General features: G+C 66.4%; 46 protein-coding genes and 1 tRNA gene (1 of these 47 cut by a window edge). 19 read left to right on the top strand and 28 right to left on the bottom strand.

Annotated elements, in window-relative coordinates:
* Positions 1 to 249: 249 nt before the first annotated feature.
* Complete coding sequence (locus E3O39_RS16390) at positions 250 to 1,233, bottom strand: zinc-binding dehydrogenase (RefSeq protein WP_134448666.1); 984 nt, start codon at positions 1,231 to 1,233, stop codon at positions 250 to 252.
* Positions 1,234 to 1,253: 20 nt separating this feature from the next.
* Positions 1,254 to 1,964 (bottom strand): 3-oxoacyl-ACP reductase FabG, encoded by a 711-nt coding sequence (fabG, locus tag E3O39_RS16385; protein WP_134448668.1) that lies wholly within the window; start codon positions 1,962 to 1,964, stop codon positions 1,254 to 1,256.
* A 134-nt stretch (positions 1,965 to 2,098) separates the two neighbouring features.
* Here fabG and E3O39_RS16380 point away from each other — a divergent pair, with 134 nt between their 5' ends.
* From E3O39_RS16380 to E3O39_RS16370, 3 genes are read left to right on the top strand one after another with little or no spacing between them, the layout of a single operon-like run.
* The gene (locus E3O39_RS16380) at positions 2,099 to 2,470 is read left to right on the top strand and encodes a DUF3099 domain-containing protein (RefSeq protein WP_134448670.1); all 372 of its coding nucleotides are present in this window, start codon (positions 2,099 to 2,101) and stop codon (positions 2,468 to 2,470) included.
* Positions 2,467 to 2,727 carry a hypothetical protein gene (locus tag E3O39_RS16375; protein ID WP_134448672.1) on the top strand — a complete coding sequence of 87 codons (261 nt, stop codon included), beginning with the start codon at positions 2,467 to 2,469 and terminating at the stop codon, positions 2,725 to 2,727. The genes E3O39_RS16380 and E3O39_RS16375 overlap by 4 nt, the downstream gene beginning before the upstream one ends.
* Positions 2,724 to 3,566 (top strand): SURF1 family protein, encoded by an 843-nt coding sequence (locus tag E3O39_RS16370; protein WP_134448674.1) that lies wholly within the window; start codon positions 2,724 to 2,726, stop codon positions 3,564 to 3,566. Before E3O39_RS16375 ends, E3O39_RS16370 begins: the two co-directional genes overlap by 4 nt.
* Before the next feature lie 30 nt (positions 3,567 to 3,596).
* Here E3O39_RS16370 and E3O39_RS16365 read toward each other — a convergent pair whose 3' ends face one another.
* From E3O39_RS16365 to sufB, 7 genes are all read right to left on the bottom strand, one after another.
* Positions 3,597 to 5,195 carry an ABC-F family ATP-binding cassette domain-containing protein gene (locus tag E3O39_RS16365; RefSeq protein WP_134448675.1) on the bottom strand — a complete coding sequence of 533 codons (1,599 nt, stop codon included), beginning with the start codon at positions 5,193 to 5,195 and terminating at the stop codon, positions 3,597 to 3,599.
* A gap of 92 nt (positions 5,196 to 5,287) precedes the next feature.
* Positions 5,288 to 5,929, bottom strand: a complete 642-nt coding sequence (locus tag E3O39_RS16360; RefSeq protein WP_134448676.1) for a TetR family transcriptional regulator — start codon at positions 5,927 to 5,929, stop codon at positions 5,288 to 5,290.
* A 152-nt stretch (positions 5,930 to 6,081) separates the two neighbouring features.
* The gene (locus tag E3O39_RS16355) at positions 6,082 to 6,411 is read right to left on the bottom strand and encodes a metal-sulfur cluster assembly factor (protein ID WP_134448677.1); all 330 of its coding nucleotides are present in this window, start codon (positions 6,409 to 6,411) and stop codon (positions 6,082 to 6,084) included.
* A gap of 4 nt (positions 6,412 to 6,415) precedes the next feature.
* Positions 6,416 to 7,180 carry a Fe-S cluster assembly ATPase SufC gene (sufC, locus tag E3O39_RS16350; protein ID WP_134448678.1) on the bottom strand — a complete coding sequence of 255 codons (765 nt, stop codon included), beginning with the start codon at positions 7,178 to 7,180 and terminating at the stop codon, positions 6,416 to 6,418.
* A 54-nt stretch (positions 7,181 to 7,234) separates the two neighbouring features.
* The gene (locus E3O39_RS16345; protein WP_134448679.1) at positions 7,235 to 7,564 is read right to left on the bottom strand and encodes a non-heme iron oxygenase ferredoxin subunit; all 330 of its coding nucleotides are present in this window, start codon (positions 7,562 to 7,564) and stop codon (positions 7,235 to 7,237) included.
* 2 nt (positions 7,565 to 7,566) lie between these two features.
* A complete protein-coding gene (gene sufD, locus E3O39_RS16340) occupies positions 7,567 to 8,796 on the bottom strand; it encodes a Fe-S cluster assembly protein SufD (RefSeq protein ID WP_134448680.1) in 1,230 nt (409 codons plus the stop codon).
* Positions 8,797 to 10,215 carry a Fe-S cluster assembly protein SufB gene (gene sufB / locus E3O39_RS16335; protein WP_134448681.1) on the bottom strand — a complete coding sequence of 473 codons (1,419 nt, stop codon included), beginning with the start codon at positions 10,213 to 10,215 and terminating at the stop codon, positions 8,797 to 8,799.
* A gap of 263 nt (positions 10,216 to 10,478) precedes the next feature.
* Here sufB and E3O39_RS16330 point away from each other — a divergent pair, with 263 nt between their 5' ends.
* Positions 10,479 to 11,420, top strand: coding sequence for a heme A synthase (locus tag E3O39_RS16330; RefSeq protein ID WP_134448682.1), 942 nt, complete (start codon positions 10,479 to 10,481; stop codon positions 11,418 to 11,420).
* A gap of 34 nt (positions 11,421 to 11,454) precedes the next feature.
* Here E3O39_RS16330 and E3O39_RS16325 read toward each other — a convergent pair whose 3' ends face one another.
* On the bottom strand, positions 11,455 to 12,396 hold the full coding sequence (locus E3O39_RS16325) for a heme o synthase (RefSeq protein WP_134448683.1): 942 nt from the start codon (positions 12,394 to 12,396) through the stop codon (positions 11,455 to 11,457).
* A gap of 256 nt (positions 12,397 to 12,652) precedes the next feature.
* Here E3O39_RS16325 and tkt point away from each other — a divergent pair, with 256 nt between their 5' ends.
* The 6 genes from tkt to pgl all read left to right on the top strand — a co-directional run bounded on the left by tkt (position 12,653) and on the right by pgl (position 20,913).
* A complete protein-coding gene (gene tkt / locus E3O39_RS16320) occupies positions 12,653 to 14,746 on the top strand; it encodes a transketolase (protein WP_134448684.1) in 2,094 nt (697 codons plus the stop codon).
* A gap of 94 nt (positions 14,747 to 14,840) precedes the next feature.
* On the top strand, positions 14,841 to 15,980 hold the full coding sequence (gene tal, locus E3O39_RS16315; protein WP_134448685.1) for a transaldolase: 1,140 nt from the start codon (positions 14,841 to 14,843) through the stop codon (positions 15,978 to 15,980).
* Complete coding sequence (locus tag E3O39_RS16310) at positions 15,977 to 17,581, top strand: glucose-6-phosphate isomerase (RefSeq protein ID WP_134448686.1); 1,605 nt, start codon at positions 15,977 to 15,979, stop codon at positions 17,579 to 17,581. Before tal ends, E3O39_RS16310 begins: the two co-directional genes overlap by 4 nt.
* 61 nt (positions 17,582 to 17,642) lie before the next feature.
* A complete protein-coding gene (gene zwf, locus E3O39_RS16305) occupies positions 17,643 to 19,184 on the top strand; it encodes a glucose-6-phosphate dehydrogenase (RefSeq protein ID WP_134448687.1) in 1,542 nt (513 codons plus the stop codon).
* Entirely contained in the window at positions 19,181 to 20,146 is a 966-nt protein-coding gene (locus E3O39_RS16300) for a glucose-6-phosphate dehydrogenase assembly protein OpcA (RefSeq protein WP_134448688.1), read from the top strand. Before zwf ends, E3O39_RS16300 begins: the two co-directional genes overlap by 4 nt.
* Positions 20,143 to 20,913, top strand: coding sequence for a 6-phosphogluconolactonase (gene pgl / locus E3O39_RS16295; RefSeq protein WP_134448689.1), 771 nt, complete (start codon positions 20,143 to 20,145; stop codon positions 20,911 to 20,913). The genes E3O39_RS16300 and pgl overlap by 4 nt, the downstream gene beginning before the upstream one ends.
* Before the next feature lie 72 nt (positions 20,914 to 20,985).
* Here the strand turns inward: pgl and E3O39_RS16290 are convergent, their stop codons facing one another.
* The 15 genes from E3O39_RS16290 to polA form a co-directional block, all read right to left on the bottom strand.
* Positions 20,986 to 21,354 (bottom strand): RNA polymerase-binding protein RbpA, encoded by a 369-nt coding sequence (locus E3O39_RS16290; RefSeq protein ID WP_134448690.1) that lies wholly within the window; start codon positions 21,352 to 21,354, stop codon positions 20,986 to 20,988.
* 79 nt (positions 21,355 to 21,433) lie between these two features.
* A complete protein-coding gene (gene secG, locus E3O39_RS16285; protein WP_134448691.1) occupies positions 21,434 to 21,685 on the bottom strand; it encodes a preprotein translocase subunit SecG in 252 nt (83 codons plus the stop codon).
* A gap of 129 nt (positions 21,686 to 21,814) precedes the next feature.
* On the bottom strand, positions 21,815 to 22,609 hold the full coding sequence (gene tpiA / locus E3O39_RS16280) for a triose-phosphate isomerase (RefSeq protein ID WP_134448692.1): 795 nt from the start codon (positions 22,607 to 22,609) through the stop codon (positions 21,815 to 21,817).
* A complete protein-coding gene (pgk, locus tag E3O39_RS16275; protein WP_134448693.1) occupies positions 22,600 to 23,814 on the bottom strand; it encodes a phosphoglycerate kinase in 1,215 nt (404 codons plus the stop codon). The genes tpiA and pgk overlap by 10 nt, the downstream gene beginning before the upstream one ends.
* Positions 23,815 to 23,826: 12 nt before the next feature.
* The gene (gap, locus tag E3O39_RS16270; RefSeq protein ID WP_134448694.1) at positions 23,827 to 24,834 is read right to left on the bottom strand and encodes a type I glyceraldehyde-3-phosphate dehydrogenase; all 1,008 of its coding nucleotides are present in this window, start codon (positions 24,832 to 24,834) and stop codon (positions 23,827 to 23,829) included.
* Positions 24,835 to 24,927: 93 nt separating this feature from the next.
* Positions 24,928 to 25,554, bottom strand: coding sequence for a superoxide dismutase (locus E3O39_RS16265; protein WP_134448695.1), 627 nt, complete (start codon positions 25,552 to 25,554; stop codon positions 24,928 to 24,930).
* A 101-nt stretch (positions 25,555 to 25,655) separates the two neighbouring features.
* Entirely contained in the window at positions 25,656 to 26,636 is a 981-nt protein-coding gene (whiA, locus tag E3O39_RS16260; protein ID WP_134448754.1) for a DNA-binding protein WhiA, read from the bottom strand.
* Positions 26,637 to 26,731: 95 nt separating this feature from the next.
* Positions 26,732 to 27,604 (bottom strand): RNase adapter RapZ, encoded by an 873-nt coding sequence (rapZ, locus tag E3O39_RS16255; RefSeq protein WP_134448696.1) that lies wholly within the window; start codon positions 27,602 to 27,604, stop codon positions 26,732 to 26,734.
* A 63-nt stretch (positions 27,605 to 27,667) separates the two neighbouring features.
* Positions 27,668 to 29,569, bottom strand: coding sequence for an excinuclease ABC subunit UvrC (gene uvrC, locus E3O39_RS16250; protein WP_134448697.1), 1,902 nt, complete (start codon positions 29,567 to 29,569; stop codon positions 27,668 to 27,670).
* Between the two features lie 51 nt (positions 29,570 to 29,620).
* Positions 29,621 to 32,488, bottom strand: coding sequence for an excinuclease ABC subunit UvrA (uvrA, locus tag E3O39_RS16245; RefSeq protein WP_134448698.1), 2,868 nt, complete (start codon positions 32,486 to 32,488; stop codon positions 29,621 to 29,623).
* A 101-nt stretch (positions 32,489 to 32,589) separates the two neighbouring features.
* Entirely contained in the window at positions 32,590 to 34,650 is a 2,061-nt protein-coding gene (uvrB, locus tag E3O39_RS16240; protein ID WP_134448699.1) for an excinuclease ABC subunit UvrB, read from the bottom strand.
* Positions 34,651 to 34,659: 9 nt separating this feature from the next.
* Complete coding sequence (coaE, locus tag E3O39_RS16235) at positions 34,660 to 35,298, bottom strand: dephospho-CoA kinase (RefSeq protein ID WP_134448700.1); 639 nt, start codon at positions 35,296 to 35,298, stop codon at positions 34,660 to 34,662.
* Positions 35,299 to 35,389: 91 nt separating this feature from the next.
* Entirely contained in the window at positions 35,390 to 36,847 is a 1,458-nt protein-coding gene (gene rpsA / locus E3O39_RS16230) for a 30S ribosomal protein S1 (RefSeq protein WP_134448701.1), read from the bottom strand.
* Between the two features lie 169 nt (positions 36,848 to 37,016).
* The gene (locus tag E3O39_RS16225) at positions 37,017 to 38,693 is read right to left on the bottom strand and encodes a DUF885 domain-containing protein (RefSeq protein WP_134448702.1); all 1,677 of its coding nucleotides are present in this window, start codon (positions 38,691 to 38,693) and stop codon (positions 37,017 to 37,019) included.
* A 53-nt stretch (positions 38,694 to 38,746) separates the two neighbouring features.
* Positions 38,747 to 41,419 (bottom strand): DNA polymerase I, encoded by a 2,673-nt coding sequence (polA, locus tag E3O39_RS16220; RefSeq protein ID WP_134448703.1) that lies wholly within the window; start codon positions 41,417 to 41,419, stop codon positions 38,747 to 38,749.
* A 53-nt stretch (positions 41,420 to 41,472) separates the two neighbouring features.
* Here polA and E3O39_RS16215 point away from each other — a divergent pair, with 53 nt between their 5' ends.
* Positions 41,473 to 41,898, top strand: a complete 426-nt coding sequence (locus tag E3O39_RS16215; protein ID WP_134448704.1) for a hotdog fold thioesterase — start codon at positions 41,473 to 41,475, stop codon at positions 41,896 to 41,898.
* A gap of 82 nt (positions 41,899 to 41,980) precedes the next feature.
* Here the strand turns inward: E3O39_RS16215 and E3O39_RS16210 are convergent, their stop codons facing one another.
* On the bottom strand, positions 41,981 to 42,586 hold the full coding sequence (locus E3O39_RS16210; protein ID WP_134366651.1) for an ANTAR domain-containing response regulator: 606 nt from the start codon (positions 42,584 to 42,586) through the stop codon (positions 41,981 to 41,983).
* 38 nt (positions 42,587 to 42,624) lie between these two features.
* Here E3O39_RS16210 and E3O39_RS16205 point away from each other — a divergent pair.
* The 4 genes from E3O39_RS16205 to E3O39_RS16190 all read left to right on the top strand — a co-directional run bounded on the left by E3O39_RS16205 (position 42,625) and on the right by E3O39_RS16190 (position 47,725).
* Positions 42,625 to 42,710, top strand: a tRNA-Leu gene (locus E3O39_RS16205).
* Between the two features lie 185 nt (positions 42,711 to 42,895).
* A complete protein-coding gene (locus tag E3O39_RS16200; protein ID WP_134448755.1) occupies positions 42,896 to 44,263 on the top strand; it encodes a glucose-6-phosphate dehydrogenase in 1,368 nt (455 codons plus the stop codon).
* Positions 44,264 to 44,388: 125 nt separating this feature from the next.
* Complete coding sequence (locus tag E3O39_RS16195; RefSeq protein ID WP_134448705.1) at positions 44,389 to 46,446, top strand: hypothetical protein; 2,058 nt, start codon at positions 44,389 to 44,391, stop codon at positions 46,444 to 46,446.
* A gap of 16 nt (positions 46,447 to 46,462) precedes the next feature.
* Positions 46,463 to 47,725, top strand: coding sequence for a hypothetical protein (locus E3O39_RS16190; protein ID WP_134448706.1), 1,263 nt, complete (start codon positions 46,463 to 46,465; stop codon positions 47,723 to 47,725).
* Here the strand turns inward: E3O39_RS16190 and E3O39_RS16185 are convergent.
* Positions 47,715 to 48,935 (bottom strand): DUF2235 domain-containing protein, encoded by a 1,221-nt coding sequence (locus tag E3O39_RS16185; protein WP_134448707.1) that lies wholly within the window; start codon positions 48,933 to 48,935, stop codon positions 47,715 to 47,717. The genes E3O39_RS16190 and E3O39_RS16185 overlap by 11 nt on opposite strands.
* Positions 48,936 to 49,115: 180 nt before the next feature.
* Positions 49,116 to 49,838, bottom strand: a complete 723-nt coding sequence (locus tag E3O39_RS16180; protein ID WP_134448708.1) for a CDP-alcohol phosphatidyltransferase family protein — start codon at positions 49,836 to 49,838, stop codon at positions 49,116 to 49,118.
* Between the two features lie 75 nt (positions 49,839 to 49,913).
* Between E3O39_RS16180 and E3O39_RS16175 the strand changes: the two genes are divergently transcribed.
* The 4 genes in view from E3O39_RS16175 to E3O39_RS16160 are tightly spaced (at most 2 nt apart) and all read left to right on the top strand, a layout consistent with a single transcriptional unit that may run on beyond the window.
* Positions 49,914 to 50,894, top strand: a complete 981-nt coding sequence (locus E3O39_RS16175) for a zinc-binding alcohol dehydrogenase (protein ID WP_134448709.1) — start codon at positions 49,914 to 49,916, stop codon at positions 50,892 to 50,894.
* Positions 50,891 to 51,289, top strand: coding sequence for a 6-carboxytetrahydropterin synthase (locus E3O39_RS16170; protein WP_134448710.1), 399 nt, complete (start codon positions 50,891 to 50,893; stop codon positions 51,287 to 51,289). Before E3O39_RS16175 ends, E3O39_RS16170 begins: the two co-directional genes overlap by 4 nt.
* Before the next feature lie 2 nt (positions 51,290 to 51,291).
* Complete coding sequence (locus E3O39_RS16165; RefSeq protein WP_166787346.1) at positions 51,292 to 52,326, top strand: glycosyltransferase family 4 protein; 1,035 nt, start codon at positions 51,292 to 51,294, stop codon at positions 52,324 to 52,326.
* Positions 52,323 to 52,818, top strand: the 5' portion of a protein-coding gene (locus E3O39_RS16160; RefSeq protein WP_134448712.1) for an SAM-dependent methyltransferase. 326 nt of this gene lie beyond the right edge of the window; the window shows 496 of its 822 coding nt (coding positions 1–496); it begins with the start codon at positions 52,323 to 52,325; its stop codon lies off the right edge, out of view. The genes E3O39_RS16165 and E3O39_RS16160 overlap by 4 nt, the downstream gene beginning before the upstream one ends.

Raw genomic sequence — 52,818 nt, 5'->3', positions numbered from 1 at the left:
GTGGGTTGATCGCCCGCGGCCACTGAATCGTGGGCCTGCGGGGTGTGTGACTGGGGATCCCAAGCTCCTGCCATACCCCGATTCTACCCCGAATCGAACTCGAATGCGAGACTTACTCACATAATTTCAGGCTTCTCATTCCGAGTTTCACACCTGGAAACGAGGGTACCGACCCCTGGCGGACGCTGTGCATGTGACCGGCGCCGTTCGCCAGCGGTGTGACGATCCGTCCGACCTCAGTCGGGGAGTTCAGCGCGGAAGGACGACGAGTTTTCCGCCGGCGGTACCGGCCTCCATGTCGCGGTGGGCCTGCACGATCTCATCGAGCCTGTAGACACGGCCGAGCGGGACGCGCGCGTGACCGGCTGCGACGGCGTCGAGGAAGGCCTGCAACTCCGCTGATGTCAGGTCTGCGGCCTCTCCGGAATACGCGGTGAGGCGCACTCCGTTGGGAAGCCAGTCCATCGGGTAGAACTCGTCGATCGTCCAGGTGTCGGAGAGCATCCCGGTGAAGCAGACGGTGCCTCCGGCTCGCACCGCTCGGAGGGTGTCGCGCAGGACGTTGACGCCGACGAGCTCGACGGCTCCGTCGACACCGCCAGGCACGATCTCCCGCACCCGGCGCGCGACCTCGCCATCGTCGATGATGACGTGGTCGGCGCCTGCAGCCTCGAGCAGGCCGACGCTCGAGGGATTCCGCGTGGTCGAGAGCACCCGCATCCCGCGCAGCGCGCCGAGGGTGGCCAGCGCGAGGCCGACAGAGGACGTTCCGCCGCGGATGAGCAGGCTCTGGCCGTCGGCGGCCTGCAGCCCGACACGCAGCGACCCCGCCGCGGTCTGCAGCATCTCGGGCACGGCACCGAGCACGCCCCAGCCGAGTCCGCTGGTGAAGGGCACGACGATCGCGGCCGGCACCGACACGTATTCGGCGTAACCGCCGTCGAAGGAGCGGCCCATGCCGCCCATCATCGCGGCCACCTGGGCGCCGACGGGATACTCCCCACCCGGGGCATCCGCTATCGTTCCGACCGCTTCGATCCCAGGAATGCGCGGAAACGAGCCGGTCGACGCGACACCGGAACGGAAGTGGAGTTCGGACCGGTTGAGCCCGAAGGCCTCAACCCGGATCAGCACCCATCCGGGTCGCGGCGTCGGCATCGGCACGTCACGGACGCGCAGAACACCGGGGTCACCAGGCCCGTCGACGACAACCGCCCGCATTGTCGCCGTCATTGTCGGTCTCATGGCGGAGGTCAGTGACCCATTCCGAGTCCGCCGTCGACCGGGATCACGGCGCCGGAGATGTAACCGGCGTCGTCGCCCGCGAGCCACGTGACGACCTTGGCGACCTCGGCGGGGGAAGCGAAGCGTCCTGCCGGGATGTTCTTCTTGTATTCGGCCTGGACGGCCTCGGAAAGCTCCGCGGTCATCTCGGTCTCGATGAAGCCGGGTGCGACGACGTTCGCAGTGATGCCGCGGGCGCCGAGCTCGCGGGTGACCGAGCGGGCGAGCCCGACGAGCCCGCTCTTGGAGGCGGAGTAGTTGACCTGCCCGGCGGAACCGTAGAGGCCGACCACGCTCGAGATGAGCACGATCCGGCCGAACCTGGCCTTGAGCATGCCCTTGGATGCGCGCTTGACGACGCGGAAGGCACCGCTCAGGTTCGTGTCGATGACGGAGGTGAAGTCGTCTTCCGTCATCCGCATCAGAAGGGTGTCTTTGGTGATGCCGGCGTTGGCCACGACCACTTCAACCGGTCCGAGGGACGCTTCGATCTCGGTGAACGCGGCGTCGATCGATGCGGCGTCGGTGACGTCGGCACGTACCGTGAGGCTGCCCTCTGGGCCGGACCCGGAGCGGGCCGTGACCGCGACGCGATGGCCCTGGCGCACGAATTCTTCGGCGATGGCAAAGCCGATCCCACGGTTGCCCCCGGTCACGAGAACGGTCCTGACGGAGGGCATACGGTTCCAATCTATTCCCAGCGAACGACCAGCCGTACGCACGTATATTCCAGTTTACGGTGTCATCCCACAGACCGGGCGAGACGTAGGCTTATCAGGCAAAACCTCCACCGGTTGACCGAAGCGATGAGAGTATGAAACAGCAGTCGATCACGTCCCTGCCTCCGTCTCCGGAGGCCGAGCGACGCGCCCGGATGATCAAATACTCGGTGACCATGGGCATCCGGATGGTGTGCATCGTCCTGATGCTCTTCGTGCACGGCTGGTGGCTCCTGGTCTGCGCCGCCGGAGCGATCCTGCTCCCCTATTTCGCGGTCATCGTCGCAAACGTCCACGGAAACGGCGCGGGAACCGCCGTCGTCCGCCCGGGAGCCGTTCAGCTCTACCGCGGTCAGTCCTCGACCAGTCCTGAATCCTCGTCGGCCGCCCAGTCGCCCCCCGGGCAAGCCTCCGACCGGCCGGCGCCGACTCACGACCCGTCCCGCGGCCCGGGTACGGACGAATGATCGGTTTCGACGACGACCTCGACGTACCGCGTTGTTCGAGGGCCGGCTGCCGGGAGGACGCGCAGTGGCGCATCGACTGGCGCAACCCGCGTATCCATACCGCTGACCGGGTCAAGACCTGGCTCGCCTGCCCGGAGCATGTCGAGTATCTGCGGGAATTCCTGGGTGCCAGGGATTTTCCGGTGGCCGTCTTCGCCCTCGAAGCTGCACCGGACACAACACCGGGCCGCCCGGCCGCAGGGACGGACCCGTCGTGACCGGCTGGAAGTTCGCCTTCACCCGCAGGTGGGCCGGATACCTCGTGCTCACCATCATCTTCGGCGCCGCCTGCGCCGGCCTCGGTATGTGGCAGTTCGCCAGGCGCAACGAGGCCCTCGTCGAGATCAACAAGGTCGACGCGAACTACGACCACATCCCGGTGAGCCTGACCGAAGCACTTCCCACTCTCGATTCCTTCAACGAGTCACAGAAGTGGCTGCCGGTGACGATGACGGGAACGTACCTCGTCGCCGATGAGCTGATCGTGCGGAATCGCCCGCTGAACGTGCACCCGGGCTTCGAGGTGCTCACGCCGCTGCTCCTCGCTGACGGCACGGTCTTCGTCGTCGATCGTGGCTGGGTCCCCACCGGCGAGACGGCGGAGGCCCCCGGCCCGGTTCCCGCAGCGCCGACGGGTGAAGTCACGGTCATCGCCAGGCTCAAGGCCGGAGAACCGACCCTTCCCGGGCGCACGGCGAGCGGGAACCAGATCGCCACGATCCACCTCGCCGACGTCGCCGACCGGGTCGGCGCACCCACGTACACCGCGGCATACGGCCTGATGGCCTCCGAGGATCCCGCGCCGGCCACCCGGCCGGCCGGCGTGACCAGGCCGGTCGCGGACGAAGGCTCGCACCTGTCGTACGCGTTCCAGTGGATGCTGTTCGCCCTGCTCGGCTTCATCGGGCTCGGCTGGGCGGTGCGGCAGGAATTCCGCTCTCTCAACGCGGACGACCCCGAAGAGCGCACGCGCGCAGAGGAACGCGCCCGCCGTGCGGCCGCCAAGCCGCGTACGGACGCAGAGGTCGAAGACGACCTCATCGACAGCACGCACTGACAGACAGTACGCACCGACCGATAGCGGAAGCTAGGCGAGCATGATCAGGTCGAGGTAGTCCTTGTTCCAGTGGTCCTCTGTGCCCTCCGGCATAATCAGCACGCGTTCCGGGTTGAGCGCCTCGACGGCGCCCTCGTCGTGGCTGACCAGAACGACGGCACCCTCGTAGTGCGCGAGCGCGTCGAGGATCTCGTCACGGCTCGCGGGGTCGAGGTTGTTCGTCGGTTCGTCGAGGAGTAACACGTTGGCGCCGGAGACCACGATCATCGCGAGGGCAAGCCTGGTCTTCTCTCCACCGGAAAGAACCCCGGCCGGCTTGTCGGAATCGTCACCGGTGAACAGGAACGAGCCGAGGACCCGGCGGGCTTCCATTTCGGTGATGTTCGGCGACGAGGACACCATGTTCTGCAGAACGCTGCGCTTGACGTCGATGGTCTCGTGTTCCTGCGCGTAGTACCCGATGCGGAGACCGTGGCCGGGGACGATCGTGCCGGTGTCCGGCTTGTCGACGCCCGCGAGCATCCGCAGAAGCGTGGTCTTGCCCGCACCGTTGAGGCCGAGGATGACGACCTTGGACCCGCGGTCGATCGCGAGGTCGACAGCTGCGAAGATCTCGAGGGAACCGTAGCTCTTCGAGAGGTCGTTCGCCATCAGCGGGGTGCGGCCGCACGGGGCCGGCACGGGGAAGCGCAGCTTGGCCACGCGGTCGACGGCGCGCACGGCGTCGAGTCCGGAGAGCAGCTTCTCAGCCCGGGCGACCATCTGGTGAGCCGCTGCCGCCTTGCTCGCCTTGGCGCCGAACTTTGCGGCCTGCAGCTGCAGGGTGGACGCCTTCTTCTCGGCGTTGGCGCGTTCCTTCTTACGACGGTCGGCGTCTGCGAGGCGCTGGCGCTGGTAGTTCTTCCAGTTCATGTTGTAGATGTCGATGACCATGCGGTTGGCATCGAGATAGAACACCCGGTTGACGGTCTCGCCGACGAGTTCGATGTCGTGGGAGATGATGATGACGCCGCCGCGGTAGTTCTTGACGAACTCGCGCAGCCAGACGACGGAATCGGCATCGAGGTGGTTGGTCGGTTCGTCGAGGATCATCGTCTCCGCGGCGGAGAACAGGATGCGGGCGAGCTCGATGCGGCGGCGCTGGCCGCCGGAGAGGGTCTGCAGCTCCTGGTCGAGGATCCGGTCCGGAAGGTTCAGGTTGCTCGCGATCGAGGCCGCCTCCGCCTCCGCTGCGTAGCCGCCGAGGGCGTTGAACTGGTCGGTGAGGTTGCCGTAGACCTTCATGGCCTTCGCGGCGACCTTGGGGTCGTCGCTGCCCATGTCGAGGCCGGCCTGGTAGAGGCCGAGGGAGATCGTGCCGAGGCCGCGGGCGTCGAGGATACGGGTGCGCGCGAGCATGGTCGGTTCACCGGAGCGCGGGTCCTGCGGAAGGTAGCCGATCTGGCCGGAGCGGTCGATCTGGCCGTGGGTCGGCATCGTCTCGCCCGCGAGCGTCTTCGTGAGGGTCGTCTTTCCCGCACCGTTGCGGCCGACGAGGCCGATCTTGTCGCCGGCGGAGACGCGGAAACTGACGTCTTCCATGAGCACGCGCGCCCCGACTCTGATTTCGAGGTTTTGCACACTGAGCACAGCAATAGTCCGTTCGGAAGGTTCGTGGGAGGGGTTCGGCCCGACCGGGCCAGCTATCTAGTATATTCTCGCGCGGCGACGGGGAGGGACGCTCAGAAAAGTGTGGCCCGGAGCGTGTTCCCGAGCCACTCCCGGTAGGCCCCGAGGGACCAGTCCAGATCGAGCACGAGGGAGCGGTAGACCTGCGGGTGGGCGAGCGCCCAGATCGCCGCGGCCGCCTCGTGGTCGCTGAGGCCGCTGCGCAACGCATGGCGGTCGCGCAACGCCGTTGCCGTCTCGCTGAAGTTGTGCAGCAACCGTGCGGACTGGCGCAGCTCGAGACGCGCCACGTCGGCATCGACCCCCGCGGCCTGCGCGACGACCCTCCGCAGGGCGGCGGTGCGCACGTTCGTCTCGACGCACCAGTCGACGAGGAGGCGGATGATGTCGGTCGCCGAGCGCGGTCCGCTCGCCTCCCGGGGTGACGCAACCGGATCCTGGAGCGCGGACTCCCCACTGCCCGACGGCTCCGTGGCACCACGCTCGAGTACCGCCGCAAGCACGTCGGCCTTGAGGCCCACGGAATTGTAGATGGTCTGCACCGCGACACCGGCCTCCGCGGCGATCGCCGCGATGGATGCCGCGATGTACCCGCGCTCGAGCATGAGGCGCTCGGCCGCGTCGAGGATGACCGTCCTGGTCGCCTCGCTTTGCGCCGATCGACGGCTCGGCCGCGTCCTTCCGGGGGAATCCATCTCATTAGCTTAGCGTTCCAATGAGTGGAGGAGCATACTAATTCAGTCGCGGGCGTGGGGATGCCGCCGGCCGACGGCATCCGCCGATTAACGCAGTGTCGCCCCGGATCGGAATCCGGGGCGACACTGGGCGGGTGATACTGGGGCGACGGTCAGATCGCGAAGCCGAGGGCGCGCATCATGTCACGGCCGTCGTCGGTGATCTTCTCAGGGCCCCACGGCGGCATCCAGACCCAGTTGATCCGGAACTGGTCGACGACCCCGTCGAGCGCTTCGGCGGTCTGCTCCTCGAGCACGTCGGTCAGCGGGCAGCCTGCCGAGGTCAGGGTCATGTGGATGATCAGGGCGTCGTTCTCGTCGTCCCAGCCCAGGTCGTAGATGAGGCCGAGGTCGACGACGTTGATGCCGAGCTCGGGGTCCATGACGTCTTTGAGCGCCTCTTCGATCTCATCGAATCGCTCGGGTGACAGCGTTGAAACCATGCGGTCAGCCTACGTTCGAATCGACGAGAAAGCGATCGTAGCCTTCGTCCTCGAGCCGGTCGGCAAGCTCGGGTCCGCCCTGCTCCGCGATCCGCCCGTTGACGAACACGTGCACGAAATCGGGCTCGATGTAGCGCAGGATGCGGGTGTAGTGCGTGATCAGGAGGATGCCGAGTCCGGTGTTCGCCTTGGCGCGGTTGACGCCCTCCGAGACGATCTTGAGCGCGTCGACGTCGAGGCCGGAGTCGGTTTCGTCGAGGATCGCGAACTTGGGCTTGAGCAGTTCGAGCTGCAGGATCTCGTTGCGCTTCTTCTCACCACCGGAGAAGCCCTCGTTCACGTTGCGCTCCGCAAAGCTCTTGTCCATGCGCAGGTTCGTCATGGACTGGCGGACGTCCTTGATCCAGGAACGGATCGCGGGCGCTTCGCCGTCGATCGCGGTCTTGGCGGTGCGCAGGAAGTTGGTGACGGTGACTCCGGGGATCTCGACCGGGTACTGCATCGCGAGGAAGAGGCCGGCGCGGGCGCGCTGGTCGACGGTCATGGTGAGGACTTCCTCACCGTCGAGCAGGATCGAGCCGCTGTCGGCGTGGTACTTGGGGTGGCCGGCGATCGTGTACGCGAGGGTCGACTTGCCGGAGCCGTTCGGCCCCATGATGGCGTGGATCTCACCCTCGTTGATCGTGAGGTTGACACCCTTCAGGATCTGCTTGGTGCCCTGGTCGGTCTCGACGCTGACGTGCAGGTCCTTGATCTCAAGAACTGACATGGATTCTCTGGTCTCTTTCATTCAACGGCGCGCAGGCGCCGGTACGTGTGGGGGTTACGCGGTGACGTAGTGCGGGGTCGGGTCGATGAAGACGTCGCCGTTGATCAGCTCGACCGTGAACACCGGAACGGGTTCGTAGGCGGGCAGGTTGAGCGGGCGACCGCTCTTCAGGGAGAACTTGGAGCCGTGCGCCCAGCATTCGACCGTGTCGTCTTCGACGAATCCCTCGGAGAGGGAGATGTCGCCGTGCGTGCAGGTGTCGCCGATCGCGAAGACGTCGCCGGCGCTGTCCCGCACCACGACGATGGGGACTCCGTCGATCTCGACCTTGACGGCCTGATTCTCTTCGAGTTCGTCGAAGGCGCAGATCTTCGTGGACGCCATGGTCAGTTCTCCTTGGTTGTTGCGGGTGCGCGGACCTCGTCGGTGCTGCGCAGTTCGGCTTCGATGGCCGCCTGGAGGCGGTCTTCGAGCGGTTGGGATCCGATGTGCTGCACGATCTCGCTCAGGAAGCCGCGCACGACGAGTCGCCGGGCCTCGTCTTCCGTGATTCCGCGGGACTGCAGATAGAACAGCTGCTCATCGTCGAAGCGGCCGGTCGCACTCGCGTGCCCGGCGCCCTTGATGTCACCCGTCTCGATCTCGAGGTTCGGGATCGAGTCCGCGCGGGTGCCTTCGGTCAGCACGAGGTTGCGGTTCTGTTCGTAGCTGTCGGTTCCGGGAGCATTGCGCCCGATCAGGACGTCGCCGATCCAGACCGTCCGAGCGCCTGCGCCCTGCAGGGCGCCCTTGTAGGTCACCCGGCTGCGGCTGTTCGCGGCGTCGTGGTGCACGTACACCTGCTGTTCGAGGTGCTGGCCGGCATCCGCGAAGTAGAGACCGTAGAGGTCGGTGTCGGAGCCGGGACCGGCGAGGCGCACCGAGGGGTTGACCCGCACGATGCTGCCGCCGAGGGACACGACGACGTGCTTGAGGTAGGCGTCGCGGCCGACGGATGCGAAGTGGTTGGCCAGCTGAACGGCACCGGTGTTCCACTCCTGCAGCGTGACGACCGTGAGGTGCGCGGACTCGCCGACGATGATCTCGAGGTTTTCGGTGAGGCGTGCGTCGCCGGTGTTCTCGAGGATGATCGTCGCCCGGCCGAACGGCCTGGCCTCGATGATCGTGTGGGCGCCGCGCGGGCCGGTGCCGAGACGGGCCCGGGTGATCGTGATCTCCTTGTCCTCTTCACCGGTGACGGTGATGGCCAGGGCCTTCTCGAAGCTCGTCCAGGCGTTGGCGGCGGCTCGTTCCTCCGGGGCGCCGACCGAACCGATGCGGGCGTCATCGCGCCCGACCCAGTCGATCGCGACACCGTCGGTCGGGGTCGAGTCGACGTCGTAGGCTGCGCCGTCGAGCTCGCCGGCCGTGAGGTCGGTGAACTTGGCGACCGGTGAGAGCTTCCATACGGCCTCGCGCCCCGTGACGGGGGCGAAGTCGGCGACGTCGACGCTCTTGAAGCGGTCGTTCCTGGTCTGCACGGGGACGAAGCCGAAGCGTCCGTCCGAGTGCGCCTTGATGCCGTGCTGTTCGCTGGTGGGCAGTGCTGCTGTTGTTGAAGTCGGGGCGGCGGACATTTAGCCGACGGATCCTTCCATGCCCATTTCGATGAGCTTGTTGAGTTCGAGGGCGTACTCCATCGGGAGCTCCCGTGCGATCGGTTCGATGAATCCTCTGACGATCATGGCCATGGCCTCGTCCTCGGGCATACCGCGGCTCATCAGGTAGAACAACTGCTCCTCGCTGACGCGGGAGACGGTGGCCTCATGGCCGAGCTGCACGTCGTCGACACGGATGTCGATGGACGGGTAGGTGTCGGAGCGGGACTGGGTGTCGACGAGCAGCGCGTCGCAGCGCACGGTGTTCGCGGAGTGGTGCGCACCGGCATCCACCCGGACTTCACCGCGGTACCCCGAGCGGCCGCCGCCGCGGGCGATGGACTTGGACACGATCGAGGACTGCGTGTACGGAGCCATGTGGATCATCTTGGCGCCGGCGTCCTGATGCTGGCCGGGACCGGCGAAGGCCACGGACAGGGTTTCGCCCTTGGCGTGCTCGCCCATCAGGTAGATCGACGGGTACTTCATGGTGACCTTGGAGCCGATGTTGCCGTCGATCCATTCCATGGTCGCGCCCTCTGCGGCTGTTGCGCGCTTCGTGACGAGGTTGTAGACGTTGTTCGACCAGTTCTGGATCGTCGTGTACCGAACTCGGGCGTTCTTCTTCACGATGATCTCGACGACGGCGGAGTGCAGCGAGTCCGACGAGTAGATCGGGGCGGTGCAGCCCTCGATGTAGTGCACGTAGCTGCCCTCGTCGGCGATGATGAGCGTGCGCTCGAACTGGCCCATGTTCTCCGTGTTGATCCGGAAGTACGCCTGGAGCGGGATCTCGACGTGCACGCCGGGCGGAACGTAGACGAAGGAGCCGCCAGACCAGACCGAGGTGTTGAGCGCGGCGAACTTGTTGTCACCGGAGGGGATCACGGTGCCGAAGTACTCCTTGAAGACCTCGGGGTATTCCTTGAGCGCGGTGTCCGTGTCCATGAAGATGACGCCCTGGGCTTCGAGCTCCTCATTGATCTGGTGGTAGACGACCTCTGACTCGTACTGGGCCGCGACGCCGGAGACGAGGCGCTGGCGCTCCGCCTCGGGGATGCCGAGCTTCTCGTAGGTCTTCTTGATGTCGTCAGGCAGGTCTTCCCAGGTCTGGGCCTGCTTCTCCGTTGAACGCACGAAGTACTTGATGTTGTCGAAGTCGATTCCGGACAGGTCGGCGCCCCACGTGGGCATCGGCTTGCGCTCGAACAGTTCGAGGGCCTTGAGCCGGCGCTGCAGCATCCAGTCCGGCTCGTTCTTGAGCTTCGAGATGTCGGTCACGACCTCTGGCGAGACGCCACGGCGGGCGGATGCGCCGGCCGCGTCGGAATCGGACCAGCCGAATTCGTACGTTCCCAGGCCCGCGAGTTCGGGCCGGTCGAGCAGGACGTCAGACATATTTACCTCTTCTCCCATCCACGACAACCCGGATATTAGTCCGGTCATTCCCGCACGGCTCCAGGCGAAGACGTGCGATGAACGGGTTGCGTGGGCGGCTACGTTGCGTACCTAAGATGATTAGAGGCGGCGAGGTGTCGAACCGCGGTTTGTACAACCGCGTGATCACCGCCCAGAAACACCTAATTCTACAGGTTCCCGATGCGTTAAGTGGCCGGACCCGGCGATTTCACATGCACCAGGCCCGAGAGGAAGCAGAACCCGTGAAACGGATTTCGGAATGGCTGCCCACGAGCGTTGACCGAAGGGTCCGCCTGATCGCGTGGGTGTACCTCGCCGCGCAGATCCTCCTCGTCGGCACGGGCGGCCTCGTCCGCCTGACGGGATCAGGGCTCGGTTGCCCGACCTGGCCGAAATGCACCGACGGTTCGCTCGTCAACACGCCGGAGATGGGCATCCACGGCGTCATCGAGTTCGGCAACCGCCTGCTCGGTGCCGTACTCGGCCTCGTCGCGGTCCTTGCCTTCCTCGCCGTCGTGCGGCTGCGTCGCGAACGCCCCGACCTGTTCCGCCTCGCCCTGTTCGCCGGGCTCGGCATCCCCGCCCAGGCGGTCATCGGGGGCATCAGCGTGCTCACGCAGCTCGACCCCACCGTCGTCGGACTGCACTTCGTCATCTCCGCAGTGCTCGTGGCGCTCTGCACGGCCTTCGTCTACCGGGTCTACACCGGCAACGGCCAGCGGGCTGCCGTCGTGCCCCGCTGGTACGCGATCCTCACGCATGTGACGAGCGCCGTGGTCGCCGTCACAATCGTCGTCGGCATCCTTACGACCGGTTCCGGGCCGCACGCCGGTGACGAGAACGCACCGCGAAACGGGCTCGACTCGGAGTTCCTGCAGCACGTGCACAGCTGGCCCGCCTACCTGACCGTCGCGCTCACCATCGCCCTCGTCATCGGCGCCTGGGGCCTCGGCCGGTCGCTCCGCACCTGGACCCTGGCCCTGCTCGGTGTCGAGGCCGTCCAGGTCGTCGTGGGGCTCGTTCAGGCGAACACCGGACTACCGACCGGCCTCGTCGGAATCCACATGGTCCTCGCGTGCGTACTCGCGGCCGCGATGACCGCCGTCGTACTGCACCTCAAAGAGCCGGTGGCGCAGCCCGACGACGCCACTCCCCCGGTTCCGCACCAGGCAACCGCACGCTGACGCACCCGGCTCTGCTGGGAAGCCCCCGCGCGACCTAGAAGGGGAGCAACGGGTCGACGCCCACGGCGACGAAGAGCAGTGTCAGGTACGTGATCGAACCGTGGAACACCCGCATCGGCGAGACCACCTCGTGACGGATAGCGAGGTTGTACAGGCGGTGGGTCTCGTAGATGAACCAGCCGCCGGTGACGAGCGCGACCCCGGTATAGAGCAGGCCCATCGAAGCGACCGGGATCAGGAGCAGTGAGCACGCGACGGTCGCCCACGCGTAGAGGATGACCTGGAGGCCGACCTGGGCGCGTCCGCGCACGACGGCGAGCATCGGGACGCCGGCGGCCTGGTACTCGGCGCGGTATTTCATGGAGAGCGGCCAGTAGTGCGGCGGGGTCCACAGGAAGATGATCGCGAACAGGATCAGCGGCGGCCAGGACAGGTCGCCGGTGACGGCGGCCCAGCCGATCAGTACGGGCATGCAGCCGGCGATTCCGCCCCAGACGATGTTCTGGGCGGTGCGGCGCTTGAGGATGATCGTGTAGAAAACGACGTATAGCAGGATTGCGCCGAGCGAGAGAGCCGCGGCGACCCAGTTCGTGAAGACCAGGAGCCACACGATCGACGCGGCACCGAGCACCCACGCGAAGACGAGGGCCTCCCGGTCGCTGAGCTCGCCGGTGACGAGCGGCCGGTTCATCGTGCGCTTCATCACGCGATCGATGTCGCGGTCGATGTAGCAGTTGAACGCGCCGGCGGATCCTGCGCTGAGCGCCCCGCCGATGAGGGTCGCGAGCACGAGCCACAGGCTCGGAATCCCGCGTTCGGCGAGCAGCATGGTCGGCGCTGTCACAACGAGTAACAGTTCGACGACCCGCGGCTTGGTCAGGGAGAGGTAGGCGAGGAAGGTCCGACGGAAGCCTCGCGCTCCCCTGCCGCCGGGCGCCTGCACGCCCGCGGGGGTCGCGTCCTGGGAGATCTGCATAGTGGATTGAGTCTAACCAGTCCCGGCCGGGCGGAAGCCCATTCGAGGATCGTTCAGCTTTACGCCGGTCAACCTCACCCGGCCATGCCGACTGCCTATACTTGGGGGTGCTCGCCAATCATGGCGCGTGTCGGTGCGTCCTGGAAAATGGGCATTCGCCTGCCGCGCCGGATGACGTCGATGTCCACGGGCGCGCTCAATCCAACGGGTGCGGGTTTCCAAGGCCTGCCCTAGCTTGACGAAGGGTAACTACGAAGTGGCAGCACTGCAGTGGGATTCGATTGACAACAGGGCGGTCGACACGGCTCGCATTCTCGCGGCGGACGCCGTGGAGAAGGTCGGGAACGGCCACCCGGGCACGGCGATGAGCCTCGCCCCCGTCGCATACCTTCTCTTCCAGAAGGTCATGCGCCGCGATCCCTCTGACAATGAATGGATCGGCCGCGACCGCTTCATTCTCTCGGTCGGCCACAGCTCCCTGACCCAGTACGTCCAGCTCTACCTGGGCGGTTACGGCCTCGAGCTCGACGACCTCAAGGCTCTCCGCACCTGGGGTTCCAAGACCCCCGGTCACCCGGAATACGGCCACACCGACGGTGTCGAGATCACGACGGGCCCGCTCGGCCAGGGCCTCGCGTCCGCCGTCGGCTTCGCATACGCGTCCCGCTTCGAACGCGGACTGTTCGACCCTGAGACCGCGGCGGGCGAGAGCCCCTTCGACCACTTCGTCTACGTCATCGCGGGCGACGGCGACATGCAGGAGGGCATCACGAGCGAGGCATCCTCCCTCGCCGGCCACCAGCAGCTCGGCAACCTGATCGCGATCTACGACTCCAACCAGATCTCGATCGAGGACGACACCAACATCGCCTTCACCGAAGACGTCGCCGCCCGGTACGAGGCCTACCACTGGCACGTGCAGACCGTGGACTGGAAGAAGACCGGCGAATACGTCGAAGACCTCCACGCTCTCAACGACGCGATCGACGCGGCGAAGGCCGTCACGGACAAGCCGTCGCTGATCATCCTCAAGACGATCATCGGCTGGCCGAGCCCGAAGAAGCAGAACACCGGCAAGATCCACGGCTCGGCGCTCGGCGCCGCGGAACTCGCAGCCGTGAAGGAGGTCCTCGGCTTCGATCCGGCCGAGAACTTCTTCGTCGCCCCCGATGTCATCGAGCACACCCGCGAGGCGCTCACCCGCGGCTCCGACGAGCATGCCCGGTGGACGGTGCAGTTCGACGCCTGGGCCGCCGCGAACCCGGACGGCAAGGTCCTCCTCGACCGGATCCTGGCCGGCGACCTGCCCGAGGGCGTGGATGCCGCGCTGCCCGTCTTCGAGGCCGGCACCGAGGTCTCCACCCGTGCAGCTTCCGGCAAGGTCCTCACCGCGCTCGGCGCCGTGATCCCCGAGCTCTGGGGCGGTTCCGCCGACCTCGCCGAGTCGAACAACACCACCATCGGCGGTGCCCGGTCCTTCATTCCGGCCGAGCACTCGACCCACGAGTGGACCGGCAACGAGTACGGCCGCGTCCTGCACTTCGGGATCCGCGAGCACGCGATGGGCGCGATCCTGAACGGCATCGTGCTGCACGGCAACACCCGCCCGTTCGGTGGCACCTTCCTGATCTTCAGCGACTACATGCGCCCGGCCGTTCGCCTCGCTGCGCTGATGAAGGCGCCGTCGATCTTCGTCTGGACCCACGACTCCGTCGCCCTCGGCGAGGACGGCCCGACCCACCAGCCGGTCGAGCAGCTCGCGACCCTCCGCGCCATCCCCGGGCTCGACGTCGTGCGCCCCGGCGACGCCAACGAGGTCTCCTGGGCGTGGAAGACGATCCTCGAGCGCCGCGAAGGCCCCGCGGGCATCGTCCTCACCCGCCAGAACATCCCCGTGTTCGAGCGCGGCGACGGCGACGCGAGCGGCGAGGTCTTCGCCTCCGCCCGCAACGTCGCCAAGGGCGCGTACATTCTCGCCGAAGCGCCGAACGGCACCCCCGACGTCATCCTGATCGCCACGGGTTCCGAGGTCCAGCTGGCCGTGAACGCCCGTGCGGCGCTCGCGTCCGAGGGCATCAACGCCCGCGTCGTGTCTGCGCCGAGCCTCGAGTGGTTCCGGGAGCAGACAGCGGAGTACCGCGAGTCCGTGCTGCCCGCCGGCATCACCGCCCGCGTGTCCGTCGAGGCCGGTATCGCGCTGACCTGGGACCGCTACGTCGGCGACCGCGGCCGCAGCATCTCGATCGAGCACTTCGGCGCCTCCGCAGATTACAAGACGCTGTTCCGTGAATTCGGAATCACCACCGAGGCCGTCGTCGCCGCCGCGAAGGACTCGCTCGCCGCTCACTGAGCTCCCCGCCGGGCGGGGAGCCTGCGGCAACGCTGAGCTCCCCGCCCGACTCCCGCACACGTCACACACCATGTATCACAAGGAGATTGTCCCCATGACCGATACCACCCCCACCGCCGAGCTCTCCGCCGCCGGCGTCAGCATCTGGCTCGACGACCTCTCCCGCCAGCGCATCGCCTCCGGCGGGCTGCAGGACCTCATCGACACCAGGAACGTCGTCGGCGTCACGACGAACCCGACCATCTTCGCCGGCGCGCTCAGCAAGGGCGAAGCCTACGTCGACCAGGTCGCCGCCCTCGCCGCGTCCGGCGCGACCGTGCAGGAAGCCGTCTTCGAGATCACGACCGACGACGTCACCGCAGCGAGCGACATCTTCCGTCCCGTCTACGACCGCACCAACGGTGTCGACGGCCGCGTCTCGATCGAGGTCGAGCCCGGCCTCGCCCACGACGCCGCCGGAACCGTCGCCCAGGCCCAGGAGCTGTGGGCCAAGGTCAACCGCCCCAACGCCATGATCAAGATCCCCGCGACCATCGAGGGCCTCGAGGCCATCACCGCGACGATCGCCCTCGGCATCAGCGTGAACGTCACCCTGATCTTCAGCCTGCAGCGTCACCGCGAGGTCATCAACGCGTACCTGTCCGGCCTCGAAAAGGCCAAGGCCGCCGGGATCGACCTGAGCACGATCCACTCCGTCGCGTCCTTCTTCGTCTCCCGCGTCGACACCGAGATCAACCAGCGCCTCGAGGCCATCGGCACCGAGACGGCGATCGCCCTCAAGAGCAAGGCCGGCGTCGCGAACGCGCAGCTCGCATACGAGGTCTTCCAGCAGGCCTTCTCCACCGAGCGCGCCCTCGGCCTCCTCGCGGCCGGCGCCAACAAGCAGCGTCCGCTCTGGGCGTCGACGGGCGTCAAGGATGCAGCGCTCCCCGACACCCTCTACGTGACGAACCTCGTCGCGCCCGAGGTCGTCAACACCATGCCGGAGAAGACCCTCGACGCGACCTTCGACCACGGGGTCATCCCGGCGGACTCGATCACGGGCGCATACGACGAGGCGAACGCTGTCCTCGACGCCCTTGCGAACGAAGGCGTTTCCTACGTCGACGTCACGCAGGTCCTCGAGTCCGAGGGCGTTGCGAAGTTCATCATTTCCTGGAATGAACTCCTCGACACCGTGACGGTTGCCCTGGACGCAGCCAAGAACAACGCGGAAGCCCCGTCGGCCCTGTGAGTTTCCGCATCGCGGTGACCGGGGCGGCGGCCGATGCGGCACGCCGAACCGTTCCCACCCTGGTGTCCGACCTGGTCGCCTCGGGGATCACGGCCCTCGACCCCGCACTGTGGGGCCCTGAGGCCGAGTCCGAGGCGGCCAAGCGTCTCGGCTGGACCGAGTCCGTTGCCGTTTCACGCCCGCTCGTCCCGGAGATCCTCGCTCTCCGGGCGACCCTGGCCTCGGCCGGTGTCACCCGGATCGCGCTCGCCGGCATGGGCGGTTCCTCGCTCGCACCGGAGGTCATCACCCGCACGGCCGGCGTCGCGTTGACCGTGCTCGACTCGACCGACCCCGGCCAGGTACTCGCGGCCCTCGACGACCACCTCGCGGAGACGGCGCTGGTCGTCTCCTCGAAGTCCGGGTCGACCGCGGAGACCGACAGCCAGTGTCGCGTGTTCGAACGCGCCTTCCGGGAAGCCGGCATCGACCCCATCGGCCGCATCGTCGTCGTGACCGACCCCGGTTCGCCGCTCGACACCTCCGCTCGGGCGGCCGGTTACCGCGTCTTCAACGCGGACCCGACCGTGGGAGGACGTTTCTCCGTGCTCACCGCGTTCGGGCTGGTTCCATCGGGACTCGCCGGCGTCGACATCGGTGAGCTGCTCGACGAGGCGGAGGCCGTTTCGCTCGCGCTCGCGGTCGACAGCCCGGAAAACCCCGGGCTCATCCTCGGCGCCGCGATCGCTGCGACGGAGCCACGGCGTGACAAGCTCGCGCTCGTCGCAGACGGCACCCACATCGTCGGGTTCCCTGACTGGGCGGAACAGCTCATCGCGGAGTCGACCGGCAAGATCGGCACCGGAATCCTCCCCGTTGTCCTCGAGCTCGGCGCCCCCGAACTCACCGAGAACCTCCCGGACCTGCAGGTCCTGCGCCTCGTCGAGGACGCGGGCACCACGATCTTTCCCGCGGACGGCACCGATGAGATCCGCGTGAGCGGCACCCTCGGCGCACAATTCCTGGTCTGGGAATACGCCACCGTGGTCGCTGGACGGCTGCTCGGGATCAACCCCTTCGACCAACCGGACGTGGAGGCAGCCAAGGTCGCCACCCGCGCGCTGCTCGACGGCCGACCCGAGCCGGCGCCCGCGGCGTTCATCTCCGACGGCATCGAGGTGCGCGGCACCGCACACGTCATCGGCGCGGCGAGCGACCTCGCCTCAGCGATCGACGCGCTCCTCGAGGAGCTCGGCCCCGACGGGTACGTCTCCGTCCAGGCCTACGTGAACCGCCTCGAGCTGCCACAGCTCGCCGGCATCCGTGACCTGGTCGCGAAGCTCTCGAAACGTCCCGTCACATTCGGCTGGGGCCCCCGGTTCCTGCACTCGACCGGCCAGCTCCACAAGGGCGGTCAGCCATCCGGTGTGTTCCTGCAGATCCTCGCGACCGCACAGGAGGACCTGTCGATTCCGGATCGTCCGTTCACCTTCGGCGAACTCATTCAGGCGCAGGCCAGCGGCGACGCGAGTGTTCTCGCTCAGCACGGCCGTCCGGTGCTCACCCTCACTCTCACCGACCCCGCGGCGAATATCGCCGCCCTGTTCGGCGCCCTCAAGTAGAAGTCGTCCCCTGCAGCGGGGCCTGCTCCGGCGGGCCTCGTTGCCACAGAAAAGGAGTTGCATGTCCCCGGTGGAAATCACCCCGGAGTTCAATCCGCTGCGGTCGTCCTCTGATTACCGTCTGAATCGCATCGCGGGGCCCTCGAGCCTCGTGATCTTCGGCGTAACCGGCGACCTGTCCCGGAAGAAACTCATGCCCGCGGTCTACGACCTCGCCAACCGCGGACTCCTTCCGCCCGGATTCGCCCTCGTCGGCTTCGCGAGGCGCGACTGGGACGACGAGGACTTCTCCCAAGTGGTCCACGACTCGGTCAAGCAGTATGCCCGCACCGAGTTCAACGAGGATGTCTGGGCCCAGCTCTCCGAGGGCATCCGCTTCGTGCAGGGCACCTTCGACGACGACGACTCCTTCGAACGGCTCAAGGACACCATCGCCGAGCTCGACCGCGAGCGGGGCACGATGGGCAACCATGCGTTCTACCTGTCGATCCCGCCGAAGGCGTTCCCGCAGGTCGTCGGCCAGTTGCGCCGGTCCGGCCTCGCCGAACAGAAGGACGGCCAGTGGCGTCGTGTCGTGATCGAAAAGCCCTTCGGCAGCGACCTGAAGACCGCCCGTGAGCTCAACGACGTCGTCGAATCCGTGTTCCCGCCCGACTCCGTGTTCCGGATCGACCACTATCTGGGCAAGGAGACGGTGCAGAACATTCTCGCGCTGCGCTTCGCGAACCAGCTCTACGAACCGATCTGGAACTCGAACAACGTCGACCATGTGCAGATCACGATGGCCGAGGACATCGGCGTCGGAGGACGCGCGGGCTACTACGACGGAATCGGTGCCGCCAGGGACGTGATCCAGAACCACCTCCTGCAGCTCCTCGCCCTCACGGCGATGGAGGAGCCCATCTCCTTCGACGCGGCCGACCTGCGCACCGAGAAGGAGAAGGTCCTCGCATCCGTCCGACTCCCGGACAACCTCGCGACCGGAACCGCCCGCGGCCAGTACGCCGGCGGTTGGCAGGGCGGTGAGAAGGTTCTCGGATTCCTCGAAGAGGACGGAATGGACCCGGAGTCGCTCACGGAAACCTACGCGGCGCTGCGCCTCACCATCGAGACGCGCCGCTGGTCCGGCGTGCCGTTCTATCTGCGGGCAGGCAAGCGCCTCGGCCGCAGGGTGACCGAGATCGCTGTCGTGTTCAAGCGCGCCCCCCAGCATCTGTTCGCCAAGGAGAACACGGCTGCCCTCGGATCCAATGCACTCGTGATCCGGGTGCAGCCCGACGAGGGCGTCACGATCCGCTTCGGCTCCAAGGTCCCCGGCGTCGGCATGCAGGTGCGCGACGTCACGATGGACTTCGGCTATGGCCATGCCTTCACCGAGGCGAGCCCGGAGGCGTACGAACGGTTGATCCTCGACGTGCTCCTCGGCGACCCGCCGTTGTTCCCCCGTCACGAAGAGGTCGAACTCTCGTGGAAGATCCTCGACCCGGTCGAGAAGTTCTGGTCCGAGCAGGGCCAGCCCGAACAGTACCGCCCCGGAACCTGGGGCCCCTCGTCCGCGGACGAGCTCTTGGCCAGGGACGGCCGTCAATGGAGGCGCCCATGATCGTCGATCTGCCAGACACGAACACCTCGAAGATCTCGAAGGCCCTCGTCCGCATCCGGGAAGAGGGCGGCGCCGTCGCCCTCGGCCGGGTGCTGACCCTGATCATCGCGTCGACCATGGGACGCGAGGAGGAGGCCATCGAGGCCGCAAACGACGCATCCCGTGAACATCCGATGCGCGTCATCGTCGTCTCCACCCAGGAAGAAACCGAATCGGAGACCCCCGTCGACGCGAAGGTCGACGCGGAGATCCGCGTCGGCGGAGACGCCGGGGCGAGCGAAGTCATCGTGCTGCGCGCGTACGGCGAAGCCGCGAGCGACCCGGAGAGCCTGGTCACAGGCCTCCTGCTGCCCGATGCCCCCGTCGTGACGTGGTGGCCGGGCGTCGCCCCCGTCATCCCGGCGGACTCTCCGCTCGGGCGCCTCGCCTACCGGCGGATCACGGATTCCTCCGCCCAGCCGGACCCGCAGGCCGCCCTGCACCGGCTGTGCTCCTCGTACCGCCCCGGCGACACCGACTTCGCCTGGACGCGGCTCACGCTCTGGCGGGCACAGCTCGCCGCCGTTCTCGACCAGCCGCCGTACGAAGCCGTCACAGCCGTCCAGGTCTCCGGCGCGGCCGACTCCCCCTCGACGACGCTGCTCGCCGCCTGGCTGCAGCTCCAGCTCGCCGTGGACGTCGACTACGAGTTCACCGGTGGGGCCAAAGCGAGCGGAATCCACGGCGTGCACTTCACCCGGGCATCCGGTGTGATCTCGCTCGAGCGTGAACTGCCGGGCATCGCAACCCTCACCCAGCCCGGCCAGCCCGTGCAGGACCTCACCCTCAAGCGCCGCAGCCTCCGGGATTGCCTCAGCGACGAGCTTCGCCGGCTCGATCCCGACGAGTTGTATGGTGAAGTGATCACCCGCGGACTGCCGAACCTGGACGCGGTTGCAGACAAAACCGGAGGACGACCGTGACACACGAACGACGCGTACTAGTGCATGCAGACCGGGCGGCCCTCGCCGCATCGGTCGCGGCACGATTCATCACCACCGCGGTCGACCTCCTCCACGAGGAGGGCGACATCCATGTCGTCCTCACCGGGGGAAGCGTCGCGACAGAGGTGCTCGACGCTGTCAACGCTTCCGCGGCCAGGGACACCGTCGACTGGGAGCACGTGAACTTCTGGTGGGGCGACGAACGCTGGTTGCCGTACGCCGACCCGGAACGCAACGAACTCCAGGCCCGTACCGCACTCCTCGACCACCTCGACATCCCCGCGGAGAACATCCACCCGTTTGCGTCCTCCGACGGACCGCTCGACCTCGACGCGGCCGGAGCGGCCTATGCGGAGGAGCTCGAGGCAGCCTCGAACGACGGAACCGTGCTGCCGCGCTTCGATATCACCTTCCTCGGCGTCGGCCCGGACGGGCACATCGCCTCGCTGTTCCCGCACCTCCCGGGAATCCGCGAGGACACCGCGAGCGTGCTCACGGTGCGCAACTCCCCCAAGCCCCCGGCCGAACGGCTCACCCTGAGCCGCCCTGCCCTGAACTCGTCGCGCTGCATCTGGCTGGTCCTCGCAGGGCCGGACAAGGCATCCGCCCTCGGGCTCGCACTCGCCGGTGCCAGCAGGGACGAGGTTCCTGTTGCGGGCATCAAGGGGCGCCGCTACACGAACTTCTTCGTGGACCGGGAAGCGGCCGCAGAGGTACCGGAGAACCTGACCGCGTCGTCGTTCTGACACCGTTCGCGCACGAAAAAGCCCCGACCGAGGTCGGGGCTTTTTCGTGTCCGATGGACGAAAGGACCGGAGCTAGTTGGTGGCGGAGAGCTTGCCGCGGCGAATGCGCAGCTGCAGCAGGGCTTCCTCGAGAAGGGAGTCCGCTTCCTCTTCCGTGCGGCGCTCCTTCACGTAGGCGAGGTGCGTCTTGTACGGTTCGAGCTTCACGACGGACGGCGGGTTCTCCTTGTCGCGGCCGGCCGGAAGCCCAGAGGACGGGCAGTCGATCGTCTCGGGGATTTCATCATCGGGCAGGTTCGCCGCGAAGAAGCGGACGGTCTCGTTGCCGAGAGCGTCCCAGTAGGAGACGCGGATCCGGTCCGCCTGGAAACCGCGGTCCTGCTCCCCCATGGGGCCGGCTCCGACCCTGGATCCACGAATTGCGCTGCCACCAGATGCCATTGTGTTCCTCCATGAAAGGCGATTGTGCTTGTGGCCGCACGGCCACGGGTGTGGGAAAAGCGAAGGGGGTGTGAGGGAGTTACAGTGCCGTGTCGAACTTGGTGATGAGGCCCAGGACGACGATGCACGCGATCCAGAGGACGGCGAGGATCACGGTGATGCGATTGAGGTTTCGTTCCGCAACGCCGGAGGCGCCGAGGTTCGAGGTGACGCCGCCACCGAACATATCGGAGAGGCCACCACCACGGCCCTTGTGCAGGAGGATGAGCATGGTGAGCAGGAGGCTCGTCAGTCCGAGGACAACCTGCAACACGACCTGGAGAATCTGCACGCGAAACCTTTCAGAATGGTGGAGTTTCTCCACCGGGATCAGTGATCATCATAGCCTGACTGACGAACCAGCCCGCCTCCCCTGGTCGGGGTGGCGGGCTGGAGCGGTGATATCAGGTGGAACTTCGGGCTAGACGCCCACGTGCTTCTGGAATCGGACGATGCTCGAGAACTCGTCGATATCCAGGCTTGCCCCGCCGACGAGCGCTCCGTCGACGTTGGGTTCGCGCATGTAGCCCGCGATGTTGACGCCCTTCACGGAACCGCCGTAGAGGATGCGGGTCTTGTCGGCCACATCCTGTCCGAGGGTCTCGCTGAGGACCAGGCGCAGCTGGGCTGCGACCTGTTCGGCCTGCTCAGGCGTTGCCGCCTGGCCGGAGCCGATGGCCCACACGGGCTCGTATGCCACTACGATGTCGGCCGCGCTGTCGATGCCGGACAGTGCGGTGCGCAGCTGGGCGACAGGGACGGCGCTCGGACCGTGCAGTTCCAGGTCCGCGGCGGTCTCGCCGACGCAGATGATCGGAACGAGTCCGTGCTTGACGGCGGCGGTGACCTTCGCGGCCACCTCCTCGTCGTTCTCACCGTGCAGCGTGCGACGCTCGGAGTGCCCGATGAGCACGTACGTGCACTCGAGCTGAGCGAGGAACGCGCCGGAGATCTCACCCGTGAAGGCGCCGGAATCGTGCGCCGAGACGTCCTGCGCGCCGAAGACGACGGGCAGCTTGTCGGCTGACACGAGCGTCTGCACGGAGCGAAGGTCGGTGAACGGCGGGAACACCGCAACCTCGACGGCCGCGAAGTCGTGCTTGGCGTCCTTGAGGTTCCAGGCGAGCTTCTGCACGAACGCGATGGCCTGGAGGTGATCCAGGTTCATCTTCCAATTGCCTGCAATCAGCGGGGTGCGCTGAGTGTTTACTGCCATCCGAGGACCTCCAGTCCTGGGAGACGCTTGCCTTCGAGGAACTCAAGGCTCGCGCCGCCACCGGTAGAAATGTGACCGAACTGGTCGTCCGTGAATCCGAGCGTGCGCACGGCGGCGGCGGAATCGCCACCTCCGACGACGCTGAGACCGTCAACCTCTGTGAGTGCGGCGGCCACCACACGGGTGCCCTCAGCAAACGGTGCGAGCTCGAACACGCCCATGGGGCCGTTCCAGAACACCGTCTTCGATGCGCGGATGATCGCGGCGAATGCCGCCGCCGTGTCCGGTCCGATGTCGAGGCCCAGACCGGTGGCACCGAATGCGGTGTCCTCGATCGAGTCGGCAGCGGTGACCACGTGCTCGGCGTCAGCTCCGAATTTGGAGGCGACGACGACATCCGTCGGCAGGACGATCTTCACGCCCAGGCGCTCGGCCTCGACCAGGTAACCGCGAACGGTTTCGATCTGGTCGGCCTCGAGCAGGCTTGCGCCCACCTTGTGGCCCTGAGCTGCGAGGAAGGTGAAGAGCATTCCGCCACCGATCAGCAGCGAGTTGACCCGCGGCAGGAGGTGACCGATCACGCCGAGCTTGTCCGAGACCTTCGAGCCGCCGAGGACGACCGTGTACGGCGCCTCCGGCTTTTCGGTGAGACGGTCGAGCACGTCGAGCTCGGCAGCGATCAGCAGGCCGGCAGCGCTCGGCAGGATTGCTGCCAGGTCGTACACGCTTGCCTGCTTGCGGTGAACGACGCCGAAGCCGTCGGACACGAGGACGTCGCCGAGGGCGGCGAGCTCGGTCGCGAAGGCGACCCGCTCTGCGTCGACCTTGCTCGTCTCCCCCGGGTTGAACCGGAGGTTTTCGAGCACGACGACGTCGCCGTTGGACAGCGCGCCGACGGCGGCCTTGGCGGCGTCACCGACGGTGTCGGTCGCGAAGGCGACGTCGTGTCCGAGCAGTTGCGCAAGGCGCACTGCGACGGGCGCGAGGCTGTACTTCTCTTCCGGTGCACCCTTCGGCCGTCCGAGGTGGGAGACGATGACCACGCGGGCGCCCTGTTCGAGCAGCGCCTTGATGGTCGGGAGGGACGCGCGAACGCGACCATCGTCCGTGATCTCGCCGTCTTTCAACGGCACGTTCAGGTCACAGCGGACGATGACGCGTTTTCCGGTGAGCAGCCCCAGCGATTCGATTGTACGAAGCGTCACTGCGGGCCCCTGCTACAGGCTCTTGGCGACGAGCGCGGTGAGGTCAACCATGCGGTTGGAGTAGCCCCACTCGTTGTCGTACCAGGACGACAGCTTGACCTGGTCGCCGATGACGCGCAGCAGGCCGGCGTCGAAGATCGAGGAGTGCGGGTCCGTCACGATGTCGCTGGAGACGATCTCGTCTTCCGTGTACATCAGGATGCCCTTGAGGGGACCGGACTCCGCAGCAGCCTTGTAGGCAGCCTTGATCGCTTCGATCGTGACGGGGCGCTCCGCGATGACGGTGAGGTCGGTGATGGAACCGGTGGGAACCGGAACGCGCAGTGCGAAGCCGTCAAGCTTGCCCTTGAGCTCGGGGAGGACGATGCCGAGGGCCTTGGCCGCACCGGTCGAGGTCGGGATGATGTTGATGGCTGCGGCGCGGGCGCGACGCAGGTCGGAGTGCGGGCCGTCCTGGAGGTTCTGGTCGGCGGTGTACGCGTGGATCGTCGTCATCAGGCCGGACTTGATGCCGAAGTTGTCGTTGAAGACCTTGGCCAAGGGCGCGAGGCAGTTCGTGGTGCAGGACGCGTTGGAGATGATGTCGAACTTGGCCGGGTCGTAGTCCTGCTCGTTGACACCCATGACGATCGTCGCTGCGTCGCCTGAGGCGGGAGCGGAAACGATGACCTTCTTGGCGCCTGCGGTGATGTGCTTGCGCGCATCCTCCGCCTTGGTGAAGCGGCCGGTGGACTCGATGACGATGTCGACGCCCAGGGCGCCCCAGGGAAGGTTGGCCGGGTCGCGCTCGGCGAGAACCTTAATCGGCTTGCCGTTGACGAGGATGGAGTCGCCCTCGACGGAAACGGTGGCGTTCAGGCGTCCGGTGATGGAGTCATATTTAAGAAGGTGGGCCAACGTCTTCGTGTCGGTCAGGTCGTTGACGGCGACGATCTCGATGTCGCTGCCCTGCGCCAGGGCGGCGCGAAGATAATTGCGGCCAATGCGGCCAAAGCCATTAATACCGATCTTTACAGACACGAATGTCTCCTAATCTTGTGCGCCGAAGCGCGGTTTCTTGTGGGTGAAATACACGGGGGACGGGCCCCTCACGGGGCCCGTCCTACGGCTGCGCTATGAGAGCAGCAGAAGCCCGTTGGTCTTTTCGCGAGCGATCGTGAATCGGTCCTGGACGTTCGCCCAGTTGACGATGTTCCAGAATGCCTTCACGTAGTCCGCACGCACGTTGCGGTAGTCGAGGTAGTACGCGTGCTCCCAGACGTCGAGCATGAGTACCGGAATCGTGCCGGCTGCGAAGTTCGACTGCTGGTCGAAGAACTGCTGGATGATCAGGCGCTGCCCGATCGAATCCCAGGCGAGCACCGCCCAGCCGGATCCCTGCACACCGAGGGCTGCCGCCGTGAAGTGCGCCTGGAACTTGTCGAAGGAACCGAAGAAGTCCTCGATGGCGCTCGCAAGCTCGCCTGTGGGCTTGTCGCCGCCGTCCGGGGAGAGGTTGGTCCAGAAGATGGAGTGGTTGACGTGACCGCCGAGGTTGAAGGCGAGGTCTTTTTCAAGCTTGTTGACGTTGGCCAGGTGGCCGGAGTCGCGAGCTTCCGCAAGCTGCGCGAGGGCGGTGTTCGCGCCGGTCACGTAGGCCTGGTGGTGCTTGCTGTGGTGAAGTTCCATGATGGTGCCGCTGATGCTCGGCGCGAGCGCCGAGTAGTCATAGGCGAGAGCGGGCAAAGTGTATTCAGCCATTCATATCTCCTCTGTCGAGTTGGCGCGAAGTACTCCGCCACGAGTGTGTAAGCGACGTTTCAAGTCTACTCAGGTCAGGGTGCCCCGCTGACGAGGGGGCCTCAAACATCGTCGAGGTCAGCCGGAAGGTTCGCATCGGTTCCGGGGATCCCGAGGTCGACGGCCTTTTTGTCCGCCATGGCGAGCAAGCGGCGGATGCGTCCGGCGACGGCGTCCTTCGTCATGGGCGGATCGGCGTGGTGGCCCAGTTCGTCGAGGCTGGAGTCGCGGAACGAGAGGCGCAACTCGCCTGCGTAACGGAGGTGTTCCGGAATATCGCTGCCGAGGATTTCCATCGCGCGCTGCACGCGGGCGCACGCCGCAACGGCGGCCTGCGCGCTGCGGCGGAGGTTGGCGTCGTCGAAATTGACGAGGCGGTTGGCCGTTGCGCGCACCTCACGGCGCTGTCGGAGCGCTTCCCAGTTGAGCACGGTCTCCGCCGCACCCATGTGCACGAGCATGGCGCCGATGGCGTCGCCGTCGCGGATCACGACCCGGTGCACGCCCCGCACCTCACGGGCCTTGGCGACGACGCCGAGTCGACCGGCCGTACCGACGAGGGCCATCGCGGCCTCGTTGCCCGGGCAGGTCACTTCGAGGGCCGCCGAGCGACCGGGATCGGTGAGGGAGCCGTTCGCGAGGAACGCACCGCGCCAGACGGCGGCGATCTCTTCCTTGGACCCCGTGGTCAGCCGGTTCGGCAGACCTCGGATGGGGCGTCGCCGGGCGTCGAGCAGGCCGGTCTGTCTGGCCAGGGTTTCTCCCCCATCGAGCACGCGCACCAGGAAGTGGCTGGTGCGGCGCAGGCCGGATGCCGAAATCACGGAGACTTCGCTGCGGACGCCGTAGAGTTCGGCGAGGTCCTTCCGCACCCGGCGGGCGAGGAGTGCGGTGTCGAGCTCGGATTCGATCGCGATCCGGCTGTTGATCATGTGCAGGCCGCCGGAGAATCGCAGGATCGTCGCGAGCTCCGCCGCCCGCACCGTGGTCTTCGACACGTCAACCCGTGCAAGTTCATCTTTGACGTCGGCCGTGAGTGCCAATCGTTTGTCCATTCTGTCGTACTGACCCCAAAATGGGTCGGTCTGTGGTCTGTGTGGCCCGGCGCAGCCCGCGGGGCGGCGCACCGGGCGGGGTCTTACTCCCGGCCGAGGTCGCGATTCTTGAGGCTTATCGCGACTCCGGGCAGATCGCCGATCCGGCGAGCGATTTCGCGGGCCATCGCCACCGAGCGATGCTTGCCGCCCGTACAGCCGATGGCGATGGTGGCGTGGCGTTTGTTCTCGCGCTGGTAGCCCGCCAGCACCGGTGCGAGCGCCAGGGAGTAGTGCTCGATGAAGTCCAGGGCGCCTTCCTGGGCCAGCACGTAGTCCCGCACTTCGGGGTCCTGTCCGGTGTGGGAGCGGAGTTCGGGCACCCAGAACGGATTCGGCAGGAAACGGACATCGGCAACCATGTCGACATCCGTGGGAAGACCGTACTTGAAGCCGAAACTCATGACCGTGACGTGCACGCCTGCGGCATCTTCGGCCGCGAAGCGTTCGCTGATGGTCGTCGCGAGCTGGTGGATGTTGAGGTCGGACGTGTCGATGACCATGTCGCACGATTCACGGACGGCGCGCAACCGGGTGCGTTCGGCGTCGATGCCATCGAGGATGGTGCCGTCGCCCTGCAGCGGATGCGGACGGCGCACGGACTCGAAACGCCGCACGAGGACGTCGTCCCTGGCCTCGAGAAAGATCACGCGCAACTGGGAGCCGTTGCGGAGGGACTGCACGATCTCCTGGAAGTCCGCGAAGAAGTCACGGCCGCGGATGTCCACGACGGCGGCGATCTTGGGCAGGCTCGTGCCCGCCTTGCCGGCGAGTTCGACGAGCGGGCGCAGCATTTGCGGCGGAAGGTTGTCGACGACGTACCAGCCGAGGTCTTCGAGGGCGTTGGCCACTGTCGAACGCCCGGCCCCGGACATTCCCGTGACGATAAGCATTTCCTGCTTGTCGTTCTCCGTCATCCTGGGGGTGCGCCTTCTGTCGGTGGTGGGCCTGTCAGTCCAGCCTACCGACCGAGATCGGTTTCAGGCGCGAAAGTGCTGGTGGATCGTCGCCGCGAGGCCTGGTCCGATGCCGCGGACCTCCGCGATTGCCTCGATGGGGGCCTCTTTGAGCCGGGCGACGGATCCGAAATGCTGCAACAGCACTTTGACCCGTGCCGGGCCGAGGCCGGCGATCTCGCCGAGGACCGTTGCGATGTCGCGTTTGCGGCGGGCGCGCTGGTGGGTGATCGCGAAGCGGTGGGCCTCGTCCCGGATCCGCTGGATGAGGAAGAGTGCGTCGCTGTTGCGCGGCAGGATGACGGGATAGTCCGAGTCCGGCAGCCAGATCTCCTCGAGGCGCTTGGCGATGCCGCACAGCTGGATGCCGGTGACCCCGGATTCGCGAAGCGCCCTGGCCGCCGCAGCGACCTGCGGCTGGCCGCCGTCGACGATCAGGAGGTTCGGCTGGTACCGGAACTTCTTGCGTCTGGCCGGCGAGTCCGGCGACGCACCCGCGGGATCCGGTGCGGGCTCCGTGCCGGCATCCGTTGCAGGGCCGTCGTCTGGCACGAGGTAGGCGAGGCGCCTGGTCAGGGTGCGGTAGATCGAGTCGGTGTCGTCTGTGGACTCCGGGATGCTGAAGCGCCGGTATTCGTCCGTGCGTGGAAGCCCGTCTTCGAAGACCACCATCGAGGCGACGATGTTCGTGCCGCTCAGGTGCGAGACGTCATAACACTCCATTCGGAGCGGCGCCGAGTCCATACCGAGCGCCTCCTGGATGTCCTCGAGCGCCTTGGAGCGTGCGACGAAGTCGGAGCTGCGGCGGGTCTTGTAGAGCATCAGTGCCTGCCGTGCGTTCTGGGTGGCCGTCGCGAGCAGAGCGGCCTTCTCGCCGCGCTGGGCGGCCACGAGGTGCACCTTGCGCCCGGCGATGCCGCCGAGCCATTCTTCGAGCGCTGCGGAGTCGTCAGGAAGCAACGGGACGACGACCTCCCGCGGCGGCACGGCGTCCCTGGAGTATGCGGTCTGCAGCAGGGAATCGATCAGCTCCCCTGTTGTCAGGTCCAGCTCCTTGTCGACGACCCAGCCGCGGACACCGCGGATCCGGCCGCCGCGCACGATGAACAGCTGCACAGCCGCAGCGAGCTCGTCCTCCTCGACGGCGAACAGGTCGATGTCGACGTTGTCACGCAGCACGACCGCACTCTTCTCGAGCACGTTCGTGAGCGCCTTGACCTGGTCCCGCCGTTTGGCCGCGAGCTCGTACTGCTGGCCGAGGGCAGCGGCCTTCATCTCGTTGGTCAGTCGGTTGATCATGGTGCGGTCCTGGCTCGCCATGAAACTCACGAATTCGTCGACGATGACGCGGTGCTCCTCGATCGAGACCTTCTGGGAGCACGGGCCGAAGCAGCGGCCGATCTGGCCGGCGAAACACGGTTTCCCCGATTGCATGGCGCGTTTGTAGTTGGCGTTGTTGCAGGTGCGGATCGGGAAGGCCTTGAGCATCAGGTCGATCGTCTCGTGAACGGCCCAGACCTTGGGGTACGGGCCGAAATAACGCGCGCCGCGGATGCCGGTGGTGCGGGTGACGAGGGCGCGCGGCGCCTCGTCTGCGAGGGTCACGGCGAGGTACGGGTAGGACTTGTCGTCCTTGAACTGCACGTTGAACGGCGGGTCGAACTCGTTGATCCAGGTCCATTCGAGCTGGAGGGCCTCGACCTCGGTTCCGACTGTGGTCCACTCGACGGACGCGGCCGTCGTGACCATGCGCCGGGTGCGCTCGTGCAGGCTGCTGAGCGGCGCGAAGTAGTTGCTGAGGCGGGCGCGCAGGTTCTTGGCCTTGCCGACGTAGAGCACCCGCCCGGTCTCGTCGCGAAAGCGGTACACGCCAGGGACCGTGGGGATCTCCCCCGCCTTCGGCCGATAGCTCAACGCGTCCGACATGAACTCTCCTGGTACTTCCCCGCGCCGGACAGAAACCGGCCGAACAGAATTTTAGCGCGCCGCCAGGATCTCTTTGAGGAAGGTGCCCGTGTGGCTCTTCTTGACGGTCGCGATGTGCTCCGGTGTTCCGGTCGCGAGCACGCGCCCGCCGCCGGACCCGCCCTCCGGCCCGAGGTCGATCACCCAGTCGGCCGATTTGATCACGTCGAGGTTGTGCTCGATCACGATCACGGTGTTGCCCTTGTCGACGAGACTGTTGAGCACCAGCAGGAGCTTGCGCACGTCTTCGAAGTGCAGCCCGGTCGTGGGTTCGTCGAGCACGTAGACGCTGCGGCCGTTCGAGCGACGCTGGAGTTCGGTGGCGAGCTTGACGCGCTGCGCCTCACCTCCGGAGAGCGTCGTGGCGCTCTGGCCGAGGCGCACATAGCCGAGTCCGACCTCGACGAGGGTCTTCAGGAAGCGGTGGATCGCCGAGATCGGCTCGAAGAATTCCGCAGCCTCGCTGATCGGCATGTCGAGGACCTCGGCGATGTTCTTGCCCTTGTAGTGAACGGTGAGGGTGTCGCGGTTGTACCGCGCTCCCCCGCAGACCTCGCACGCGACATAGACGTCGGGCAGGAAGTTCATCTCGATCTTGATCGTGCCGTCGCCGGAGCAGGCTTCGCAGCGGCCGCCCTTGACGTTGAAGCTGAACCGGCCGGGCAGGTAGCCCCGCGCCTTCGCCTCGATCGTCTCCGAGAAGAGGGTGCGGATCTTGTCGAACACGCCCGTGTACGTCGCCGGGTTGGACCGAGGGGTGCGGCCGATCGGGGCCTGGTCGACGTGGATGACCTTGTCCAGCTGCTCGAGCCCGGTGACCCTGGTGTGCTTGCCGGGGAGCTTGCGGGCGCCGTTCAGCCGGTTGGCGAGCACCCGGTAGAGGATGTCGTTGACGAGGGAGGACTTTCCGGAGCCGCTCACGCCGGTGACGGCGGTGAAGGTGCCGAGCGGGAACGTCACGGAGACCTTCTTGAGGTTGTTCGCCTCCGCCCCGATCACGTTGATCTGGCGGTCAGGGTCGATCGGCCTGCGCGTCTCAGGCGTCTCTATCGACTTGCGGCCGGCGAGGTAGTCTCCCGTGAGCGACTCCCGGTTCTCCAGGAGGCTCGCGTAGGAGCCGGAGTGCACGACGTGGCCGCCGTTCACGCCGGCGCCGGGACCGATGTCGACGATCCAGTCGGCCATCTTGATGGTGTCCTCGTCGTGTTCGACGACGATGAGGGTGTTGCCGAGGTCGCGGAGGGCGACGAGGGTCTCGATGAGTCGCCGGTTGTCCCGCTGGTGCAGGCCGATGCTCGGCTCGTCGAGCACGTAGAGCACCCCGGTCAACCCGGAGCCGATCTGCGTGGCCAGACGGATGCGCTGGGCCTCTCCGCCGGAGAGGCTCGCGGCTGCGCGGGCCAGGTTCAGGTAGTTGAGGCCGACCCGGATCAGGAAGTCCAGCCGCGCCTTGATCTCGCGGAGGACCTGGGCCGCGATCATGGCCTCACGGTCGGTCAGTTCGAGCAGGTCCATGAACGACCGGGCGTCCGCGAGGCTCAGGTTGCAGACATCCGCGATGCTGGAGCCGTGGATCAGCACGGCGAGGACCTCGGGCTTGAGCCGGGTGCCCGAGCAGACCGGGCAGTCGATCTCGCGGAGGTACTCGCCCCAGCGGGCCCGCTGGGTGTCGGACTCCGCCTGCAGGTACTGGCGTTCGATGTACGGCACGACGCCTTCGAAGCCGGAGGTGTAGCTCATCTCACGGCCGTAGCGGTTCTTCCACTTCACGCGGACCTCGAAGTTGTCGCCGCGGAGCACGGCATTCTGCACGTCGGGCGTGAGTTCGCCCCAGGGGGTGTCGAGTGAGAAGTCGAGGTCGTGCGCGAGGCCGTCGAGCAGCTTCTCGTAGTACTGGAAGAGTCCCTTGCCCTGGGTGGTCCAGGGCAGCACGACGCCCTCCGCGATGCTGAGCTCAGGGTCGCCGAGAAGGAGATCCTGGTCGACGGACATTCGCGTGCCGAGGCCGGAGCACTCGGGGCAGGCGCCGAAGGGCGCGTTGAAGGAGAAGGTGCGCGGTTCGATCTCGGTGAGCTGCACGGGGTGGTTGTTCGGGCAGGAGAGCTTCTCGGAGTAGCTCTGCCACGCCGCGTCACCCTCCCCGTCGACGTAGTTGATCTGGACGATGCCGTCGGTGAGTTTGAGCGCGGTCTCGAGGGAGTCGGTCAGGCGGCTGAGGAGTTCCGGCGCCGCGACGAGGCGGTCGACGACCACGGAGATGTCGTGCTTGAGCTGCTTCTTGAGCGTCGGCGGTTCGCTGAGCTGGATCTGGGTGCCGTCGACCATGGCGCGGGAGTAGCCGCCGGCGGCGAGCTCCTTGAACAGGTCGACGAACTCGCCCTTCTTCTGGGAGACGACCGGGCTCAGGATCTGGTACCGGGTGCCCTGCGGAAGTTCCATGAGCTGGTCGGCGATCTGCTGAACGGTCTGGGCCTGGATGACCTCGCCGCAGACGGCGCAGTGCGGCACTCCGATGCGCGCCCAGAGCAGGCGCATGTAGTCGTAGACCTCGGTGATCGTGCCGACAGTCGACCGCGGGTTGCGGTTGGTCGACTTCTGGTCGATCGAGACGGCGGGGCTGAGCCCCTCAATGAAGTCGACGTCCGGCCGGTCGACCTGGCCGAGGAACTGGCGTGCGTACGCGGAGAGCGACTCGACGTAGCGGCGTTGCCCCTCCGCGAAGATGGTGTCGAACGCGAGTGAGGACTTGCCCGAACCGGACAGTCCCGTGAAGACGACCAGGGAATCCCTGGGGATCTCCAAATCGACGTTGTGCAGGTTGTGCACACGCGCACCGCGGACACTGAGCTTGGACCCGGACGTTACCTTGGAAATTGACACCGTTCGAGTCTATTGAGTGCCACCGACACTCCTGCGCCCCGGACGCACGCCCTGAGCGAACAAACGTTCGAATTCCGACCGCGACGTTGGGCGGTTGTTGATCAGATGTGCCCGGCCTTCTCCATCTGGCGGAGTTCGCGTTTGAGTTCGGAGACCTCGTCCCGGAGCCGGGCAGCGAGTTCGAACTTGAGCTCGCCCGCGGCCTCGAGCATCTGGCCACTGAGGTCGGCGATGATCGACTCGAGGTCGTTGGCTCCGTTCGCGGCGATGCCGGTGCGGAGCGGGGTCGCCGCGACCTTGCGCCGGGCGTCGCGACCGGCGAGGAGCTCGGCGGTGTCGGCCTCTTCCCGCGCGAGGATGTCGGTGATGTCGGCGATCCGTTTGCGGAGCGGAGTGGGGTCGATGCCGTGCAGGGTGTTGTAGGCGACCTGCTTTTCGCGGCGGCGGTCGGTCTCGTCGATCGCGCGTTCCATCGAGGCGGTCAGCCGGTCGGCGTACATGTGCACCTCGCCGGAGACGTTCCGGGCGGCCCGGCCGATCGTCTGGATGAGGGAGGTTGCGGAGCGCAGGAACCCTTCCTTGTCGGCGTCGAGGATTGCGACGAGCGACACCTCGGGCAGGTCGAGGCCCTCCCGGAGGAGATTGATGCCGACGAGGACGTCGTACACGCCCGCGCGGAGCTCGGTGAGGAGCTCGACCCGGCGCAGGGTGTCGACGTCGGAGTGCAGGTAGCGCACCCGGACGCCGGCCTCGGTGAGGAAGTCCGTGAGTTCCTCGGCCATCTTCTTGGTGAGGGTCGTGACGAGTACCCGCTCGTTGAGTGCGACGCGCTTGTGGATCTCCTCGAGGAGGTCGTCGATCTGTCCCTTGGACGGCTTGACGATGATCTGCGGGTCGATGAGCCCGGTCGGGCGGATGATCTGTTCGACGATGCCGTCTGCGATGCCCATCTCGTATTTCCCGGGCGTGGCGGACAGGTACACGGTCTGGCCGACCCTGTCCTTGAATTCGTTGAACTTGAGCGGCCGGTTGTCGAGGGCGCTCGGGAGCCGGAAGCCATGCTCGACGAGCGTGCGTTTGCGGGACGAGTCCCCCTCGTACATCGCCCCGATCTGCGGGACGGTGACATGGGATTCGTCGATGACCATCAGGAAGTCGTCGGGGAAGTAGTCGAGGAGACAGTGCGGCGCCTCCCCCGGTGACCGCTGGTCGATGTGCCGGGAGTAGTTCTCGATGCCGGAGCAGAAGCCGATCTGTTCCATCATCTCGAGGTCGAAGGTCGTGCGCATCCGAAGTCGCTGCGCCTCGAGCAGTTTGCCTTCCCGTTCGAGCTGGCCGAGCCGTTCGGCGAGTTCTTCCTGGATGGTGACGATGGCCCGCTGCATGGTCTCGGTGCTCGCGACGTAGTGCGAGCCGGGGAAAACGGACACGGATTCGAGCTTGCGGACGATGTCACCGGTGAGCGGGTGCAGGCTGTAGAGCGCCTCGATCTCATCGCCGAACATCTCGATCCGGATCGCGAGTTCCTCGTACATCGGGATGATCTCGATGGTGTCGCCGCGCACCCGGAAGTGGCCCCTGGAAAAGTCGACGTCGTTGCGCTGGTACTGCATCGCAACGAACTTGCGGATCAGCCAGTCACGGTCGACCTTCTGGCCCACCTGGAGGGCGATCATGGCCTCCATGTATCCCTCGGGTGTGCCGAGGCCGTAGATGCAGGACACGGTGGAGACGACGACGACGTCGCGGCGGCTCAGGAGCGAGTTCGTGGTGGAGTGCCTGAGCCGCTCGACCTCGGCGTTGATCGAGGAGTCCTTCTCGATGAAGGTGTCCGTCTGCGGGACGTACGCCTCCGGCTGGTAGTAGTCGTAGTACGACACGAAGTACTCGATGGCGTTGTTCGGCATCAGCTCGCGGAACTCGTTCACGAGCTGGGCTGCGAGGGTCTTGTTGTGCGCGAGCACGAGCGTCGGGCGCTGCACCTGTTCGATCAGCCAGGCGGTCGTCGCGGACTTGCCGGTTCCGGTGGCTCCGAGGAGCACGATGTCGGTTTCACCGGCGTTGATGCGTTCGGCGAGTTCTTTGATCGCGGTCGGCTGGTCGCCGCTCGGCGTGTATTCGCTCACGACCTCAAAGGGATGTACGGATCGCGTGGGTTCCATCCCTCCAGTCTAGATTCGACCACCGACACTCTCGGTGCCGGCAGAGTTTCCGGCGCTCCGCACGCGTTCCCAGAGCGCGTCGACCTGTCGCAGGGTGTGTTCCAGGGTGCCATCGGTGTCGATCACGACGTCGGCGATCGCAAGCCGTTCGGCATCATCGGCCTGGGCGCGGATGCGCATGGCCGCGTCCTCCTGGCTCATCCGGCGCAGGTCGACCATCCGTTGCATCCGGGTCTCCGGAGTCGCCTGGGTGACGACGACGAGGTCGAACGGATGCTCGACGGCCGCCTCGACCAGAAGGGGTACGTCGTAGACGACCACCGCCGAGGGATTCGCGAGCCCGGCTGCACGAATGCGTGCGTTCGTGAGCGACCGCACTGCGGGGTGCACGATCGCGTTGAGCCTCGCCAGGGCCGCCGGGTCGCCGAAGACGATCGCGCCGAGTCTGGGCCGGTCCAGCGCACCGTCCGGTCCGACGAGAGCGGTGCCGAACTCCGCCGCGATCGCCGCCAGGACGGGGCTGCCCGGTTCGACGACTTCGCGGGCGAGGCGATCCGCATCGATGACGACGGCCCCGTGTTCCGTGAGGGCGCTCGCAACGGTGCTCTTGCCGGATGCGATCCCGCCGGTCAGTCCAATGAGGTACACCCCGGCAATGCTACCGATGTGGCCAGGGCGCAGAAAACCGGCCGGGCCCCGAAGGGTCCGGCCGGTTCTGGTGTTGCGGTGGAGCTGCGTGCTAGTTGTTGCTGCTGAGCTTCTCGCGCAGTGCGGCGAGTGCCTCGTCGTCAGCAAGCGTTCCGGCTCCGGCCGTCTCGCTCGAGAACGAGTTGCCAGCTGCGGAGGGAACGTCGCCGACGGCGATGATCTCGTCGTTCGCGGACGCGACCTGCTTCTTGTGGGCTTCCCAGCGAGCCTGGGCTGCAGCGTAGTCCTGCTCCCACTTCTCGCGCTGGTTTTCGAAGCCTTCGCGCCACTCGTTGGTCTCCGGGTCGAAGCCCTCGGGGTACTTGTAGTTGCCCTGGTCGTCGTACTCGGTGAGCATTCCGTAGAGCGCCGGGTCGAACTCGGTGCCCTCGGGGTCGACACCCTCGTTGGCCTGCTTGAGGCTCAGCGAGATGCGGCGACGCTCGAGGTCGATGTCGATGACCTTGACGAAGACCTCGTCGCCGACCGAAACGACCTGCTCGGCGAGCTCGACGTGCTTGCCGGAGAGTTCGCTGATGTGGACCAGGCCCTCGATGCCCTCTGCAACGCGAACGAACGCGCCGAAGGGGACGAGCTTGGTGACCTTGCCCGGTGCAACCTGGCCGATGGCGTGGGTGCGGGCGAAGACCTGCCACGGGTCTTCCTGGGTGGCCTTGAGCGACAGCGACACGCGCTCGCGCTCGAGGTCGACCTCGAGGATCTCGACGGTGACTTCCTGGCCAACCTCGACGACCTCGCTGGCGTGCTCGATGTGCTTCCAGCTGAGTTCGGAGACGTGAACCAGGCCGTCAACGCCACCGAGGTCGACGAACGCACCGAAGTTGACGATCGAGGAGACGACGCCCTTGCGGACCTGTCCCTTCTGGAGGTTGTTGAGGAACGTGGTGCGGCTCTCGGACTGCGTCTGCTCGAGCAGGGCACGACGGGACAGCACAACGTTGTTGCGGTTCTTGTCGAGCTCGAGGATCTTCGCTTCGATCTCCTGGCCCAGGTACGGGGTCAGGTCGCGAACGCGGCGAAGCTCGATGAGCGAGGCCGGCAGGAAGCCACGGAGGCCGATGTCGACGATGAGCCCGCCCTTGACGACCTCGATGACCGAACCGGTGACAACGCCATCGGATTCCTTGATCTTCTCGACGTCGCCCCACGCACGTTCGTACTGGGCGCGCTTCTTCGAGAGGATGAGGCGGCCTTCTTTGTCTTCCTTCTGGAGAACAAGGGCCTCGACCAGGTCGCCGACCTTGACAACCTCGGAAGGGTCAACGTCGTGCTTGATGGAAAGTTCGCGGGAGGGAATGACGCCCTCGGTCTTGTAACCCACGTCGAGGAGGACCTCGTCGCGGTCGATCTTCACAACGGTGCCCTCGATGAGGTCTCCGTCGTTGAAGAATTTCAGAGTCTTTTCGACCGCGGCAAGAAAGTCTTCAGCAGATCCAATGTCGTTGATGGCGACCTGCTTAGGTGCCCTATCGGTCGTTGCGATTGTCATGTAGTAGTTGCTCCAGGATGGACATAAGTCGGGCCATACGCGAACGGGTGGGGATTGTGGACTCCGCGCATGGCAGCGGATAGTTCGTCACAAACGTGACAGTCAAGCTTAGCTGTTTGCAGGGGCCACCGGCAACATCCGCTTGTCACGTCGTGTACGCGGAGAGACGTCAGGACAGCAGCGCCGCGCGGAGGGTGTCGAGGCCGACGCCGCCGAGGTCGAGGGCTCGCCTGTGGAAGTCCTTGATCGAGAACGCCGCACCCTCCCTGGCCGTGCTGGCGTCGCGGAGTTCCTCCCAGATGCGCTGGCCGATCTTGTACGAGGGCGCCTGTCCCGGCCAGCCGAGGTACCGGTTGACTTCGAACTGCACCGTGCTCTCGTCGACGTTGGCATTGCGGCGGAAGAAGTCGAAGGCATGCTCGGCCGTCCAGACGCCGCTTCCATCCGGCAGGGTCTTGCCGAGGTGCACGCCGATGTCGATCACGACGCGGGCGGCGCGCATCCGCTGGCCGTCGAGCATGCCGAGACGGTCGGCCGGGTCGTCGAGGTAGCCGAGCTCGCTCATCAGGCGTTCGGCGTAGAGCGCCCAGCCCTCTGCGTGCCCTGACGTGCCCGCGAGCTGGCGACGCCAGGTGTTCAGGATGCCGCGGTTATGCACCGCCTGTCCGATCTGCAGGTGGTGGCCAGGAACACCCTCGTGATAGACGGTCGACAGTTCGCGCCAGGTGGAGAACTCGGTGACGCCTGCCGGAACCGACCACCACATCCGGCCCGGCCTGGAGAAGTCGTCGCTCGGCCCGGTGTAGTACACGCCGCCGTCCTGCGTCGGGGCGATCAGGCACTCGAGCGCGCGGATCTCCTGGGGGATGTCGAAGTGACTCACCGACAGTTCGGCGACGGCGCGGTCGCTCGTCTCCTGCATCCAGCGTTGCAAGGCCGCCGTGCCGTGCAGGGTGCGGCTCTGGTCGGCGTCGAGGTGGGCGATGGCCTCCTGCACGCTCGCTCCCGGGAGAATCTGCCTGGCGATGCCCTCCTGCTCCGCGACCATCCTGGCGAGTTCCTCGATCCCCCACTCGTAGGTTTCGTCGAGATCGACAGCGGCCCCGAGGAACCGGCGGGACTGGAGCGCATAGATCTCCCGGCCGACCGCATCCGCCTCTGGCGCGGACCGTTCGAGCTCGTCGCCGAGGAATGCGGCCAGCGCGGAGTATGCGGCGGCGGCGGCGCGGGCGCCGGACCCGAGGTCGGTCGCGAGACTCGCGGGCAGGCTGCCCGTCACGGGACTCGCCTCCGCGGCGAGCGTGGCGAAGAAGCCCGTCTTCGCCGCGTGCCGGCGTGCCTGAACTGCGACCTCGCGCACCTGGCGCTTCGCGGGCATGATGCCTTCGCGGATGCCGAGGCGCAGGGTCTCGATGTAACCCGCGACGGCCTCGGGCACGGCGCCGAGCCGCGTGGAGATGGTGCGCCAGTCCTCGACGGTTTCCGTCGGCATCAGGTCGAAGGCCGCGCGGATGTCCTGCGCGGGCGAGGCGAGATTGTTCAGGTCCCGAAGCGGCAGGCCCGCATCGGCGCTCTCGACGCCGAGGGCGAGTTCGCTGCGCAGATCCGTGCGGGTGACCTCGTCGACCGCGTCGACGACGACAGCGGCATCGAGGCGCCTGATCGTTGCGAGAGACGCGAGGCGATGCCGTTCCAGGCCCGCCGGGGAGTAGTCGCCATACCGGTCGGCGCCCACGCTGCGGCCGATGTAGGTGCCGATCGTGGGATCGAGGTCGACGAGGGTGTCGACCCAGTCTTCCGCGATCGCATCAATCGCTGTGGGCGTACGCACGGTGTCTTGGCTCATGGACCGAGCCTAGATCACCGTACCGGCAGCGACACAGGGAGCGAGCCGGGACCTCAGTGCGCCGCGGCGTCCCAGTTCGCACCCCTGCCGACCTGCACGTCCAGGGGCACGAGCAGCGCAGCGGCGGTCTCCATCCGGTGCGTGACGACGGTGCGGAGAGCGTCCCACTCGCCGGGCGCGACCTCGAAGATCAATTCGTCGTGCACCTGGAGCATCATCCGGGACTCGAGGCCTTCCTCGAGCATGTCCTCCGCGATGTTGTTCATTGCGATCTTCATGATGTCGGCGGCCGAGCCCTGGATCGGGGCGTTGAGCGCAGCCCGCTCCGCGTTCTCCCTGAGCACGCGGTTGGAACTGTGCAGTTCGGGGAACGGGCGGCGGCGCCCGAAGATCGTCGCCGTGTACCCGTCGACCTTGGCCTGTTCGACGACGTGCCGCAGGTAGTCGCGCACGGCGCCGAACCGGGCGAAGTAGTCCGTGATGAGCTGGCGTGCTTCCTTCTGGTCGATCCGGAGCTGCTTGGAGAGGCCGAAGGCACTCAGCCCGTACGCGAGTCCGTAGGACATGGCCTTGACCTTGCTGCGCATCTCGTTCGTGACCTCCTCCGGCGTGACCCCGAAGACGGATGCGCCGACGAAGCGGTGCAGGTCTTCTCCGGCGTTGAAGGCCTCGATCAGCCCGGCGTCTTCGGAGAGGTGCGCCATGATGCGCATCTCGATCTGGGAGTAGTCGGCCGTCAGCAGGCACTCGGCGTCCGGGCCGGAGTGGAAGGCTGCCCGGATCCGCCGGCCTTCCTCTGTGCGCACGGGGATGTTCTGAAGGTTCGGATCGGCCGAGGAGATCCGGCCTGTGGCAGTGCCGATCTGCACGTAATTGGTGTGGATGCGCCCGGTCGCGTCGATCGCCTTGTCAAGGGTCTCGACGATCTGGCGGAGCTTGGTCGCGTCCCTGTGCTGCAGGAGGAGACCGAGGAAGGGATGCGGGTTGCTCGCCTGGAGATCGGCGAGGGCGCCGGCATCCGTCGTGTATCCGGTCTTGTTCGCGCGGGTCTTCGGCATGCCCAGTTGCTCGAACAGGACCTCCTGAAGTTGCTTGGGCGAGCCGAGGTTGACCTCGCGGCCGATCTCGGCGAACGCGCCCGCCGCGTACTCCGCCGCCCGCTCGCCGAGCTGGGCCGACAGGACGGACAGCTCCTCGTGTGACACGGCGACGCCGGTGAGTTCCATGTCGACGAGGGTCAGCAGGGTCGGCATTTCGATGTCGGTGAGCACAGACTGGGAACCCGGATCGAGCAAGGCCCCGAGCGCGGCCGAGAGCCGGTAGGCGTACCAGGCCTCGGTGGGCACGCCGCCAGACTCCGACTCGTCCGGCACCAGCTGGTTGGGGTCTGCGACAGGGAGCGTCTCGTCGAGGTAGCGGGTGACGAGGTCGGCGAGGGTCTTGTCCGGCCCGCCCGGGCGCAGCAGCCAGGCGGCTACGAGGGTGTCGGTGACGAGCCCACCGAAGCCGAGGCCACTGCGGCGCAGGGCCTTGAGCTGGTGCTTGGCGTCGTGCATGATCTTGGGCGCGTCGCTCGCGAGCCAGTCCTCGAAGGGCAGGTAGTCCGTGCGTCCCGGCTGCCACGGAAGGTTCACGGACTCCTCGAGCCCGGACACACCGAAACCGATCGCCTTGCCGTCCTGCACCTCGACCTGGAGGCCGAGTCCGCCCGGGTTGGCCGCTACGACCCGGGTGAGCCAGGCATCCAGCTCCTCGTCGAGAAGGTCCTTGGCGACCGGCGCGGAGGGCGCATCGTCACGCTCGACCGGCACGACGGTCGCGCCAGACTCGTCCGCGCCGCCCTCGAGCTTGATCACGCGTTCGAGCAGGTTCTTGAACTCGAGGCGACCGAAGACCTCGCGCACGGCGGCTTCGTTGATCGGGGCGCGGACGAGGTCTGGCAGTTCGACGGGGAGGTCGAGGTCGGTCACGAGCCGGTTGAGGCGGCGATTGCGGATCGCGTTCTCCTTCTGCTCGCGCAGGTTGTTTCCGACGACACCCTTGATCTCGTCCGCGTGTTCGAGGATGCCGGCAAGGCTGCCGTAGAGGCCGAGCCACTTGACGGCGGTCTTCTCGCCGACCTTGCTGATGCCGATCAGGTTGTCGCTCGTCTCGCCGACGAGGGCCGCGACATCGGGATACTGGGCCGGATCGATGCCGTACTTCTCGCGCACACGTGCCGGGTCGTACCGGGTGAGCGCCGAGACGCCCTGGCTCGCCGGGTAGAGCAGGGTCACGTTGTCGTTGACGAGCTGGATCGAATCCCGGTCGCCGGAGACGACGAAGACGTGGTACCCCTCCGCGGTTCCGCGGACGGACAGGGTCGCGAGGATGTCGTCCGCCTCGAAGTCTTCCTTCGTGATGGTCGTGATGTTCATGGCCGCGAGGGCCTCCTGCAGGAGCGGCACCTGACCTTTGAATTCCGGAGGGGTACTCGCCCGGGTTCCCTTGTATTCGGGGTATTCGCGGGTGCGGAAAGAGGCGCGCGAGATATCGAAAGCGACGGCGATGTGCGAGGGGTTCTCGGTGCGCAGCAGGCTCAGCAGCATCGAGATGAACCCGTGGATGCCGTTGGTGTGCTGGCCGTCCCGGGTCTGGAAACTGTCGACCGGGAGCGCATGGAACGCCCGGTAGGCCAGTGAATGGCCGTCGATGATCATCAGGGTAGGCTTTTCGGAATCCGACACACAGACAGCCTACAAGCGTCGTCCGACGGCGCAGGGCCCTATCCAAGGTGACCATGACCCAGAAGACCGAAGACGCCCTCAGCTGGGTGCAACAGCGCGGCGGCGGGGCCCTCGCCGACAAGATGGGCATCGAATTCCTCGAGTTCAGCCTCGAGCGGGCGGTGGCACGGATGCCGGTGTTCGGCAATACCCAGCCGGCCATGCTCCTGCACGGGGGCGCCTTCGTGGTGCTCGGCGAGAGCCTCGGATCGATGTCCGCGAACCTGCACGCGGGACCGGGCAAGCTCGCCGTCGGCATCGAGATCAACGCGACGCACACCCGCTCGGCGACGAGCGGCTGGGTCACCGGCGTCTGCACGCCGATCCACCTCGGGCGCACCCTGACGACCCACTCGATCGAGATCGACGACGATCAAGGCAGGCGCTGCTCGACGATCCGGATCACGAACCTGATCACCGACCGCCCCGGCATCGCCTGATCTGTCACGCCCGCCGTGCACACACGACAAAGGCGGGCCCGGTCGCCATTGACCGGACCCGCCTTTCGTCTGTGCAGTGGTGCTACTTCTTTGCGGAGAGCTGCTCGATGATCGCCTGGGCGACATCGTGCATGGTGAGGCGGCGGTCCATCGACGCCTTCTGGATCCAGCGGAACGACTCCGGTTCGGTGAGGCCCATCTTCTCGTTGAGCAGGCCCTTGGCCCGGTCGACGAGCTTGCGGGTCTCGAAGCGCTCGACGAGGTCGGCGACCTCGGCTTCGAGGGTGATGATCTGGCTGTAACGGGACAACGCGATCTCGATCGCGGGCAGCAGGTCGTTCGGGGTGAACGGCTTGACGACGTATGCGAGTGCGCCGGCTTCCGTCGCCCGCTCGACCAGTTCCTTCTGGCTGAACGCGGTGAGGAGCACAACCGGGGCGATGTGCGCCTTGGTGATCCGCTCCGCGGCCGAGATGCCGTCGAGGTGCGGCATCTTGACGTCCATGATCACCAGGTCGGGTCGCAGCTCGGTCGCCAGGGCCACAGCGGTTTCGCCGTCGCCGGCCTCGCCGACGACCTCGAATCCGGCGTCACGAAGGATTTCGACGATGTCGAGACGAATGAGGGACTCATCCTCGGCCACGACAACACGGCGAGGAGGTACTGGGGTTGAATCTTGGTCGGTCACGGGTCAAAGCCTACGGTATTCTGAACCAGGTGTTGTGAGCCGGTGTGGCGGAATGGCAGACGCGGAGCACTCAAAATGCTTTGTTCGAGAGGACGTGTGGGTTCGAGTCCCACCACCGGTACCAACACAGGTCAGTCATGATGCGGAACTCGGGCGAATCAGGCGCCGGTGGCCCACACGTGAAGCTCCGATTGTGTGATCGAGGCGGTCTGCGACGGCGTCCAGGTCGTCGTCGTCCAAGAGGTCTTCTGCATCAGCCAGGTGGCGACTAGTCCCGTTTCGCCAGTCTTGCCGAGGTATCGTGTGCGCATGGCTGACCGCATCGGAACTCTCGTCATATTCGGAGCGGGCGGGGATCTCTCAAAGAGGTTGCTTCTTCCGGGCCTGGGCCAGTTGCTCAGTAGCTCCCGGGGCTACGATCTTCGCCTGATCGGTGTGGGATCCGATCCCATGACGAGTGCGCAGTGGCGTTCCCGTGTCGTCGAGTCCTTCGCCGCAGGGGGATCCGAGAGCGCCCGGTCTGCCAGGGTGGCGAACAACTCGATATACCTCCAGGCCGACGTGACGAAACCAGCTGACCTCGCTCGCGTGCTTGCTGCCGCAACGGGCACACCGGCGCTCTACTTCGCTCTGCCGCCGAACGTGACGATTCTCTCGATCGCTGCACTGGGGAAGGTCAGGCTGCCTAAGAACACCGTTCTCGGGATGGAGAAACCGTTCGGCACCGACTTGCGCAGCGCCCAGGCGCTCAATAGGCAGCTCGTGAGGCTTCTGCCAGAGAACCACATCCACCGGGTGGACCACTTTCTGGGAAAGTCCACGGTGCTCAACCTGCTCGGCCTCCGTTTCACCAACCGCTTGTTCGAGCAGGTCTGGAGCGCAGAGCACATCGAGCGAGTGGATATCGTCTTCGACGAGACCCTTGGCCTCGAGGGTCGCGCCGGGTATTACGACAAGGCGGGCGCCCTCGTTGACATGATCCAGAGCCACCTGCTTCTCGTGATGGCGCTCACTGCGATGGAGCCCCCGTCGAGTCTGGACGCCGACGATCTGCGCGGATCAATGGCCCAGGTACTCCGCGCCACCCGCGCGTGGAAGGGCGACCCGGTAGCCAGCAGCCGCCGTGCCCGATACACCGCCGGCACAATTGACGGGCGAAGACTTCCCGCTTACGTGAAAGAGACCGGCGTGACTCCCGAACTCGACACCGAAACACTCGCGGAAGTGACCGTCGGGATCGAGAACTGGCGTTGGGCCGGCGTTCCATTCCGACTCCGGTCGGGAAAAGCCATGGCCGACCGCCGCCAACAGATCGTCGTAACTTTCAAGGACGTACCGCACCGGCCCTACGGCTTCACCGGCAACCCCGGTCCCGCGCGGCTCACTATCTCGCTCACCCCGGACAGTATCGATCTCGACCTCAACATCAACGGCGAAGATGATCCTTTCGCTCTCGACCGGGTCAATCTTCAGGTGCAATTCGCCCAGGGAGAACTAGGCCCGTACGGCGAAGTACTGCACGGAATCCTCTCCGACGACCCCACCCTTTCGGTGCGTGCAGACGCGGTGGAAGAGTGCTGGCGCATAGTCACTCCGATCCTCTCCGCCTGGCGCAAAAGCTCCGTACCTCTCGACAACTATCGAGCCGGCTCCGCGGGGCCAACCACCTGGCGCTAGAAAAACTCCTCCCGTGGTCGGCCTCGTCCGGGGTTCCCAATCCGAACCGCACGGGGGATGATCGAGCCAACACCTCGAGCGCGAACACTCACCGTTTGACATTGTCGCGGAGGAAGAAGGCACCGATGGGGGTCGCCACACCAGGAGACCAGCCGCCAGCGCGCCTGGGACCGCGTAACGATCCGCCGGTGCGGCTGCCCGCTCGGCGGCCGTTGCCGGTCTACGCGTTCGATCCGATGTCAACTCGACTGAGCGGCCGATATTTGACGGTCGATGTTCCGTTCGAGCGCGATTTGGAGCCGGGACCATCGGGCCGGCTGGTGCAGGTCGTCGACTACGACGCGGCTCGCGATGTCTGGTATCGGCCGGTCGATCTGAATGATCCGGCGATCCTGGCCCAGGGCGGGCTTCGTCCGTCCGAAAGCGATCCGCGCACCCACCAGCAGGTTGTCTACGCCGTCGCGATGAGCGTGATCGAACGGTTCGAACGTTTCGGTGGGCAGCGTTTCCGCTGGCGGGGCGGGCGGGAGTTGCGGATCGTGCCGCACGCGTTTGAAGGCCGCAATGCGTTCTTTGATCCAACGCGGCGTGCGGTGCTCTTCGGCTACTACAAGGCCGACGAACGCGATCCGGGATCGAATCTGCCCGGCCAGGTGATGTTCACGTGCTTGAGCGTCGATGTTGTGGCGCACGAAGTGACGCATGCGATCGTCCATCGCATCCGCAAGTACTTCTCGGAGGCATCGAATCCGGATGTGTTCGCGTGGCACGAGGCATTCGCCGACCTGGTGGCGCTGTTTCACCACTTTCTCTTCCCGGACGTGGTGGCTGAGGCGGTGGCCAACTCGAGCACAGACCTTCGGGAAGGGTCGGCATTGCTCGACCTGGCGCTCGAATTCGGGGAGTCGACAGGCCGCGGTGCGGCGCTGCGGTCGGCCATCGGGTCGCCGCGCACGCCGGACGCGTTCCTGGCGGCGACCGAGCCGCACGCGCGGGGGGCGTGCTTCGTGGCGGCGGTCTTCGACGCCTACCTCGACACCTATTTGAAACAGATCAACGATCTGCGCCGGCTGGCAACCGGCGGAACCGGAGTCCTCCCACCAGGGGCCTTGCCAACCGACCTGGTGAAACGGGTGACGGTCGAGGCGATCCGGAACGCAGACCGTATCCTCGGGATGGTCGTGCGGGCTTTCCAATACCTGCCGGTGGTCGACGTGACGTTCGGGGACGTGGTCCGCGGTATCGTGACGGCCGACCGGGCGCTCTACCCGGATGATGCGATGCGTTTGAGGACGAACCTCGTGGAAGCTCTGCGGCGGCGCGGGATCTATCCGCCGTCGGTGTCCTCGCTGACAGAAGAAGCATTGACCTGGCCGGGGCCGGCGGATCCGGCACTCAGCCTGACCCGCGGGGCACACAGTGTCGACTTGGCGCCCCTCATCCTGGAGGCGACGCAGAACCTCGACTTGGGCGGCGAGGCGTCGACGACCATCACCGGAGCGGACGCGGACCCGGAGATCGAGGGGCCGGACAAGTCGGATGCACGGCCACGGGTATCCACTCGTGCGCGACCCGCGGTGCCGGCGGTTCCGGCGGTTCCGGCGGCACAGTCGGGAGCCCTGAAACCGGCGCCGGCGACGACAGCGAATTCCGCGACGGTCGTGGCGCTCATCGAGTGGGGCAGGTATCACGCGTACGAACTCGGCCTGGATCCGGACCTCCCTCTGGAATTGGTGGGCGTGCACGCGGTGTTCGTGCAAGCATCCGACCTGCAGCCCCGGCCGATCGTGGTGGCGCAGTTCGCGCAACGCCATCAGGAGCTCGAAGACCAGTCCCTGCCCGCGGGTAAACGCATGGCGATCCGAGCGGGAACGACGGTCATCGCCCGCGTCGACGGGCAAGTCGTGCACGTGGTGGCCAAGCCACTTCCCTTGTCGAACCCCGATGCGTTGACGAAACCGGAGACATTCACCGGGAAACCGGACGCGGTGCGAGCGTTCGCGGAATCGAGTGCTGCGATCGGTGCGAAGCGGGCGAAAGCGCTGCAGGCGTGGAGCGACCACGTGACGTCGGCGGATGCGCTCGCGGCCTGGACCGACCAGCCCTCGCTGCTTCGCATGACGTTCGCGTCTCTCCACGCCGCAGAGGAGGTCCCGATGCCGAAAGTCGTGCCCCATGCCTGACCAGACGACCGTTGCCGTGCGGATGTACAACGTTGGCTTTGGTGACTGCTTCCTGGTCACGATCACACGAGGTCTACAGGTGTGGCGGATGCTCGTCGATTGCGGTGTGCACAGTCAGGGCCGCGCGACGATCAACGGTGTCACCCGGGACATTTCCGATGTGGTCCACACGGTCATCGCGGACCTCACAGCGGTTGCCGCTGCCGGCTCTCCCCCGCACCTCGACGTTGTCGTCGCCACCCACCACCACCAGGACCACATCAGCGGCTTCGCGGTCGACGAGTGGACCAGCGTCGATGTCGGCCAGGTGCTGGTCCCGTTCGTGGAGGACACGAGCGATCCGGCTGCCCAGGCGCTGCGCAATTCACTCGTGTCCACAGCGACCCAGATCCACGGTTTCATCGAGGCGAAGGCCCAGACGAACTCAGGGGATCTGCCGGCTCCGCTGGCATTGGCCAGCGCCCTGGCAGCCAACTCGATGGGCAACGCGAAAGCAACCGACCGGCTGCTCAGCCGCAACGGCACCCAGTTCAAGAACACGCCGCCGGTCATGTTCGTTCCCAACCGGGACCCCGCGAAGAACGTGATCGCCGTGCCCATCGAGGGGGTGAGCATCCACCTGCTCGGCCCGTCGCGCGATCCGAAGCAGCTCGCGTTGATGGACCCGCCGGTGTCAGCACAGTGGCTGCAACTCGATCCCGACCAGCACCCCGACGACGACGACGAAACACCGACCATCTTCGATCCGATCTATGTAGTGGCGGACGAGGACGTCCAGTCGATCCCTTCGGAGCTGAGGGACGCGCGCGCCTCCCTGCGCCTGACCCAGCTCGGCACCGACGACGACGCGCTGCTCGACGCAGCGGCCGTTCTCGAACGCTCCGTCAACAACACGAGCGTGTACTTCGTGCTCGACGTGTCCGGGACGCGGTTGCTGTTCGTGGGCGACTCGCAGGAAGGCGCCTGGGAGCACGTGCTCGACGACCCCGTGTCGAAGGCTCTGGTCAGCAGTGTCGCGTTCTACAAGATCGGGCACCATGGATCGCACAACGCGACTCCGAAGCCGTTCGTTGAGTCCGTGCTCGGGCAGGGGGCCTATGCGATGCTGCCCTGGGGACTGGTCAAACAGTGGGAGAACACCATTCCCAAGGCAGAACTTCTCACGGCCCTGGCTCAACTCAACACGCATGTGGTTCGAGCGGATGCGCCAGTCGCCGCGCCACCGGCTGTAGTGGTGGACCCGGGACTGCTGTGGAGTCAGGTGACCTTCACGGTGTAGTGGGTCGGGTCGCTACGGCCGCTGGCGCGGGATGCTCCGTAGGCGCCGGAGCGGACTCGATCGGATTGGCGGCTCGGACCGGGACGGGCGCGAGGTCGATCCAATTCGGGTCAGCCCACTGCACGCCCGATGGGATCCGCGTTTCATAGAGGCCCGGGGCCTCCATACGGGGCCTGACGCTGGAGTGGATGAATGCGTTCGCCGGGATCGGGCGTGTTCGGTCGATAAAGATCTTCCACATCCAGCTATTCGCGTGCACGGTTCCGTCGGCGCTCAGCTCAGTGACGGTGCACGCTTTCGCGTACGGACCAGGTTCAACGAGCATTCCCTCCTCCAGGGCGCCCTCGACGATCCACTTGAGGGTGACGTTCGAGAGGCGCGGGTCGTCCTCGAAAGTGCCCCCGACATCTGTGTGCACACCCGCGAACCAGACCTCCTCAAGCTGGGACTGAGGGGACGGCGTGACGAGGTATTCGCGGAAGGGTCGGCGCTTCTCATCGATCGACACGGCATGACGCACGCGCACATCATTGTCCAGCTTGCGCGTATAGGGCCATTTGATATCCCATTTGAGGAATCCAGCCGCCTTCACCGTGTCGAATGCGCCGAGGTACGCGACGCGCACGGTACTCCGCCCGTTGACTTTGCGGGCGAAGTTCTCGGAGAACTCGTCGATTCCTGCCCAGAATGCCCTCGACGCGACAGTCTGCGGGGTGCGAGGTGCGGCGCTGGTGGGGGTCTTCCCGCTCGGGGTGGTGACGCCGTCCTGTCCCTGGGGACGGTCATCCTTGCTGCGCTTGGTGAACTCGGAAACTGCATAGGGCACGAGGTTCTCCGAGCCGGCATGAAGAAGGCCGATCGTGCGCAGCATGCCTGATAGAGCGCGGGCGGTGTATGCGCCGCGGCTGAATCCGAACACGAAGATGCGGTCACCCGGATTCCACTCCCGCATCAACCATGTGTATGCCTCGCCCAGGTTCTGGCGAAGCCCATTGCCGAACGCAAGCCCGCCGACGCGCGAGAGCCAACGCGCGAGCGGACCCCACGAGGCCGACGACGAGAATGTGCCCACCCCCGGGTCGTAGTAGGCGATCTGTTTCGTCGGGTCGGTGAGGTCGAGCATCCCGAACACCTTGATGACGTTCGAGTCACCCCGTGCTCGCGGCTGGGCGCCCGTGCCATCAAGACAGATGACCAGATTCCTAGCCATGAAGTTCCTCCCCTGGCTCGCGTAGCGGTATCAACCGGACGGGTAACAAGATAGCCGTGGTTTGAGCGCAGTTACCGGAGCGATCACGCGGGATGGGTGCAGGGGGGCCGTGCTTCGAAGTGCCCGGCATTCCCCTCCGTGTGAATGTTCGCCTCCGCCGCTCGCCATTCCTGATCGGGATCAACGGAACCTGACCGGCTCTGACCGTCGTGCAGCGAGCCAGAGCACGTCGCGGCCAAAGGATTCGAGGAGCAGGACGAGCGCCAGCGCGACGAGCAGGGCATCAAGACCGGGGAGAAGCCGTGTCGCGGCCGTCGCCAGGGCGATGCCCTGCACGGCCGTGACGACCTTCCGCCAATACCGGGATGGCAGCTGCCGGCGGAGCCAGGGAAAGATCCACCCGGCGATGACGAAGAGGTACCGCATGGTGCCGATCGCGAGGACCCAGGTCCCCAGGTTCTTCGACACATAAACGCTCAGCACGAGCAACAGGAACGCATCGACTTCCATGTCGAACCGCGCGCCCAGCTCGCTCGTGGAGTTCGTGTGCCGCGCGACCCAGCCGTCGACGGCGTCCAGGACGAGGGCAGGCACGACGAGGGCCATCATCAGGGTGGTGGGAACCGGCGCGACGAACGATGCAACGACGATCCCGCTGATCATCCCGACGAGCGTCGACCGCACGGCCGTGACACGGTTTGCTGGTCCAAATCGTGTCGAGTTTCTGCTCCGTAGCCCGCGCACGAGCAGGGCATTCGACACGACCAGGTAGCTGAGGGCCACCAGCCAGCCGACAGCGGGCGCCCACGACCGGTCCCAGGACCCAGCGGCAAGGCCGAGGACCGTCGCGGCTGCCGTCCCCGCGATTGCTGAGGAAATCGGCGCGAATTGAACTCTGCGCATCCCTGTCTCGTTTCTTTGTTAACTCATCTGTTAAGACGGCGCTCCGGCATAAATCGTTCACGAACGGGAGGGACTGTGGTCGAGTCATCCGCATTCTGGGTGGAGTCGCCCCACGTCGGGGTGCTCCGCCGGGAAACCGTGCCGAAACCCGGCGATGGAGAGGTGCTCGTAAGGACCCTCTACACCGGGGTCAGCCGAGGCACGGAGATTTCGGTCTTCAGCGGACACGTCCCGCAGAGCGAGTTCGACCGGATGCGTGCCCCCCACCAGGACGGCGAGTTTCCGGGCCCGGTCAAATACGGTTATCTGAATGTCGGCGTCGTAGACCAGGGACCCGAATCCCTCGAGGGCCGGATCGTGTTCACGCTGTTCCCCCACCAGTCAGCGTTCGTCGTCCCCGCCGATGCGGTCGTGCCGGTTCCCGCCGGGATACCGGCACGTCGCGCCGTGCTCACGGGCGCGGTCGAAACAGCCATCAATGTGCTCTGGGATGCTCGTCCACTTATCGGCGACCGGGTGTCCGTCATCGGCGCCGGCATGATCGGGTGTTGTGTCGCACGACTGCTCCGCGGCATCCCCGGGGTCGAGGTCACTCTGATCGACGTCAACCCAGCGCGCCAGGTGGTTGCGGATCGACTGGGCGTTGGCTTCGCCGACGTCGCGCGGCCGCCGGGTGACCGGGACATCGTAATCAACACGAGCGGTTCGGCCGCCGGGTTGCAGCTCGCCCTCGAAACAGTGGTCACCGACGGTGAGGTCCTCGAGGCGAGCTGGTACGGCGATCGCCCTGTCACGCTCATGCTGGGCGCCGACTTCCACTCGCGACGATTGACGATCCGGTCGAGCCAGGTCGGAGCGGTGGCGGCGAGTCGCCGGGGTAACCGGTCGAGGCGTGAACGCCTGGAGCTGGCCATGCGGCTCCTGCACGACCCGGCCTTCGACGCCGTGCTGACCGGTGAATCCTCGTGGCGCGACCTTCCCGAGGTGATGGCGAGCCTCGCCCGGGGGGCTCCGGATGTCCTGTGTCACACCATCACGTGGGGAGAACCAAAATGACGTACACGGTCACGGTCCGCGATCATCTGATGATCGCCCACAGTCTCACGGGCGACGCCTTCGGCGCTGCCCAGCGACTCCACGGAGCCACGTTCATCGTCGACGCGACCGTCGCGTCGGGCGGCCTCGACGCCAACGGTGTGGTCGTGGACATCGGCAGACTGGCGAGCGCGCTCGCGGAGATCACGGGGGCGCTCACGTATCGCAACCTCGACGAAGACCCGCGGTTCCGGGGCCGGAACACAACCACCGAAGTGCTCTGCACAGCGATTGCCGATCTGCTGGCCGAAGGGGTGAAGGCAGGGTCACTCGGCCCCGTTCAGCAGCTGGACTCCATCACGGTCACGCTCCATGAGTCACACATCGCGTGGGCAAGCTACACGAGGACGGCATGAGCATGTCCGCCGAACGTCGGGTCTCCTTCTTCGTGCCCGCAGCGATCGACGACCCCGCCAGGGTCAGCGGTGGCAACGTCTACGACCAGCACGTTCGCGACGGGCTCCGACGCAGCGGCTGGGAGGTGCACATGGTTCCGATCCCGCCGGATGACGGCATGCTCACGGGCCTGACCCTGTCGAGGCTGCCGGACGGTGCCCTCGCCCTGGTCGACGGACTGATCGCCGCACGCGAATCGGTGGCATTGGGCCTCCAGGCCACCCGGCTCCGGTTGATCGTCCTCGCGCACATGGTCACGGCCGACAGCCGTGAACGAGACGCATTCCGGGCTGCGAAACGCATCATCGCCACGAGCGGATGGACCCGGTCTGAGATCATCACGCGTCACTCCCACGCGGCCCACGACGTCGTCGTCGCTTACCCGGGAACGGATCCCGCCGCCACGACAAACGCTTCACCAGCAGGCGACCGGCTGCTCTGCATTGGCGTGGTTGCCCCGCACAAGGGCCAGGACCTGCTGATCGGCGCCTTGGCGCACCTCACCGACGTTGACGGCTGGACGTGCACCTTCGTCGGATCACTCGACGGTGCACCAGGTTTTGTCGACGAGCTGACGCGCGCCCGTCACCGGGCACGCCTCACCGCCAGGGCACCGTTCAGGGGTGCTCTGGTCGGAACACGGTTGGACAGCGCATACGCCAGGACCGACCTTGTCGTCGTGCCATCCCGGTACGAGAGCTTCGGAATGGTCGTCGCAGAGGCCCAGGCCCGCGGCATCCCCGTCCTGGCCTCCCGTATCGGTGGCATTCCGGAAGCGCTCTCGAACGAGTCGGCGGGGATCCTCGTCGCGCCGGAGGATCCGCGGGCGCTCGAGGTCGCGCTGCGCCACTGGTTAGCCAGTCCGGCACAGCGGTCGCAGCTCAAGGCAGCCGCCGTGGCGGCCAGCAGACGGGCCAGGCCGTGGAGTGCGACGGTAGCCGCCATTGCGTCAACGCTCATCGAGGTGGCATTCCGTGAAACGGCGGTTTCCCCATGACCGGCATTCCCCTGGTCAGTCCGGACTGGCTGGCGCTGCGTGAACCGGAGGACGCAGCTGCGCGCTCACGCGATCTTGCGCTCACCGCCGCCGCCAAAATCCCGGATGGACCGGTGATCGTTCACGATCTCGGCAGCGGGACCGGTTCGATGATGCGCTGGCTCGCTCCCCTCCTCCCCGGTCCGCAGACCTGGATCCTGCACGACTGGAATCCGGACCTGATCGAATCGGCCATCGGCAGGATGCGTCCGCGGGACGGGAACTCGGCAGCGATCTCCGTTCTCGCCCGACCGGGGAACCTCGCCGACCTGCGGGCATCCGACCTTGAGGGTGCGTCCCTCGTGACGGCATCCGCCCTGCTCGATGTGCTGACCTCCCACGAGACCCACACCATCGTGGACGCCTGCGTTGACGCCAGCTGCCCCGCTCTTCTCACCCTCAGCGTGACAGGCCGGGTTCGCCTGAGCCCACGGGACCACCTCGACGCGGCAT

Origin of the sequence: Cryobacterium sp. MDB2-A-1 (assembly GCF_004402675.1) — a bacterium.
Classification (GTDB): domain Bacteria; phylum Actinomycetota; class Actinomycetes; order Actinomycetales; family Microbacteriaceae; genus Cryobacterium; species Cryobacterium glucosi.
Note: the sequence above shows the minus strand (reverse complement) of the source record. Positions and strands in the feature narration are given on the sequence as shown.

Coding starts and splice junctions, on each gene's coding strand:
- fabG (WP_134448668.1), bottom strand. CDS start 1,964: ATGCCCTCCGTCAGGACCGTTCTCGTGACCGGGGGCAACCGTGGGATC.
- rpsA (WP_134448701.1), bottom strand. CDS start 36,847: ATGACAATCGCAACGACCGATAGGGCACCTAAGCAGGTCGCCATCAAC.
- E3O39_RS16300 (WP_134448688.1), top strand. CDS start 19,181: ATGATCGTCGATCTGCCAGACACGAACACCTCGAAGATCTCGAAGGCC.
- E3O39_RS16265 (WP_134448695.1), bottom strand. CDS start 25,554: ATGGCTGAATACACTTTGCCCGCTCTCGCCTATGACTACTCGGCGCTC.
- E3O39_RS16390 (WP_134448666.1), bottom strand. CDS start 1,233: ATGACGGCGACAATGCGGGCGGTTGTCGTCGACGGGCCTGGTGACCCC.
- E3O39_RS16360 (WP_134448676.1), bottom strand. CDS start 5,929: ATGGATTCCCCCGGAAGGACGCGGCCGAGCCGTCGATCGGCGCAAAGC.
- E3O39_RS16345 (WP_134448679.1), bottom strand. CDS start 7,564: ATGGCGTCCACGAAGATCTGCGCCTTCGACGAACTCGAAGAGAATCAG.
- sufD (WP_134448680.1), bottom strand. CDS start 8,796: ATGTCCGCCGCCCCGACTTCAACAACAGCAGCACTGCCCACCAGCGAA.
- E3O39_RS16195 (WP_134448705.1), top strand. CDS start 44,389: ATGGGGGTCGCCACACCAGGAGACCAGCCGCCAGCGCGCCTGGGACCG.
- E3O39_RS16375 (WP_134448672.1), top strand. CDS start 2,467: ATGATCGGTTTCGACGACGACCTCGACGTACCGCGTTGTTCGAGGGCC.
- tpiA (WP_134448692.1), bottom strand. CDS start 22,609: ATGGCAGTAAACACTCAGCGCACCCCGCTGATTGCAGGCAATTGGAAG.
- E3O39_RS16380 (WP_134448670.1), top strand. CDS start 2,099: ATGAAACAGCAGTCGATCACGTCCCTGCCTCCGTCTCCGGAGGCCGAG.
- E3O39_RS16165 (WP_166787346.1), top strand. CDS start 51,292: ATGTCCGCCGAACGTCGGGTCTCCTTCTTCGTGCCCGCAGCGATCGAC.
- uvrB (WP_134448699.1), bottom strand. CDS start 34,650: ATGGAACCCACGCGATCCGTACATCCCTTTGAGGTCGTGAGCGAATAC.
- E3O39_RS16290 (WP_134448690.1), bottom strand. CDS start 21,354: ATGGCATCTGGTGGCAGCGCAATTCGTGGATCCAGGGTCGGAGCCGGC.
- tal (WP_134448685.1), top strand. CDS start 14,841: ATGACCGATACCACCCCCACCGCCGAGCTCTCCGCCGCCGGCGTCAGC.
- rapZ (WP_134448696.1), bottom strand. CDS start 27,604: ATGACGGAGAACGACAAGCAGGAAATGCTTATCGTCACGGGAATGTCC.
- sufB (WP_134448681.1), bottom strand. CDS start 10,215: ATGTCTGACGTCCTGCTCGACCGGCCCGAACTCGCGGGCCTGGGAACG.
- E3O39_RS16225 (WP_134448702.1), bottom strand. CDS start 38,693: ATGAGCCAAGACACCGTGCGTACGCCCACAGCGATTGATGCGATCGCG.
- E3O39_RS16325 (WP_134448683.1), bottom strand. CDS start 12,396: ATGCAGATCTCCCAGGACGCGACCCCCGCGGGCGTGCAGGCGCCCGGC.
- E3O39_RS16180 (WP_134448708.1), bottom strand. CDS start 49,838: ATGCGCAGAGTTCAATTCGCGCCGATTTCCTCAGCAATCGCGGGGACG.
- uvrC (WP_134448697.1), bottom strand. CDS start 29,569: ATGTCGGACGCGTTGAGCTATCGGCCGAAGGCGGGGGAGATCCCCACG.
- sufC (WP_134448678.1), bottom strand. CDS start 7,180: ATGTCAGTTCTTGAGATCAAGGACCTGCACGTCAGCGTCGAGACCGAC.
- E3O39_RS16170 (WP_134448710.1), top strand. CDS start 50,891: ATGACGTACACGGTCACGGTCCGCGATCATCTGATGATCGCCCACAGT.
- E3O39_RS16355 (WP_134448677.1), bottom strand. CDS start 6,411: ATGGTTTCAACGCTGTCACCCGAGCGATTCGATGAGATCGAAGAGGCG.
- E3O39_RS16185 (WP_134448707.1), bottom strand. CDS start 48,935: ATGGCTAGGAATCTGGTCATCTGTCTTGATGGCACGGGCGCCCAGCCG.
- E3O39_RS16215 (WP_134448704.1), top strand. CDS start 41,473: ATGACCCAGAAGACCGAAGACGCCCTCAGCTGGGTGCAACAGCGCGGC.
- E3O39_RS16200 (WP_134448755.1), top strand. CDS start 42,896: ATGGCTGACCGCATCGGAACTCTCGTCATATTCGGAGCGGGCGGGGAT.
- zwf (WP_134448687.1), top strand. CDS start 17,643: ATGTCCCCGGTGGAAATCACCCCGGAGTTCAATCCGCTGCGGTCGTCC.